47 protein-coding genes and 1 tRNA gene (2 of these 48 cut by a window edge) are annotated in these 57,671 nt (G+C 38.9%); 25 read left to right on the top strand and 23 right to left on the bottom strand.

Annotated elements, in window-relative coordinates; translation table 11 throughout:
* From ACESQI_RS07035 to ACESQI_RS07000, 8 genes are all read right to left on the bottom strand, one after another.
* Positions 1-12 carry the 5' portion of a hypothetical protein gene (locus ACESQI_RS07035; protein WP_172680747.1) on the bottom strand. Its footprint begins 141 nt before the window's first position, so 12 of the gene's 153 nt are visible here — the first part of the coding sequence; its start codon is at positions 10-12; its stop codon lies beyond the left edge, outside the window.
* A gap of 125 nt (positions 13-137) precedes the next feature.
* Positions 138-521 carry a hypothetical protein gene (locus ACESQI_RS07030; RefSeq protein WP_373125613.1) on the bottom strand — a complete coding sequence of 128 codons (384 nt, stop codon included), beginning with the start codon at positions 519-521 and terminating at the stop codon, positions 138-140.
* Positions 487-918: a hypothetical protein gene (locus ACESQI_RS07025; RefSeq protein WP_005678234.1), complete on the bottom strand. Its 432-nt coding sequence runs from the start codon at positions 916-918 to the stop codon at positions 487-489. The genes ACESQI_RS07030 and ACESQI_RS07025 overlap by 35 nt, the downstream gene beginning before the upstream one ends.
* A gap of 73 nt (positions 919-991) precedes the next feature.
* The gene (locus ACESQI_RS07020) at positions 992-1,396 is read right to left on the bottom strand and encodes a lipocalin family protein (RefSeq protein ID WP_195450179.1); all 405 of its coding nucleotides are present in this window, start codon (positions 1,394-1,396) and stop codon (positions 992-994) included.
* Between the two features lie 580 nt (positions 1,397-1,976).
* On the bottom strand, positions 1,977-2,612 hold the full coding sequence (locus ACESQI_RS07015) for a recombinase family protein (protein ID WP_373125612.1): 636 nt from the start codon (positions 2,610-2,612) through the stop codon (positions 1,977-1,979).
* Between the two features lie 283 nt (positions 2,613-2,895).
* Positions 2,896-3,918, bottom strand: coding sequence for a DUF3871 family protein (locus tag ACESQI_RS07010; protein WP_373125611.1), 1,023 nt, complete (start codon positions 3,916-3,918; stop codon positions 2,896-2,898).
* A 689-nt stretch (positions 3,919-4,607) separates the two neighbouring features.
* Positions 4,608-5,600 (bottom strand): hypothetical protein, encoded by a 993-nt coding sequence (locus tag ACESQI_RS07005; RefSeq protein ID WP_373125610.1) that lies wholly within the window; start codon positions 5,598-5,600, stop codon positions 4,608-4,610.
* A gap of 709 nt (positions 5,601-6,309) precedes the next feature.
* Positions 6,310-8,073, bottom strand: a complete 1,764-nt coding sequence (locus ACESQI_RS07000) for a recombinase family protein (RefSeq protein ID WP_234118848.1) — start codon at positions 8,071-8,073, stop codon at positions 6,310-6,312.
* Here ACESQI_RS07000 and ACESQI_RS06995 point away from each other — a divergent pair.
* Positions 8,065-8,358: a DMT family protein gene (locus tag ACESQI_RS06995; protein WP_373125609.1), complete on the top strand. Its 294-nt coding sequence runs from the start codon at positions 8,065-8,067 to the stop codon at positions 8,356-8,358. The genes ACESQI_RS07000 and ACESQI_RS06995 overlap by 9 nt on opposite strands.
* Before the next feature lie 246 nt (positions 8,359-8,604).
* On the opposite strand, the gene ACESQI_RS06990 is transcribed toward ACESQI_RS06995, so the two are convergent.
* From ACESQI_RS06990 to ACESQI_RS06965, 6 genes are read right to left on the bottom strand one after another with little or no spacing between them, the layout of a single operon-like run.
* Entirely contained in the window at positions 8,605-9,612 is a 1,008-nt protein-coding gene (locus tag ACESQI_RS06990; RefSeq protein WP_002562037.1) for an FAD:protein FMN transferase, read from the bottom strand.
* Between the two features lie 12 nt (positions 9,613-9,624).
* Positions 9,625-10,206 (bottom strand): manganese efflux pump MntP family protein, encoded by a 582-nt coding sequence (locus tag ACESQI_RS06985; RefSeq protein ID WP_002562036.1) that lies wholly within the window; start codon positions 10,204-10,206, stop codon positions 9,625-9,627.
* Between the two features lie 5 nt (positions 10,207-10,211).
* Positions 10,212-10,991 (bottom strand): DUF6048 family protein, encoded by a 780-nt coding sequence (locus tag ACESQI_RS06980; RefSeq protein WP_002562035.1) that lies wholly within the window; start codon positions 10,989-10,991, stop codon positions 10,212-10,214.
* Positions 10,948-11,454, bottom strand: a complete 507-nt coding sequence (locus ACESQI_RS06975; protein ID WP_002562034.1) for a DUF6452 family protein — start codon at positions 11,452-11,454, stop codon at positions 10,948-10,950. The genes ACESQI_RS06980 and ACESQI_RS06975 overlap by 44 nt, the downstream gene beginning before the upstream one ends.
* Positions 11,455-11,486: 32 nt before the next feature.
* Positions 11,487-12,440 carry a glycosyltransferase family 2 protein gene (locus ACESQI_RS06970; protein ID WP_002562033.1) on the bottom strand — a complete coding sequence of 318 codons (954 nt, stop codon included), beginning with the start codon at positions 12,438-12,440 and terminating at the stop codon, positions 11,487-11,489.
* A 28-nt stretch (positions 12,441-12,468) separates the two neighbouring features.
* Positions 12,469-13,029 (bottom strand): DUF4199 domain-containing protein, encoded by a 561-nt coding sequence (locus ACESQI_RS06965; RefSeq protein WP_002562032.1) that lies wholly within the window; start codon positions 13,027-13,029, stop codon positions 12,469-12,471.
* 316 nt (positions 13,030-13,345) lie between these two features.
* Here ACESQI_RS06965 and ACESQI_RS06960 point away from each other — a divergent pair.
* The 7 genes from ACESQI_RS06960 to bglX all read left to right on the top strand — a co-directional run bounded on the left by ACESQI_RS06960 (position 13,346) and on the right by bglX (position 25,948).
* Positions 13,346-13,419 (top strand) — tRNA-Thr (locus ACESQI_RS06960).
* A gap of 127 nt (positions 13,420-13,546) precedes the next feature.
* Complete coding sequence (locus ACESQI_RS06955) at positions 13,547-16,438, top strand: triple tyrosine motif-containing protein (protein WP_373125608.1); 2,892 nt, start codon at positions 13,547-13,549, stop codon at positions 16,436-16,438.
* Positions 16,439-16,655: 217 nt separating this feature from the next.
* Positions 16,656-19,787, top strand: coding sequence for a SusC/RagA family TonB-linked outer membrane protein (locus ACESQI_RS06950; RefSeq protein WP_373125607.1), 3,132 nt, complete (start codon positions 16,656-16,658; stop codon positions 19,785-19,787).
* A 20-nt stretch (positions 19,788-19,807) separates the two neighbouring features.
* Positions 19,808-21,484, top strand: a complete 1,677-nt coding sequence (locus ACESQI_RS06945) for a RagB/SusD family nutrient uptake outer membrane protein (protein WP_007484608.1) — start codon at positions 19,808-19,810, stop codon at positions 21,482-21,484.
* 3 nt (positions 21,485-21,487) lie between these two features.
* The gene (locus ACESQI_RS06940; protein ID WP_373125606.1) at positions 21,488-22,330 is read left to right on the top strand and encodes a family 16 glycosylhydrolase; all 843 of its coding nucleotides are present in this window, start codon (positions 21,488-21,490) and stop codon (positions 22,328-22,330) included.
* 79 nt (positions 22,331-22,409) lie between these two features.
* A complete protein-coding gene (locus tag ACESQI_RS06935) occupies positions 22,410-23,696 on the top strand; it encodes a hypothetical protein (protein WP_195660911.1) in 1,287 nt (428 codons plus the stop codon).
* Positions 23,697-23,698: 2 nt separating this feature from the next.
* The gene (gene bglX / locus ACESQI_RS06930; RefSeq protein WP_195660912.1) at positions 23,699-25,948 is read left to right on the top strand and encodes a beta-glucosidase BglX; all 2,250 of its coding nucleotides are present in this window, start codon (positions 23,699-23,701) and stop codon (positions 25,946-25,948) included.
* Positions 25,949-26,032: 84 nt separating this feature from the next.
* Here bglX and eno read toward each other — a convergent pair whose 3' ends face one another.
* The 3 genes from eno to crcB all read right to left on the bottom strand — a co-directional run bounded on the left by eno (position 26,033) and on the right by crcB (position 29,229).
* Positions 26,033-27,313 (bottom strand): phosphopyruvate hydratase, encoded by a 1,281-nt coding sequence (gene eno, locus ACESQI_RS06925; RefSeq protein WP_195571125.1) that lies wholly within the window; start codon positions 27,311-27,313, stop codon positions 26,033-26,035.
* An 812-nt stretch (positions 27,314-28,125) separates the two neighbouring features.
* The gene (locus ACESQI_RS06920; RefSeq protein WP_195661036.1) at positions 28,126-28,794 is read right to left on the bottom strand and encodes a pentapeptide repeat-containing protein; all 669 of its coding nucleotides are present in this window, start codon (positions 28,792-28,794) and stop codon (positions 28,126-28,128) included.
* 51 nt (positions 28,795-28,845) lie between these two features.
* Positions 28,846-29,229, bottom strand: a complete 384-nt coding sequence (gene crcB, locus ACESQI_RS06915; RefSeq protein ID WP_122201363.1) for a fluoride efflux transporter CrcB — start codon at positions 29,227-29,229, stop codon at positions 28,846-28,848.
* 159 nt (positions 29,230-29,388) lie between these two features.
* Here crcB and ACESQI_RS06910 point away from each other — a divergent pair, with 159 nt between their 5' ends.
* The 7 genes from ACESQI_RS06910 to ACESQI_RS06880 all read left to right on the top strand — a co-directional run bounded on the left by ACESQI_RS06910 (position 29,389) and on the right by ACESQI_RS06880 (position 40,337).
* Positions 29,389-30,954: a DUF6377 domain-containing protein gene (locus ACESQI_RS06910; protein ID WP_373125605.1), complete on the top strand. Its 1,566-nt coding sequence runs from the start codon at positions 29,389-29,391 to the stop codon at positions 30,952-30,954.
* A gap of 167 nt (positions 30,955-31,121) precedes the next feature.
* The gene (locus ACESQI_RS06905; protein ID WP_373125604.1) at positions 31,122-33,278 is read left to right on the top strand and encodes a glycoside hydrolase family 97 protein; all 2,157 of its coding nucleotides are present in this window, start codon (positions 31,122-31,124) and stop codon (positions 33,276-33,278) included.
* 185 nt (positions 33,279-33,463) lie between these two features.
* Positions 33,464-34,870 carry an amidophosphoribosyltransferase gene (locus ACESQI_RS06900; RefSeq protein ID WP_002562019.1) on the top strand — a complete coding sequence of 469 codons (1,407 nt, stop codon included), beginning with the start codon at positions 33,464-33,466 and terminating at the stop codon, positions 34,868-34,870.
* 136 nt (positions 34,871-35,006) lie between these two features.
* Positions 35,007-36,233, top strand: coding sequence for a peptidase T (gene pepT, locus ACESQI_RS06895; RefSeq protein WP_320935751.1), 1,227 nt, complete (start codon positions 35,007-35,009; stop codon positions 36,231-36,233).
* Between the two features lie 49 nt (positions 36,234-36,282).
* A complete protein-coding gene (gene gcvT / locus ACESQI_RS06890) occupies positions 36,283-37,368 on the top strand; it encodes a glycine cleavage system aminomethyltransferase GcvT (RefSeq protein ID WP_007484621.1) in 1,086 nt (361 codons plus the stop codon).
* Positions 37,369-37,506: 138 nt separating this feature from the next.
* Positions 37,507-39,759, top strand: a complete 2,253-nt coding sequence (locus ACESQI_RS06885; protein WP_373125603.1) for a cation:proton antiporter — start codon at positions 37,507-37,509, stop codon at positions 39,757-39,759.
* A gap of 152 nt (positions 39,760-39,911) precedes the next feature.
* Positions 39,912-40,337, top strand: coding sequence for an HIT family protein (locus ACESQI_RS06880; protein ID WP_002562015.1), 426 nt, complete (start codon positions 39,912-39,914; stop codon positions 40,335-40,337).
* Between the two features lie 82 nt (positions 40,338-40,419).
* Here the strand turns inward: ACESQI_RS06880 and ACESQI_RS06875 are convergent, their stop codons facing one another.
* The 4 genes from ACESQI_RS06875 to ACESQI_RS06860 all read right to left on the bottom strand — a co-directional run bounded on the left by ACESQI_RS06875 (position 40,420) and on the right by ACESQI_RS06860 (position 42,705).
* Positions 40,420-40,848: an RNA-binding S4 domain-containing protein gene (locus ACESQI_RS06875; RefSeq protein WP_002562014.1), complete on the bottom strand. Its 429-nt coding sequence runs from the start codon at positions 40,846-40,848 to the stop codon at positions 40,420-40,422.
* 102 nt (positions 40,849-40,950) lie between these two features.
* Entirely contained in the window at positions 40,951-41,514 is a 564-nt protein-coding gene (gene pth, locus ACESQI_RS06870; protein ID WP_002562013.1) for an aminoacyl-tRNA hydrolase, read from the bottom strand.
* Between the two features lie 101 nt (positions 41,515-41,615).
* The gene (locus tag ACESQI_RS06865; protein WP_002562012.1) at positions 41,616-42,206 is read right to left on the bottom strand and encodes a 50S ribosomal protein L25/general stress protein Ctc; all 591 of its coding nucleotides are present in this window, start codon (positions 42,204-42,206) and stop codon (positions 41,616-41,618) included.
* A gap of 136 nt (positions 42,207-42,342) precedes the next feature.
* Positions 42,343-42,705: a DUF3276 family protein gene (locus ACESQI_RS06860; RefSeq protein WP_002562011.1), complete on the bottom strand. Its 363-nt coding sequence runs from the start codon at positions 42,703-42,705 to the stop codon at positions 42,343-42,345.
* Positions 42,706-42,873: 168 nt separating this feature from the next.
* Between ACESQI_RS06860 and nusB the strand changes: the two genes are divergently transcribed.
* The 6 genes from nusB to ACESQI_RS06830 all read left to right on the top strand — a co-directional run bounded on the left by nusB (position 42,874) and on the right by ACESQI_RS06830 (position 47,075).
* Positions 42,874-43,800 carry a transcription antitermination factor NusB gene (gene nusB / locus ACESQI_RS06855; protein ID WP_044095482.1) on the top strand — a complete coding sequence of 309 codons (927 nt, stop codon included), beginning with the start codon at positions 42,874-42,876 and terminating at the stop codon, positions 43,798-43,800.
* A 43-nt stretch (positions 43,801-43,843) separates the two neighbouring features.
* On the top strand, positions 43,844-44,167 hold the full coding sequence (yajC, locus tag ACESQI_RS06850) for a preprotein translocase subunit YajC (protein ID WP_002562009.1): 324 nt from the start codon (positions 43,844-43,846) through the stop codon (positions 44,165-44,167).
* 22 nt (positions 44,168-44,189) lie between these two features.
* Entirely contained in the window at positions 44,190-45,203 is a 1,014-nt protein-coding gene (locus tag ACESQI_RS06845) for a CdaR family protein (protein ID WP_002562008.1), read from the top strand.
* Complete coding sequence (gene coaE, locus ACESQI_RS06840; RefSeq protein ID WP_373125602.1) at positions 45,193-45,801, top strand: dephospho-CoA kinase; 609 nt, start codon at positions 45,193-45,195, stop codon at positions 45,799-45,801. The genes ACESQI_RS06845 and coaE overlap by 11 nt, the downstream gene beginning before the upstream one ends.
* Positions 45,802-45,905: 104 nt before the next feature.
* Positions 45,906-46,340, top strand: coding sequence for a DUF5606 domain-containing protein (locus ACESQI_RS06835; RefSeq protein WP_002562006.1), 435 nt, complete (start codon positions 45,906-45,908; stop codon positions 46,338-46,340).
* 495 nt (positions 46,341-46,835) lie between these two features.
* On the top strand, positions 46,836-47,075 hold the full coding sequence (locus tag ACESQI_RS06830; RefSeq protein ID WP_002562005.1) for a hypothetical protein: 240 nt from the start codon (positions 46,836-46,838) through the stop codon (positions 47,073-47,075).
* A gap of 70 nt (positions 47,076-47,145) precedes the next feature.
* Here the strand turns inward: ACESQI_RS06830 and clpB are convergent, their stop codons facing one another.
* On the bottom strand, positions 47,146-49,734 hold the full coding sequence (gene clpB / locus ACESQI_RS06825; protein ID WP_373125601.1) for an ATP-dependent chaperone ClpB: 2,589 nt from the start codon (positions 49,732-49,734) through the stop codon (positions 47,146-47,148).
* A 372-nt stretch (positions 49,735-50,106) separates the two neighbouring features.
* Here clpB and ACESQI_RS06820 point away from each other — a divergent pair, with 372 nt between their 5' ends.
* Both ACESQI_RS06820 and ACESQI_RS06815 read left to right on the top strand, forming a co-directional pair.
* A complete protein-coding gene (locus ACESQI_RS06820; RefSeq protein ID WP_320935748.1) occupies positions 50,107-50,685 on the top strand; it encodes a DUF6621 family protein in 579 nt (192 codons plus the stop codon).
* Between the two features lie 45 nt (positions 50,686-50,730).
* Positions 50,731-51,627, top strand: coding sequence for a LysR family transcriptional regulator (locus ACESQI_RS06815; protein ID WP_195661030.1), 897 nt, complete (start codon positions 50,731-50,733; stop codon positions 51,625-51,627).
* On the opposite strand, the gene ACESQI_RS06810 is transcribed toward ACESQI_RS06815, so the two are convergent.
* Positions 51,628-52,263, bottom strand: coding sequence for an HU family DNA-binding protein (locus ACESQI_RS06810; RefSeq protein ID WP_007484630.1), 636 nt, complete (start codon positions 52,261-52,263; stop codon positions 51,628-51,630).
* Positions 52,264-53,110: 847 nt separating this feature from the next.
* On the opposite strand from ACESQI_RS06810, the gene ACESQI_RS06805 reads away from it, so the two are divergent.
* Entirely contained in the window at positions 53,111-55,531 is a 2,421-nt protein-coding gene (locus tag ACESQI_RS06805; RefSeq protein ID WP_234130340.1) for a hypothetical protein, read from the top strand.
* Positions 55,532-55,857: 326 nt separating this feature from the next.
* Positions 55,858-57,671, top strand: the 5' portion of a protein-coding gene (locus ACESQI_RS06800; protein WP_373125600.1) for a GH92 family glycosyl hydrolase. Its footprint extends 364 nt past the window's final position; the window shows 1,814 of its 2,178 coding nt (coding positions 1-1,814); it begins with the start codon at positions 55,858-55,860; its stop codon lies off the right edge, out of view.

Genomic DNA, 57,671 nt, shown 5'->3' with positions numbered 1-57,671 from the left:
TACTGCTCCCATAAATCTTTATTTTATCAGTTATGTTTTCTTTTGTTTTCAGATTTAACTATGAGTGAAAAGATAAAACCACCTACTGCTCCTGCTAATATTATCATTAAAAACTCTTCCATTAGACTTCTTCTTATTTAGTATTTTTTCAATTCACAAGCTTCCCAAATTATAGCCAAAATGTTTAATACACTGTACAATATAACGCTTCCCATTGAAAGAGGTAGAAACCTTGCTCCAAAATATGCAGCAATAACTAAAATAATAGGAAGTCCTGAGTCTCCATTTTCGTCTCCTTGCACAACATCCATTATAATAATGTAAATAGCCGTTAAAGCAGAGTAAACAATTTGCTCATACTTCAAAATATCTCCCATTGTAGTATCACTTTCGATTGTGATGATAGAAAAAACTATATCCTTTAAAATCCAACCCAACAGGAAATAAACAAGTATTCCTATAATAATCCAACCAATCCTTGTCATGTCAAATAATATTTTGAATATTTTTAAATCTATCATACACATTACCAAACTTACTATCAATGATAGATTTTATTTGTCCCATTGCATCTCTAACATAAGGCTCATTATCTTTCAGTATAGTAAATTTACGTTTCACAATAACATTAAAAGAAGAACTAAACAATATGCGTTCTTTCAGTTTCTTCATTATGTCATAAGTTCCATTGTACCCACTATTATAAGCCGTTGGAAAATAACTTTGTCTCTGCTGTTGATAACGAGCTATCTGTATATCTTCTGCTATTCTATAATAAATATGGTCGCTAATACTTATATCAACTTTATAAGTCCTTTCTCCACTCCAAAAGCTATCTTCAACACAATACATAAAAACTTCATATCCTTTATACTCAAACCTTTGAGCATTTGATAAATCTCTTACAGTATATGCCATAATCTATTCTATTTCTTATTAAACGGAAGCAAATGCTAGCCTAATAAGACTAGCACTATGCCGTTAATTCCTATTATTGTTTTGTGTATGTTATTACCTCTCCTTCACCTTCTTCATCCATATCATCAACTAAAACTAATTTAGAGCCTGTCAGTTCTCGAACATGCATTGAATAAACATCACTCTCTCCGTCGCTATCTTCTTCCCATATCCAAGTAAAGACCTTACTGTTTTCGTCATAAGTATATCTAAAATTTTCTACTCCGTCTTTGTCTAATTGACCATTAGTATAATTAGCACTTGAACCCGTACCGTTTTCATTAATAGTCATTACTTCTTTATATTCCATAGAGTTCCTATTCTCTATATTCACCCAAGTACCTACTAATGGATTTTCATCATCGTCATCGCTACAAGAAGTAAAACCTGCACATAAAGCAATAACCAATAAAGTCGCAAAAAATCTAAATGTTTTCATATTCTGTAAATAATCTTTTTGTTAATAATTTCATTTGTAGTATAAGCTGCTCAAAAATTGAGTTGGCTACTTAAAAGATAGTAGCTAAAGTTGTTTCTTAATGTCTGATTCGTAGTTATATATCGTTTTATCCACCCTGTTCCCTTTGGATAGTATTATACAATGAGAAAAGCGTGGGAACTATTGGATATTATCTAATCTGAGGCTCTCGACTGCCCATCTCCAAATAATAAACAATAGCCCACGCCAAACGATATATAGACTATCTTAACAAGATAGGTATATAACATTGACGTGAGCGTTCTTGCCTATTATTCTTGGAGATTGAAATTGTCGAGATTTCAGATTAAGAATAATATTTAAAACGCTCTTCGTTAACTAATATGTCCTTTCAGCCCCAACACATTAGGTATCTGAAATTGGTACAAAGTTACGAAAAGCGTTTGTAATAGCAAGAACTATTGTTTATTAAAAGTTGAGGGTTATTTCTGCTTTATAAATCTATGGTAGTGGAAAAATTCAAGACTACCCATATAAAAACTAAATCTCTGAATTTTTCCACCCTACCGATATTTTATGCTTATGGCTTTATAAACTGATTTTTTATCCGTTGAACGGTGGAAATACCAATACTTTGTAGCTTAGCTATATTTCTAATTGAATAGCCTTTCTTTAGTAAAGTAATGACTTCCTTATATTCTTCTTTTTTCTTATCATCCGTTTTAGTTGAACCTGTCTTTCTGCCAAGTTTACCACCTTTGGCAATATAATTTGCCCTACCACTATTCAAACGGTATTGGATATTGCTTCTTTCGATATTTGCCATTTCTGCAAGCACTGTCACCATGATAGACGCTATTGGATTAACATCTCCATTTGGTTGCAAAGTATATAAGCCCAAGTTCTGTATGTAAACTGATACTTTCGATTCATGCAATATATCTAAAGAGCGAAGAACCTGTAATGTGCTTCTTCCTAGTCTTGACAATTCAGATAAAAGTAGGATATTCACAGATTCACGTTTACAGTATTCCAAACATTCTCCTAAAATCTGTCTTTCCTCAATTCTCTTTGCACCTGAAATATGCTCCTGGAATATATTCACAATTTCTATATCCTGTGAGATAGCATATTTCTTTAAATCCTCTATTTGTCTGCTCGTGTCCTGTCTGTCATTACTTGATGAAACACGAGCGTATATTACGGCTGTTTTCATTTTATTCTTTGATTAAATTGATAACATGAAAGAATGTGTTCAAACCACCTTTGCAGATTTATTTGAACACATTCCTGTTTTGAACACTAACGAGGTTTATTCGCTTCCTCAATATCCCATAAGCCAACTAAAAGAATAAGCAAGATTAACGGAACACAACCTGTTATAAAAGACAATACCACCCAAAAGAGCCAAACGAGTATCTTATAATAGAACATGATTCTTTGTTTTATGTAGTTAATAAAATAGGAGAATACCCATTTCTGAATATTCCCCTGTTTAATCAATCAATAAACCACTTATATTTAGTGTCTCCATGCAAAGCGGCATTTATTCCCGTTGCTATTTCGGTTGCATTTACCGCTCTATCCAAGAATGAATCTATATAACTGCTCTTGTTTGCTCCTGTCAATAGATTGTACAATTTCCACATACTAATATCATTTCCCAAGCTCCCAAAGTTCTCATCATTGATATAAGCCCTAGCCACATTGTTAACCTGTGTATCAGTAAATAACATACGTGGAATATCTTTTTGATAGCCTTGTGGTAATGATTGATGAAGTCTCATCCTCCCAAGTAGTTGGCAAAATTGGTGCTCATTCAGGTAGGAATCGCCAAGCGTTTGCAACAAATGTATGTTTTTGGCTGCATTGAAATTATTAAGTAGTTCCAATGTAGCCCTAAACAGTTCTTTTGTGCTCATTACCTTTATATCGTCCTTATATCCGTCTGTGAACACGCACATATTACAGCATACGGTATTTTTGAATGAAACCGCCAGTCTGAATAATTCAGGACTTTTCTTAGTTGCCAGATTCTCTCTATTCAAGGCACGAACGCCAACTATAGAAAGATTAAGCCTGTTTCCAGATACATCTTCATAGATAGATGGAATATCTATGGCAAAAGCGCATCTTTCGTAATATTGGGTAGTGTCAGCTTCCGTTAACAGGTTCTTTGGCTTGTTAATGGACTCTGGACGTCTCCCTTTTACCACATGACTGCACCTTATATCTGGTTGCTCGATTTGTTCACCACTATAAAATGAATTAGCCGCTTCCCAAACCGTTTCAATGAATTGTGGATGCGAAATAGTCAGTTCATTATCCTTGCTGAAAACTGGTATCACATTATCATTCTTTAAATGGTCTAAAGTAACCTCCATAGAGTTTGCTTCTATAAAGTGATTTACCCTTTTGGGCTTTACTGGCTCTTCGATTATTACCACTTCTTCTGCATATTCACCAAAGTTGTTTTCCCTTCTTACTTGTGGCACATTGCCAATAATTTGTAGATTTCTCATAACGAATAAAATTTTAAATGATTTATAAATTGATTACGTGGATTGAAATATATTTCGTTTCTCTCCAACTACCCTAGGGGGACGTTAGAGCTACTCTACTCATTCGTACGTAACTTTCAATTCAGTAAATCATAGGAGAAGAAAGCTGATATATATTTAAGCTCTTATTTTTATAGGTAGGGGGTATTATATATAAGTACCTGTACTTTATTGCGTGCCTATGTATTACTATGCACTATAATAGAAAGGAGAGTATTATACTGCCATATAAAGATATGCTAAGTAGTAATATCAAAGAATGAGAATTATTTATTTTTTTACCTTGTTTATTATGAGTAACTTTGGGTATTCTTAAAAATCAAGAACTACCTGTTTGTCAATGGTTCAACTCCTTGAATTATATGTAAATCAAACAGGTCATATTTGCATTTTCCCACACTTCCATTGGGAAAATTAACTCCCATATTTAAAATTGCGAACTGCTATATCCCTTGTATTAGACAAGAATTTAGAAGTTCCACAAAAAAAGCCGCAGTTGAGCACATTTGTAAGTGTACTCGCTTGCGGCTATTTTTGTTTTTAGTTGGGTAGTACTACTTTATTCGTCAAAGTCTCTATAATGAGCTTATTTGACCTTAGTAAGCATTTTTTTCTATACTTCATTTATCGAGTTTTCTAATAAACTAGTTTCAATCGTCACAATCCCAAACAGCTGACTTTTGTAATTTTTCGGGATAAATACTTCTAGCTGCTATAAACGGATATTCACTTTCATTGTTTATACACATCTCTACTATTTGTGGCTTTCTTGTCTTTGTACTTATGTTTAAAAATGCTTTTTTAAAATACTCCCAATGTGGCTCTTCTGGAAGTGTTGGAAATCTCATGGGTAAAAGAATAGCGTTTATATAAGCTTCAAACATTAAAGGGGGATATTCTTTACATCCTACTGCTTTTACATTATATATATTCCACCAATCAAATATATAAGGAGCACACATTAGAAGCCCGTCACATTCCATTGGATTACCTTTGCTACTAAATTCATATCTATTCGGTGGTACTACTTCTTTTTCTAAACAATACTTATATATACTATTATATACCCTATCTTCTAATGTACCATTGAGATTAAGTAGAAAGGAATCTTCTAAAATGATATACCCACGTGGTATAGGCTTTATTAATTTTAGTTCTTCACATTCATTTAGTTGTCGCTTAACTTTATCCCTGCTCATCTTTAAATTATCTGCTATGAACTTTATATTTGCTTTTTCCTTTCTACAATTGGGAGTATAAATCTTAGTAGTACCTATGTCACATAAACAAGCAAGACGGATTAAAAAGCCTTTTATTTCGTTCTCAATATCCGTCCTGTATATAAACTGTGGATTTAAAAAGTAGAATCTTTCGGGTTCATGGAAATAGTATAAATTCTTCTTCCTTTTATCTCCCTCATAAGGTACACCAAGAGCTTTATCAATTTCTTTTTTATCCTCTTCATTATTGGGATTCAAAGTTTTTATGGATAATATTGATTTATATTCTTTCAATTTGCCAATATAGCCCTCAACTGTACTTTCTGATAAATTTAGTTCTTCTTGCATCTTTTTCTCTCCAATAGCGGAAGCACATTCTTTATTGCATTTAGTCCGTATATAATAAAGTAGTACCGCTTCCATATTGGCACTTTTACTTTGAGGAATACGTATCAGGTCTTTGTTTACCGTTATATATTTCATCAGTAGCTATGAAGTCGTGGTTATCAATCAAAACAATCTCCTGTTTTTCTTTTTCTATCTTCCTGTATCGTGAAGTACCAAAAAATATCTTGGCTTCTTTTCTATTCTTAAAAATTATTCCTGTTGGTTTGTGTAGTATCATATATAAAATACGAAAAATGGGGTGTACCCCTATGGATATTAGTATATTTTGTATTAGTATATTATCCTTGAGTATCTGACACTTTGAAAAACGAGAATCTGACACTTCATATAAATCTTAGTTAAATTGCATTTGGGGTATCGAATAGACTGTGATAACTTTTCCCTGTATCTTCCTTTTGCTTTTAATATAGCCATTTGAGCTAGCCCATAAACCAACTCTAAGCCTGTTATTTGTTACTCCTTGCTTTAGTGCTTTTTCTCTGATTTCTTCATAGGTGAATGTTTGCATGGTACTGTTTTATAATAAAAATGGTGATAAAATAGTGTATCTTTTGTGTCTGTGCTATCTTATATACTATTTGTAATATATTAATACAAAGGTACTAAGTTTTTAGGGAGTGACCTAATACTAGTACCACAAACTGAAAAAATCGACTAGAAGTATTGATAATGATTATTCGTGAAGAATATGTTTTATTGGCAATCGTTAATAATTGTTTATTTTTCATTTACCCTTTCTGTAAGAATAATCAATTTTTAATATTCCCAAATTACCAATTTGTGGTAATTTTTTAAAATATTCTTGGATTGTTAATTGCTTAAAACTTGAAGAAATAGGATAATAGCAACCACCAGTTTGTATACCTTGGTAATATTCTGTTATTAATTTAGTATTCATATCTACTGTATAGCCATCTGGAAGAATAGCCGCTATTGGGCTCTTCGCTGTTTTTCTTATAGCCACAATTCTTTGCATTTTGCTTTTGAAAGTAATGATATAGAATCCTTGCATCAAAGTAACTGGTAAATAAATAACTTTCTCTAAATGCTTTTTGAATAATTCAGCTCTTTCTTCATTACCTAAACTAGACAGTTCTTCTGTATCTATATAATTAATAAGACTTTCTTTGTTTGTTATAAGTTTTACTTTCTCTTTATTGCAATGGGATATTTCATCTTCTAATTTGTGAATTTTATTTTCTATAGTCAATTGTTCATCTTGTATAGCATTAGCTATGGATTGACTTTTGGCATGAATATACCTTTCTATTAATCTTTTATTGTCTTTATTTAGACTTTCTATTTCAATGTTTTTATTTTCTATTTTTCGTTCAATACCTTTTATTTCTTCATTTATTTCGTATATTTTTTGTTCAGTTTTAGCCATGAAAATGAATATTTCATCTGTATTATGGATGTACTTAAAAACATTGAATATGACTTCATTGGTAAATTGATATGATATTTCATCTTTGTATTGACAATGTATTGGATTGTCTTTAGCACTCACATCATTACATCTATAGACCATTTTCTTTATACCAGATGTATAACCTTTGTCTTTTACCATCATTCCTCTTCCGCATCTACATTTTATAATACCTCTAAGTGTATTGAAGTAATTATTACCAGTTGAGCAAAATTTATGATTATCTTTGAGCATTTGGTTTACTCGCTCAAAATCACTTTCAGAAATAATAGGAGTGATTTTATTTTCAATAATATTGGGATTGTCTTTTCTGTCGAAGCTGTGAATTCTTCTTCTAATTCCTTTATATAAAATATTGCGAACTAATACGCTTAATAATTGCCTTGTAACAAAATTTCCTCTAAATAATATATTTCTATTATTGAAGTATTTGGCTATTTTTCCTAAAGAATAACCCTCAAGAGCTAATTGGAATATCTTCTTAACATTGGCTACTTCTTCTTCGTTTTCGATAAGTATTTTCTTTGGTCTATTTCCATTAGGATTGTAAATAGCATTGTACCCATAAGGAATTTTAGCATCAACAACAGCATAAGGATTTTGACTTAATAACGCTTGTTTCCCTTCTTGATTTTTACGTTTTATTTCCTTACGGTCTTGTGCAGCCCTAAAAGCTCCAACAAGTAATATAATTAATTCTGTAATATCTAGTGTTGAATGAGCTTCATATACTTTACTTGGAGCATCTAGGAAAATTAGTGATAATCCATTGTATACAATATTTTGGATTATGTTTATAGTTTCTAATATTTCTTCTTGTCTACTAAGACGAGATAGTTCTGAAACTACTAGTATATCTGCATCTTTACCTGTAAGTGCTTGTAGTCTTAAATAGCCAGGTCTATCAGATTTTGCACCAGATATGCCAAAGTCAATAATCTCTTCATTAGCTTGTAAATTATTGTTTTTACAATATTCCTTAAACTTTATTCTTTGTCTTTCAACATCTTGGTGTGTTGTGGAAACTCTAATATAGGCTATTGCTTTTTTATGGTTCATGGTAATTGCATTATATTTGGTGCAAATATAATATGTTTTCTTGTCATGGGCAAGTTCGTTATGTTAAACGAGTATACTTTTCAAATTCCGGCCAATCGTTTGGGATTCAGTGGAAACGGAGGGCCTTTTAGTTTGATGCAATTGAAAATTATACAGGAAGTGATAACTTTGGTTATTTTTACCGTTTTTACTACAGTCTTGTTTAAAGGTGAGTCATTGCATTGGAATCATTTGGCAGCTTTTGTTTGTCTGATATTAGCAGTGTATTTTGTTTTTATGAAATAACTCAGTTTTAACATGTGGTTTTAACATTTTAAGCCATTGTTACAGAGTGTACATATTTGTAGTATAAGATTGTACACATTAGTATAACAAGAGTGTACAACTTTGCATAACAAGAATGTACACTCTTTTATGTCTTAAGGTAAGGCTCTTTTATTCGCTTAAAATCAGTGCGTTATATGCTGTTGAATAACACTGTTTTATTCCGTAACCTATTTCCTGAAGTATCTGTAATTGCTTTTTTAATAACTATCTGCTTATATACTTCTTCATCCCTTCTGTGAAGAATGTTTTGAACTCTCCGTTCTCACCGCTGTATATAAAACAAGCATCAATCGCCGGATTTGCATTGGCAAAAGCTTCTGCTTCTTTTAATCCCATAACCATAAAAGCAGTGGCAAGGGCATCGGCTGTCATACAATCTTTGGCAATGACGGTAGCAGATAAAATGTTATGCTGTACCGGATATCCTGTTCTCGGATCAATGGTGTGTGCATATTTCTTTCCATCTTTATAGTAGAAGTTGCGATAATTGCCCGATGTAGCAAGACCTACGTCTGTCAGTTCGAGAATCGTCTGTATTTCCTGATTGACGGACAGTGAATCATCTATGGGCTTATTAATGCCGATACGCCACAGGCCATTGCGTGAGTTTTTTCCTTTGGCAACTATTTCGCCACCTATATCTATCATATAGTTTTGAATGCCTTTGCTATCGAGCAAATGTGCCACCACGTCTACGGAGTATCCCTTGGCTACTGCACTGCAACTGAGCATAATGCGAGGGTCTTCTTTTACTACCTTGCCATCAACCAGTTTTACTCTTCTGTAGTCAGTGATTTGCAGCAAGCTGTCTACCATCATGGAATCGGGAAATGCTCCTTGTTTGAAACCAAATCCCCAGGCATTTGCCAGTGGGGCTATGGTGATGTCGAAAGCACCATCGGTCTCTTTGGAAATTTCCATGGAACGGTTGAAGCAGGTTTGGAAAAAGCTATCCGTTATAATGTCTTCGTTTCGGTTCACGCGGGAAATCACTGATGTGTCATTGAATGGAGACAACGAAGCATCAAAACGCTTTAACTCAGCTTCTATTTCTGGTTTTAGATCACCATCATATTGATAGGTAATATTATAAATTGTACCGAAGACCAAACCATTAATACTGTTGTAAGGTATGTTGTTTTTACGTACCAGTATCCAGATGGTAGCCAATAGGAGAATTCCTAACCAGATAAAACTTTTCTTCGCTTTCATATCTGTTTTTATTTAGCTGAAAAATAAATGTTCAATTAATATTTTGATTCCGATAATTATCAGTATTATACCTCCCCATAACTCGGCACGTAGCTTTCGTGCAATGCCGCAACCACATTTAATGCCGAATAACAATCCTATTAATGACACTGCGAATGAGACGAATCCGATGATACCGGTAGGGGGGAGGATCTCAGAGAAATCCCGGATACCTAAAAAGGCAAAAGAGACGCCTATGGCTAAAGCATCGATGCTTGTGGCTATTGCCATGGTTAACACTACTTTCAGACTGGCAGGATTAAATTCTTTGCGGCATTCTTCATCTTTGAATGATTCCAGAATCATGCGTCCACCTAAAAATGAAAGGATTGCAAAAGCAATCCAATGGTCTACACTCTCAATGAGGTGGCTGAATGCACTGGCACCTATCCAGCCCAGAAATGGCATTAATGCTTGGAAGAATCCGAAGAAAAAAGCCATGACCAGCATGGGACGCCACCGAATCCGTTTTAAAATAATACCGCTTGCAATAGAAACAGCGAAACAGTCCATCGCCAAACCAATTGCAAGCAGCCAAATCTCTAATCCTGTCATTGTGTTTAATAAGGTAGTTTATATATCAGAGTGTATGTCACTCCCATGTTGTTGGAACCATATTTCCCGAATCCGGGCACCATCCACGGGTTACCATATTCGCTAACCGAGGCGGAGAGCTTATACTTCATTCGTAACGCCCAGCCCATATAGAAATTCTTGTATATCTGTACTTTTACGCCTGCCACAAATTCCATCCACTGCATGGTCGCTTTTTGTCCGGGGTGATCATAGGGAACACTGCCTCCCCAAATGATATCTCCGAGACTTGGGTTCTCATATTCACCTCCAAATGCCGGATCTTTCATCGGCATGCTGTTGATATCATATTTCATATGACTGAAACCGTAGCGAAGACCTACATACAAAAAACTATTCTTCTCCTTTTTCTTGGACATCGTGTTATAATCTACTCCGATGCGGAAGAAAGGGGCTGAACTTTTATAATGAATACCGGTATCGTTCCATGAATCTGTAGTACTGAAACCAATTTCAGCAGTAGGGAGAAACATATTTTTCAGATTCACAACTATATCCACTTCGGAACTCAGAAAATCACTTCCGAAAAGTTTGCTACCCAGACCGTATAGGTCTACGCCAATATACGTGCCGTTATAAAGGGGAACTTCTTCTTTGGGTTCCTCTTTTACGTTCTTTTTCTGATCTCTTTTGGGAGTGGGATTGACGTAGGGCCGTTGCTGGTTCTGCGCCGAAATCTCCAATGAAAAGAGTAGAAACAGACTAATCGCGATTGCGGTAGAGTAACTTAAGATTTTCTGTCCCATCAGTATTGGCTTGTTTATTAGGTATTTGGATAGTATCTAATTCTAAACGGCTGTATTTTAATCCGACGATACTTTGTTTCATGCTATATCCACACTCCATTGACTCAAAGTAGGGCACATTGTGTTGTTTGATATAGATGGTATCACACAGTGTCCGATCTTCTTTATATGCATAGTAGAAAATGAATATGGTGGAATCTGAGGTGTATCGCAGCGGTAGCGTTAGAGTATGTACCTTTTTTTGATTGTTGATAATGATAGAATCTGTTCCGAGTGCGGTTACCGTCAGAGAGTCGAGTGTATCGTTTACGATTTCATCTTTAACATCTTTAGTATAGAGCGTACAATTGATCATAGCGCGTCCGGCAATAGAGCAATCACTGTCTTCAGAACATGAGGTGTGTAGTCCGATACCAACACTTGCAATGAGGAGAACCAGGAAAAGTCGGATTAAATTCTTCATATATATACTCTTTTATATGGTTTGGGTCATTCTCAAATCATTTTTTCTACCTGATAGTTATTACGTTCCGGAGCATTGCGGGAGATCAGCTCGCCCAAAAATCCTGCCAGGAATAACTGTGTACCTATAATCATAGCCGTAAGGGATAGATAGAAATACGGAGAGTCCGTTACTAATCTATAGGCCATTCCGTTATGCATGTGATACAGTTTGGTAGCTCCTACTATTACAACGGATATAAATCCGAAGATAAACATTAACGAGCCTAACAATCCGAAGAAATGCATTGGTTTTACTCCGAAAGTAGAAAGAAACCAAAGAGAAATCAAATCCAGGTATCCGTTAAAGAAACGATTCAGACCACCAAACTTCGTTTTACCGAATTTACGTGCCTGATGTTGTACCACCTTCTCGCCGATTTTCTTAAATCCGGCATTTTTAGCCAGATAAGGGATGTAACGGTGCATTTCGCCGTATACTTCGATATTCTTCACTACGGCCTGGCGATAGGCTTTCAAGCCACAATTGAAGTCGTGTAGATTTTTAATACCCGATACTTTACGTGCTGTAGCATTGAATAATTTAGTAGGGAGTGTTTTGGAAAGCGGATCATATCTCTTTTGTTTCCATCCCGAAACAAGATCATAACCCTCTTCCGTGATCATACGGTAGAGTTCCGGTATTTCGTCCGGACTGTCTTGCAAATCTGCATCCATAGTAATGACCACATCGCCTTCTGCCTGCTTGAATCCACAGTATAAAGCCGGTGATTTACCGTAATTGCGACGGAATTTAATTCCTTTTACAATCGGTGACTGAGCTTTGAGTTGCTCTATAATTTCCCATGAACGATCTGTACTGCCATCATTGACAAAAATAACTTCGTATGAGAAACCATTGGCTTTCATTACCCGTTCAATCCAGGCAAACAGTTCGGGAAGTGATTCTTCTTCGTTGAACAAGGGGATTACTACAGATATATCCATTCTTAATTTATGAATTATGATTTATGAATTATTCCTGTGGGGCTTCTGAGGTTCCTGCAGGAGTATTTCTGTTTCGCTTCATTACAAACAATGCCGTAGGAATAGCAAGTAAACTACCGGCAAAGACATTCCATGATAAAAGTTGCATCGTGATATCAATGGATGATAAAGACTGAGCATTGGCCATTGCGGTTTTGAATACTTCTTTCTCTGTCTCCATTCCGGGAAGGGTAACTAACATCTGTTCCATATCATTCATGCATTGTGTGATAATAAATCCATGATCGATAAACTGGAAATAAATATAATGTGCTACTGCAACCAGTAGTGAAGCAAACATGTACATAAACAAAGTAAAAAGACAGGCATGAGCAAAGCTGATTGCACCGCCGCATATTTTGTTCCGATACATCTTAACATAGTGGTATCCTATGAAGGGAACACCGATAGTAAGGCCCATGAACAGGAGTGAAAGAAACGGAATAGTAAACCCCAATGGGAATAAAATGAATTTCAATATCCAATATGCTCCCATGTATGTGCCAAAATGCATGGCATATTTCTGCAAGTAATTTCTGTTTTCTGTCATTTTTAAATTTAAAATAGCGCACAAAGGTACAAATAATATTGGTTGATAGGGGAGATCAGGCTGTTAAAGTTAATAAAGCCTTGAAAGTTGGGAGTGATAAACTTTTTTTTGCTTGATAACTATCTGAAAAGTAGTTGTTTGTTTCTTTTTGATAGAAAAAATACACGTTAGCTATTGCAAGTTAAAGAAAAAGATGTACCTTTGCAACCGCAAAACGGGTAAGTCCTATACGGCCAGCTCCCTTCGAATCCTCCAGGGCTTGATCGCAGCAAAGGTAGTTGGTTGTAGCGGCGCGATATAGTAAGCTTACCCACCCGCCTCTTTAGCTCAGTTGGCCAGAGCACGTGATTTGTAATCTCGGGGTCGTTGGTTCGAATCCGACAAGAGGCTCAAAATTGATGAAAGCATCTCGGTATCTGCCGGGGTGCTTTTCTTTTTTTAACTTTTCTCTTTCTTTTCTTGGGAACTTCACTGGAATATAGTAAGTTTGTACTACTAATAGCAAAGAGATCATACTATGACGCATATGAAAAAACGATTATTACCTCTGATTGTTTCGTTTCTCCTGGTATCAGTATGTGCTTCGGCCTCCGATTGGAATAATTTCATTATCAACTACAATAAAACTCTTTATGGTAAAGGTTCTCAGACCTGGCAGATAGGTTCTTACAGCAGTAATTGGAGCTATTTTGCCAATAAAAACGGTATGCTGCAATTTGATGGTAACTCCTGGAATATCTTTCCTTTGAAAAATGGTTCGGATGTTCGTTCCGTTCTGCCTTCCGTATCACAGAAAAGGATTTATGCAGGTGGAATTAATGAATTCGGTTATTTTGAACCGGGAGATGATGGCAGGTTGATTTATACTTGTATGTCTGATTCATTGGATGCGACTTCACGGGCTATCGGCAATGTCTGGGGAATACATGAAAATGATAACATCCTTTACTTACAGGGAGACGGAAGGGTATTGAAATTCCTCAATGGAAAGTATACTACCATTGAAATGAATTGTAAGATAGACTGCTCCGATATGGTGAACGGAGTTTTATATATAGGTACTGATCATGGGGTGTGGGTACTGGTAGGGAATACTTTCTTTCCATTGCAGGGAGCGGAGGTATTGAAGTCAAAAAGAATTCGGAGCATTATTCCTTATAAAGACGGGGTGCTTGTTGTGACGGCTTATGATGGTTTGTTTTACTGTGACGGGCGTACTACGGTTCCGTTCCTGACGGGTGTAGAGAGTTTTATGCGGCAGAATGAAGTGTTTTGTGCTGCTGCTTCGGGTGGTAAGATTGCATTGGGAACTATACACAAAGGGATTTTGTTGATAGATACTCAAACAAAACGGATAAAGTTTTTTAATGAATACAATAGCTTACAAAATAATACGGTACTTTCTGTTGCTTTTGACCATTGGGGAAATCTGTGGGCGGGGTTGGATAGTGGTATTGATTATGTTTGTTTGAATTCATCGCTGACCAATCTTTATTCTTATCCCTACTCTTACGGAACCGGTTATGCGGCTTTATTGTCGGAAGATCGTCTCTATTTGGGGACAAACCGTGGATTGTACTATACTCATTATCCGGTACAGTTAACTGATAATCTGCCTGATATACATCCTGTGGCTCAATCCAGCGGACAGGTTTGGAACTTATGCCGTATAGATGATGATATTTTTTGTTTGCACGACCGGGGTGTCTTTCTGGTGGAAGGAAACAGCATGAAAAAAATAGCAGATGTGGCTGGGGCCTGGGGATGTCAACCGGTGGTGGGAAAAAAGCGCCTGATATATGTTGGCGTTTATGACGGACTTTATCTGATGGAAAAGAAAGATGCCGTATGGAAGGTTGTTTGTAAAGTAGAAGGGTTGTTCGACTCTTGCCGTTTTCTTGAACAGCAGTCTGCTTCTGTGTTGTGGATATGTCTTTCCGGCGAGGTTAAACGGGTAAAACTCAGTGATGATCTGTCTCGTGTGGTAGAAATTAAATCGTATAATACGAATAACGGGTTTCCTTCTGACAAAGATATATTTGTAAGTAAGGTGGATGGCCGGATTTGTTTTGCTACTCCAAAGGGAGTATACCGGTATAATGAATCGGCCGATTGTATGGAACCTTTTCAGGAAATGAACCTGCTTCTTAATGGGGTGAATCAATATTCGCGTCTGGTGCAGTACAATAATCATCTGATCAGCCTTAGTCAGCAGGAAATTTGTATTGCCAGTCTGAGAAACTATAAGAAAGGGGCTGAAACCTGTATTGTCCCTATTGAGCTCCCTTCAGTTGAATTGGTACAAGGTGCCGAAGTAATCGTCCCTGTTTCTGATTCGTTAATGATTATTCCGGATTATGATGGTTTTGCTCTGTTTAAGATCCCTTCTCATAACCAGCAAAAAGACCATAGTGACTTGATACATATTCGCAATGTGTACCTCTCTTATCCTAAGGATTCTTTGATTTATACCGATAATTTCCTGTCGGTGAAAAGTACGCCGGAAATTGCTTATAATCAGAATGCCATCCGGTTTGAATATGGAATATCTTCATTGACACGCGGAGAGGAGCTTAGCTATCAATATAGGTTGAATGACCGCAAGTGGTCTGAATATACTAATGTACAGACTAAGGAGTATAGCAATCTTCCGGAAGGAGATTATACCTTTGAAGTAAAGGCGGTGTTCCGAAATGGTACTACGGCTACTGATTCTTTCTCTTTTCGAATTCTTCCTCCCTGGTATCGTACGGGAATAGCCTACTTATGTTATTTTATGCTCTTTTTGTTGCTGATGTGGTATGTATATAAGTGGGATGATCTCCGCGTGAAACGTAAAAAGCAACAGGCTGTGGTAGAAAAAGATAAAGAACTACAGGAACTGGAAAAAGAATACGAAGAGGAAAGTGCGCGCAAGGAGCGTCAGATAGTGGAACTCGAAAAGGAGAAACTGGAGTATGAGCTAAAACATAAAAGTCAGGAAATGGCCAATCTGATGATCAATTTTGTACGTAAGAATGAGATGCTGACCGAGATAAAGTCGGACTTGTTTAAAGTTGTTACAGCTTTGAAGGGTGAGGGATCAAAAGAATACAAAAAAATGCTGCTTTTAGTAAGTAATAAGATCGATTCGAATATTCAGAGCGATGAAGTATTAAAGAGGATCGAGGAACAGTTTGACCTGGTGCATAATAATTTTATGAAAAGGTTGGGTGAAAAACATCCCGATTTATCATTCAATGAACGTATGATGTGTGCCTATCTTAAGATGAACCTCTCTTCAAAAGAAATAGCCCCTTTGCTGGGTATTTCTGTCCGGGGAGTAGAAACGATACGTTATCGTCTTCGAAAGAAATTTGAGCTGGATAGAGAAGATAGTTTGATTGATTATCTGAGCCAGAAGATTTAACTCTTGTTTGGCTAAGAGTGATGACCCGAATGGAAGAAAGTGGGGTTATCACTCTTTTTATGTTCTGTAACATACTTGACGAAATGTAGGCGCGTATTACTATTTTGTTGAAAATTAATATATTACAAATTGTTGACGTATTCGTAACGTATTCTATTTTTCTTATTGACGTATTTTAGACGTCTGCCTTTTTAACTTCTTAATCTGTTTATTCTCTATGTTTGCATTGTCCAAAACGGACAACGAGTTAATCTTAATTATACAAAGACTTATGAAAAAGTTATTATCAGTTTTAATTCTGTTAGGAGCTTACCTTACTGTATTTTCTCAGAACATACAGGTCACAGGTACAGTTATAGGCGGGTCGGATAGAGAGCCTTTGCCTGGAGTGAATGTAGTGGTGAAAGATGCTACTGCCAATGGTACAATAACCGATTTAGACGGTAAATTTATTCTCACTGTACCTTCTAATTCAATTCTTTCTGTTTCTTATATCGGCTATAAATCACAGGATATTCCGGTGAAAGGGAATAAGATACTTCACGTGGTGCTGGAAGAGGATGCAGCAGCATTGGAGGAAGTAGTGGTTGTGGGATATGGGGTTCAAAAGAAAGCCAATCTGACGGGTGCCGTTACTTCTATAAAGAGCGATGAACTATTGAAGGCAAAGTCTGCCAACTCTACCAATGCTCTGGTGGGACAGATGCCGGGACTTATATCCAAGCAGGCTACCGGTGAACCGGGAGCAGATGATGCCTCATTGTATGTACGTGGTATTGCTACTTTTCAGGGAGAGACTTCTCCTGCTTTTATTATCGATGGTATGGAACGTTCTTCTGCCGACTTTGCACGTATGGATCCCAATGATATTGAATCTATCAATGTGTTGAAGGATGCTGCTTCTGCTGCCATCTTCGGTATGCGCGGTGCCAATGGTGTAGTGGTAATCACTACTAAACGCGGAACACAGGATAAGACAACTATTAAATATTCCGGAAATGTATCTATACAGTCGCCAACCAAACTGCCGGAGTTTGCCAACTCTTATGACTATGCCCGTTTATACAATACCTATACGGGAAAAGAGATCTATAATGGTGACGAACTGGCGAAGTTCAGAGATGGTACCGACCCGGAAAAGTATCCGAATACAGACTGGTATAAAGAGATGTTGTCTCAACGAGCCATTCAGCACCAGCACAATTTGTCCGTATCTGGAGGTACGGAGAAAGTACGCTATTATGTAAGTGCCGGTTTCCTTAGCCAGGGCGGACTTTGGGAAGATCTGGATTATAAACGTTACAATTTGCGTAGTAATATTGATGCTACTATTACAAATACGACTCGTTTGGGAGTTGATATTTCCGGTCGTGTAGAGAATACCTTGAATGTAGGTGCAAGCCAGGGCATTTTCCAGCAATTGGTGCGTAATACTCCTGTGCTGTTGTGCCGCTATCCTGATGGTACATTTGCTGTGCCCGATGCAACTCACCCCAATATTGTGGCTTCCAATCAGCCGGGTGGAAGTTATAGCAAAGGAAATACATTTGTAGTGGATGCACGTGTAGAACTGGACCAGAAACTTGATTTCATAACTTCCGGTCTGTCTGTAAAAGGAACTGCTTCTTTCAGCAAGAATGTATATAAAAACAAATCATGGAATGTATCTCCTTATGTTTACTCTAAGGATGCAGATGGAGCCTATGTTTTGAAACCACGTTCAAGTGCCAGCTTGGGATTGACACAGAACGGTGATGAATACCAGGAATATCAATTGCAGTTGAACTACAACCGTTCTTTCGGCAATCACAATATCACTGCAATGGCTATGGCTTTGGCAAGAAAGGGGTTCATTGAAAGATCGGGAATGAATCGTATTTCTTTTGATTCGGAAATTCTGGATCAGATGAATGCCGGAAATACAGCCAATCAGTCATTGAATGCTTATGACAGTAAAACAGCCCGTGCCAGCTATATGGGGCGTATCAACTACAATTATGCCCAGAAGTATTTGGTAGAGTTTAACCTGCGTCGTGACGCGTCCGAAAACTTTGCTCCCAACAAGAGATGGGGGACGTTTGCTTCTGCCTCTTTGGGATGGGTGCTTTCGGAAGAGAAATTCTTTCAGAATCTGAAGAATACGGTTAATTTCCTGAAAGTAAGAGCTTCTTACGGTACGCTGGGGAATGATAATACAGGAGGTGTAACTTTCCCGTTTTACAGCCGTTTTGATCTGTATTCCGGTAACAATGCAAGCAATGGGTTTACCAATAATTTGGGAGACTATATTTTCGGAACATTGCTTACCAAAGGAATGCTGCCCGGCCCTATTGCCAACGCACTGGCTACCTGGGAAAAGTCGACCAAGACGAATGTGGCTGTAGATGCTACTTTGTTTAACCGTCTTAACCTGACAGTAGATTTCTTTATGGAAAAACGAACAGATATTCTTGCCCAGCGTGGTGCCGAAGTTCCTTCTTCATTCGGTGGAATATTACCGCTTGAGAATTTAGGAGAGGTGAAAAACAAAGGAGTCGATTTATCACTTAATTATCATCAGAGAATACAGCAGGTCGATTTCTCATTGGGAGGTAACTTTACCTTTGCCCGGAATGAAATTGTAGAGATGGCAGAAGCGGCCGGAACATCCAAGTATATGCGTAAAACCGGTAGACCCATCAATGGTTACTATGGGTATAAAACAGATGGTATCTTTAAGTCTCAGGAAGAAATAGATGCCTATCCTAAGCAGGAAGTGGCAGGTACAGGGTATGTGACTAAGCCGGGAGATATTAAATATGTGGATGTTGACGGCAATGGCGTGGTAGATTCTAACGATATGACTTATCTGGGAAATGGGAATATTCCTGAGATAATCTATGGTATAAATGGTTCGTTGAACTGGAAGAATCTTGATTTCAGTTTCTTATTCCAGGGAGCTGCCCGTACACAGGTTTATCTGAAGGGTGGTGTGATACAACCTTATTTCAATCAGGGTAATCTTCCGCAGCTTTGGGTAAATGAGAGTTGGACCGAACAGAATGTAAATGCGAAATATCCTCGTTTGGCAGAATCTACTCATAACTTCCCGACTACGGATATCAGCGCTGTTCAGACCTACCTCTATGATGCTTCTTATCTTCGTTTGAAGAATATTGAAATAGGATATACGCTTCCTTCCAGATGGTTGCGGTCTGCGGCAATAACCGGATTGCGTGTCTATGTGAATGCGCAGAACCTGTTTACCATTTCCGATGTTCCGCAAATTGACCCGGAAAACACTCAACAGGAAGGATGGACATATCCGCAAATGAAGGCGTTTAACGTAGGACTTACTCTTCAGTTTTAACTTTAAAGAATGATACGATTATGAAAAAGAATAGAAATTTATTAATAACGATATTGGTGGTTCTTGCGTCCGGATGTTCGGATATGCTGGATATAAAACCTACTACTTTTATCTCTGATGAAGCTATCTGGGAAGACAAGAATCTGATTAATCAGTTTGTTGCAAATACATACGGTTCTATGTTGTGCGGGTTCAACAGGTGTACGGCTGGTTACGAACAGGACTGGTCCATGTCGTGGGCTGGGAATCTGGATGCTGCTACTGACGACTTTGCCAGTGTTAGCGATGGTCCTATCTATACGCAGCTTAATAAAGATGCAATCACTGCCCAGAGTTGTCCTTTTGTAGAGGAGATCTGGAATCAGGAGTATAAGGTGATACGCAAGTGTAATATCATCATCGAGCGTGCTCCCGGTGTTGAAGAACGAATCTTATCGGCTACCGAGAAAAAGAGAGTAGAAGCAGAAGCTCGTTTTCTGAGAGCTTTCTGTCACTTTGAATTGGCACGTACTTTTGGTAAAGCACCTTTGATTGTGAAAGCACAAAGCCTTACGGATGAGTTGCAAGTGGCTCCCTCTTCGTTTGCCGATATTGTGAAGTTTGTGAAAGAGGAGTGTGATTTGTATGCTGATAATTTACCTCTCAGCTATTCGGATGATGAGGCCGGACATGCAACAAAAGGTGCTTTTCTGGCACTTAAATCGCGTGCTTTGTTGTATCTGGCAAGCCCTCTGAATAGTTCCGATGACTCCCGGAAGTGGGCCGATGCAGCTCAGGCAGCTCAGGATGTGATGGACCTGGATATATACAAGCTGTATAAGCTGACGGATACCCCTTATCGTTCTATGGCATTTGATAAAACTGCTGCCAATAAGGAGGTCATTTTTGAACGTCGTTTCACTTTCCCCGAAGCTCCTCACAATATTCATATGATGTGGAGTCTGGACGCTGTGGATGCCGGCTCATGGAATGGATTGTATCCTACACAAAATTTGGTAGATGCTTATGAAACAGTGAATGGAAAGTTAACAACAGACCCAACCAATACAATGTATAATAAGCAGGATCCGTATACAAAGCGGGATGCACGTTTCTATCAGAGCATTATCTATAATGGTTCCACCTGGGAAACTCACAGGATGTCTATGGTGACCAATACGGTTGATCCTTCCAAGAATGGTTCATGCAAGCCTCAGTTGGGTAAGGCGCGTTGCGGCTATGGTCCTAAGAAGTTTATAGAGGAGCTCGATCCTTCTACCAACCTGTACGGAGGATATGCTCAAAGTAATAATTGGCCATATATACGCTATGCAGAGGTTTTGCTGAATTATGCCGAAGCAAAGAATGAAGAGTTGGCTGCCCCCGATCCAAGTGTCTATCTGGCAATCAATGAAGTTCGTTCCCGTTCCGGACAACCGGATCTGCCTTCGGGATTGTCGAAAATAGAGATGCGTGAAAGAATTAAGAATGAGCGCAGAATTGAACTTCTTCTGGAGGAGCACCGCTTCTATGATCTGCGTCGTTGGAAAGATGGCGACGTACTGGCCGAACCGATTATGGGTATGAATATATATGATGACAATGTCACATTGCGATATGAAGTGTCTAAGGTGGAAGACCGCATTTTCAATGGTACACACTATTACTTGCCCATTCCGCTTAAAGAACAGGAGAAGAACCCGCTATTGAAAGATTAATCTATGAATGTGAAATTATTGGTATTGCTGGCTATAGTAGTGGCTGCCGGTGCAGCTTGTACCGAACGTTCGGTAACGAAGCCTGTTGTGAATAGTGCATTTGTACCCCAAGAGTATAAATTGATTTGGAATGACGAGTTTGAATCTGTAGATCGCTCCTTGCCGGATACTTCAAAGTGGAAATATGAAGTTGGAGGTGGAGGTTGGGGGAATGCCGAACTGCAATATTACGTTCCTGCCGTTTATGAAACGGATACGGTGGCTTATCTGGATGGAGGGATATTACATATTAAAACATTAATACCTGATAAACCGGTTGAGGGATACAATTATTTATCTGCACGGATGAATACGACTCAAAGCTGGAAGTATGGTTATTTTGAAGCCCGGATGAAGTTGCCGGAAGGAGTTGGCACCTGGCCTGCTTTCTGGATGTTGCCCGAAGATTTTAAGAATTGGCCGCTGGATGGTGAAATAGATATAATGGAACATGTAGGGAGTCATCCCGATTCTATTCATATATCTGCTCATACAGAGCGATACAATCACAGTATCGGTACGCAGCAAACTTCCATTACGGTTATTGACAGGGCACAAGATGATTTTCACGTATATGGATTGGAGTGGACACCACAGGAGATCAAAGGTTATATTGACGGTGTGCTTTGTTTCCGGTTTCAGAATGACGGAACCGGTAATAAAGAGACCTGGCCATTTGATGTTCCGTTCTACGTGAAACTGAACCAGGCTGTCGGTGGAGGAATGGGAGGAACAAAAGGAGTAGATAATACTTGCTATCCGGCAATATTCCAGATTGATTACGTTCGTGTTTATCAAAAGAATTAATATATTTAGGGGCATTTGAAGGCTTACACTGGTAAAGCCGAAAGATGTCCCTAATTCTCAATGTAATAGGTAGATGACAATGAAAAAACTTTTAATTTGTAGTTGGGTTTTAGGGAGCTTTCTGCTGGGTGCTTGTTCCGCTCCGTCCGGAATTGAGATAAAGAAATCCGGAGAAGGGTTTAAACTCTATATTAACGGAGTGGATACATCTATTAAAGGTGTAGGTGGAACCTACCGGCTGGACGTTGCCAGCCAGAATGGAGCCAATGCTTTCAGAACCTGGGGCGGAGATGTAGAGTCAGTTAGGAAAGACCTGGCTTTAGCTGCGGAAAATAAGATGTACGTAATGCAGGGGATAGCAATGACTAAAGATTCGGCACTTTATTATGACGATGCGTACAAAGACAAACTGCGTAAGGAAGTACGCCTCCTGGCAGAGACTTTCAAAAATGATACTTGCCTGTTGGCATGGGGAATTGGAAATGAGATCGATCTGGGTAATGCCAATATAGGTGCTGCGTGGAGTTTTGTGGAAGAGTTGGCACAGATCATTAAATCAATAGATACGCGCCATTTGGTATCTACGGTTATTGCACACAATCCGGCAGCTCTTGACTCTATTGCTAAATTTGCCCCTACGCTTGATTATGTAGGTATCAATACGTATGGTCCGATTGGTGAAATAAAGGAGATGGTAGACCAATCTGCTTATAAAGGTCCTTTTATGGTGACGGAATGGGGACCAACCGGATGGTGGGAAACTGCTTCTACGGACTGGAAGGCACCTATCGAGCAAACGAGCGAAGAAAAAAGACAGGTGTACGAAGAACGTTATACCCGTTATATCCTTGCAAATGAGCGTTGTCTGGGTTCTTTTGTGTTTCTGTGGGGACAGAAGGAAGAACGTACTCCCACCTGGTTCAGTATGTTTGTAGAAGACAATGTAGAGGGATTGCCGCTGCGTGGCGAAAAGACTCCTATGGTAGAGGCTATGCAGAGAGTCTGGACCGGAAAAGAACTGACGGAAACGGCTCCTGTGGTTGAGGCTATGACTATAAACGGAATGCATGCCATCAACAGTGTTCGCGTCAAAGCCGGAACTGCGTTCAAAGCTCATGTAGCCGTTGCCGATAAAGAAAACGATCAGTTGACTTATGTATGGGAAATATTGAAAGAAGCCACTGAACTTGGTTTCGGTGGTTCTTTTGAACCGCGTCCGGAAAGAGTGGGAGAGGTGAATACTTCGGATACCGCAACTTATGAAACGATTGTTGAAACTCCTGGTGAATATAGATTGTATGTATATGTGCTGGATAATACGGGATTCGTATCTACAGTGAATGTTCCATTTCAAGTATATAAATAAGTATGAAAACAACTAAATTTCTCTCTGCCTGTCTCTTATTACTTCCTTTTATGTCGTGTACACAGGTATCCGACACCAAAGACAAAGCGGTTGAGAACAAGGTAGACAAACTGCTTTCTAAGATGACGTTGGAGGAGAAGATCGGTCAGATGAACCAGATCAGCTCTTTTGGCAACATTGAAGAAATGAGTGTGTTGATTAAAAAAGGTGAGATAGGCTCTATTTTGAATGAGATAGATCCGGTCCGTGTCAATGCTTTGCAGCGCGTGGCGGTGGAAGAATCCCGCCTGGGAATTCCGCTGTTGATAGCCCGTGATGTTATTCATGGGTTTAAGACTATTTTTCCTATCCCTTTGGGGCAGGCTGCCACTTTTGATCCTTCTGTGGCAGAAGAAGGTGCGCGTGTGGCAGCTGTTGAGGCATCCTCTGTGGGAATTCGCTGGACGTTTGCCCCGATGATTGACATTGCCCGTGATCCGCGCTGGGGACGCATTGCCGAGGGTTGTGGAGAAGATACCTATCTGACTTCTGTTATGGGGGCTGCTATGGTTAAGGGATTTCAGGGTGATTCATTAAGCAGTCCTTCTTCCATTGCTGCTTGTCCGAAACATTTTGTGGGATACGGTGCTGCCGAAGGCGGGCTTGATTATAACTCTACGTTTATTCCCGAACGTCGTTTACGTAATGTATATCTGCCTCCGTTTGAAGCTGCTGCCAATGCCGGTGCTGCCACTTTCATGACTTCGTTCAATGATAATGACGGGATTCCGGCTACCGGGAATGGCTTTATTCTGAAAGATGTACTTCGTAAAGAATGGGGATTTGAGGGTATTGTAGTGACGGACTGGGCTTCTGCTAAGGAGATGATCCCTCACGGTTTTGCTGCCGATGACAAAGAAGCTGCCCTGAAAGCGGTGAATGCAGGTGTGGATATGGAAATGGTCAGTTACACATTTGTTAATAAATTGCCCGAACTGGTCAAAGAAGGTAAGGTGAAAGAAGAAACCATAAACGAAGCCGTCCGTAATATTTTGCGTATCAAGTATCGTCTTGGATTATTTGACCACCCGTATGTAGACGAAAAAAAGCCTTCTGTGATGTATGCCGATGCTCATTTGGCGGCTGCCAAACGTGCTGCTGTGGAGTCGGCCATTCTGTTGAAGAATGACAAGCGGGTACTTCCTTTGAAAGAAACAGTACGTACCGTGGCTGTTGTGGGACCTTTGGCAGATGCTCCTTACGAGCAGATGGGAACCTGGGTTTTTGACGGAGATAAGACACATACGAAAACACCGTTGGCTGCTATCAAAGAGATGTATGGCGATAAAGTACAGGTGATTTTTGAACCGGGACTGGCTTACAGCCGGGATCATACTACATCCGGCATCAGTAAGGCTGTTGCAGCGGCTGCCCGTGCCGATGTAATTTTAGCGTTTGTAGGCGAGGAGTCTATCCTGTCCGGTGAAGCGCACTGCCTGGCCGATTTGAATCTGCAAGGTGCTCAGTCCGAATTGATTGCTGCTTTAGCTAAAACCGGGAAACCGGTAGTGACGGTAGTAATGGCAGGCCGTCCGTTGACGATTGGCAAAGAGGCGGATCTCTCTGCAGCAGTACTTTATTCGTTTCATCCGGGTACAATGGGAGGCCCTGCAATTGCTGATCTTTTGTTCGGCAAAGAAGTGCCGAGTGGCAAAACTCCGGTTACTTTCCCAAAGATGGTGGGACAGATTCCGGCCTATTATTCACATAACAATTCCGGCCGTCCGGCTACACGTAACGAAACCCTGTTGAAAGATATTCCGGTAGAAGCCGGACAGACTTCATTAGGGTGTACCTCTTTCTATATGGATGCCGGTTTTGATCCGCTCTATCCGTTTGGATATGGACTATCTTATACTACATTTAAGTATGGTGATGTGAAACTTTCTGCTGATGAACTGAAAAAGGATGATGTACTGACTGTTACCTTCGATCTGGAAAATACGGGTGATTACGAAGGTACGGAGGTAGCTCAGCTATATGTACGGGATAAGGTGGGTTCTGTTACCCGTCCGGTGAAGGAGTTGAAGCGTTTTACCCGTGTCACTTTAAAGCCGGGTGAAAAGAAGACGGTGACATTTGAACTGCCGGTGAGCGAGTTGGCTTTCTATAATATAAATATGGAAAAGGTGGTTGAACCCGGAGACTTCGGACTTTGGGTAGCAACGGATAGCCAGAGTGGAAATGAAGTTTCATTTAAGGTAGTGGACTGATTATTCAATCAGAGGGCTAAAAATGGGAGAGGGGGACAGGCCATCACGGCTTATCCCCCTCTTAACTATTATAAACAGCTTTAATTATTTCAATAGTTTATATCCATATACGGCACGATCGCCAAGTTCTTCTTCAATGCGAAGAAGCTGGTTGTATTTTGCCATACGGTCTGAACGGCTCAGTGAACCGGTTTTGATTTGTCCGCTGTTGGTAGCTACGGCAATATCAGCGATGGTAGCATCTTCTGTTTCACCGGAACGGTGAGAAGTTACTGTAGTATAACCATGACGATGTGCCATTTCGATAGCATTCAGCGTTTCTGTCAACGAGCCAATCTGGTTTACTTTAATCAGGATAGAGTTGGCACACCCCTTCTCAATACCCATGGCAAGGAAGTCAACGTTGGTCACAAACAAGTCGTCACCTACCAACTGACAACGGTCGCCGATACGTTCGGTCAGCTTCTTCCACCCTTCCCAGTCGTTTTCACTCATACCGTCTTCGATAGAGTCAATCGGATATTCGTTGATTAGTTTTTCCAGATAGTCTATCTGTTCGTCAGCGGTACGTTTCTTGCCTTTGGCACCTTCAAACTTGGTATAGTCGTAAATGCCGTCACGATAGAATTCGGAAGAAGCGCAGTCCATGCCGATCATTACATCTTTACCCGGTTCGTATCCGGCAGCTTTGATAGCCTCAAGGATGGAGTTCAGAGCATCTTCAGTGCCTTCAAGGTTAGGAGCAAAACCACCTTCATCACCGACTGCTGTGCTAAGACCACGATCTTTCAATACTTTTTTCAGGGCATGGAATACTTCGGCACCCATACGCAAACCTTCTTTGAAAGATTTGGCACCTACCGGACGAATCATAAATTCCTGGAAAGCAATCGGGGCATCGCTATGAGAACCACCGTTGATGATGTTCATCATCGGGACAGGCAGTACATAAGTGTTAGTTCCGCCGATATATCTGTAAAGAGGAATGTCGAGATATGCAGCTGCTGCTTTGGCTACGGCAAGTGATACACCCAAAATAGCGTTAGCACCCAGGTTTGCTTTGGTTTTCGTACCGTCAAGAGCCAGCATTGCGTGGTCAATACCCATTTGGTCGAGAGCTGACATGCCAATAAGATGCGGAGCAATAATATTGTTCACGTTTTCTACAGCTTTCAGTACACCTTTTCCTCCGTAGCGTTTTTTGTCACCGTCACGCAGTTCCAATGCTTCGTGTTCACCGGTTGATGCACCCGATGGAACGGATGCACGTCCCATGATACCTGATTCTAATACTACGTCTACTTCTACTGTGGGATTGCCTCTGGAATCGAGGATTTCGCGTCCTGTAATTTTTTCTATTTTCATTGTTTCTCTATATTTTTTAGATACTTGCAAATATACTCACTTCACGGAGAACAGAGAATCCCTATAAATAGGTATTCTTATGTAAAGCTGCTCCCCATAATTAGCCAGTAACTTTACTTTTATTAATTAACAAAGAAGCAATTGGTTTTGTTTCATCCGGATAGGTGAATAAAAGTTTAATTTTATGCAGATCAATACTGATCGAAAGGACCTTGTATCATAAAAGCATGGCGCAAGTTCATTTAAGGCTGTGTTCATCTGTATTTCCATTCATCTACCATCGCCTGATGCGTCTCCTTGTGCGGGAAGCATGCTGTTGTCCGGTGTTGTATTTTGCTTTTCTTAGAAAGGAACGTTTCTTTTCCCGGTGTATAGTCTTGTTTTACATGTACATCTAAAACGGTACGAGATGCACATGTCGTACTGCTCCACATGCACATGTCGTACTGCTTTACATGTACATCTAAAACAACGTTGCATACTGAGGCTTCTTACGTTCCTCTATAAGATAGAACTTTATCAATACCGGAGAAGGAGATAGAGAGCAACGGCAGAGGCTATTAAGCTCAAAGCCATACAGTATTTCACCACAGAGGTAGCAGAGGACACGGAGTTTAAATCTTTATTGAAACGCAGATGATCGCAGATTTTCGCAAAGAGAAACAAATGTATGATAAAGAGCTATAGTCTTTTAATCTGCGTTTGTCTGCGATCATCCGCGTTTCATCAGAGAAAATAATATCTCTGTGCTCTCTGTGTCCTCCGTGGTGAACTGCTTCTTTTCCATACGATGTAGGATAAATCTCTTACGCCTAATCTTCAATAACAACTCCTAACATGGGAAGCAAATCCATCGCTTGCAATGAATTAACGATAACACCCCGCAGATCGCTGATGTTGAGTACGATTCCACTGATACGTGAAGTCCGGAGATCAATACCGCGTAAAGAGGTATGGGAGAAATCTGCCTCTACCAAGTCGCAATGATCAAAAGCAACAGATGATAACCGGCAATCGTTGAGGCTTCCGTTTCTAAAATGACAACCGGAAAAGCGAACCTGGTTCATTTTGCTCATGGCAACATTGATATAAGCTGCGTTACATTCGCGGAATGAGACATGATTGAGGGTGGTTTCAGAGAGATTGGTCCCTACCAGTTTACAAGAAATAAATTCTACCCGGTAAAGAGAACTTTCGGCAAAAGAGATATTGGATAAGTCGCAATTCTCAAAACGAACATCGGTGAATTGCGCTGCTTTTAGTTGACAATCTCTGAACGTGAGACCACTGAATGTGCACTCTTTAATAGTCCGGTAAGGAGTATGAATGAGTTCTTCGTTATTTTTATTAAACGAGAGGCTGGATACCGTCTCTTCCTGCTCTAATAAGTCTTTTAAAGTTTTCAGGCTCTCTTCCTGCTCTTCAATCATGGGAGCTGCAATACGGACTATCTGGAGTTTATTATTCCGGGGTTGTTTCATGGTATATTATGGTATTTGCAATCGTTTTACTTGTAATGTGTTTTGCCGGTTCTATCCCAATAGCTTTCCTATTGCTCCTCCGGCCAATACCGCTACTAATCCCAGTCCGATGCTCAATAAGGCATAAAGCAGGAATGTACCGTAAAATTCTCCTCTCAACAGGCTTAATCCGTCGTTGGAAAAGGTAGAAAAAGTGGTAAATCCTCCACACAGTCCTGTTGTAAGGAGCAGTCTCATTTCCATAGACAGATTCCAGCGTTCGGATATTGAGTAGAATAAACCAATCAGTAAACTACCTGCAATATTTACGATAAAAGTTCCCCATGAGAAAGGAAAACCTATACCCGACATCCGTTCGTTAATGCTGATTTGCGCCAGATAGCGAAGCACACTTCCTACGCCGCCTCCAATAAATATATAAGCGATCTCTTTCATTCTTTATTCGTGATAGTCGGGGCAAAAATAGTATTAATCAGAAGCAGAAACAAATTTATTGGTGTAATGTTGGGTGATGGCTTGTTTTAACGAAGTGAAGGTAGTGGATTTTAGTGTATTTTATGTACTTTTGAACACTAAAGTAAAAACGTCGGATCAATGAAGAGATTCTTTTTAGTAATGATATTGTTCTTCTCCTGTATGCTTGTTGCACTGGCTCGTGGGGGAGTAGACTCCGTTCTTGTCCGGTTGGATCGGGTAATGGGACAGCAGGAGATATATATGGAACAGAAAGAAGAACGCATCGATAGTTTGAAACAGCTTTTGCATCATTCGTCACTTACGCTGCGGCAACAATTTATCCTCAATAAGGCATTAGGGGCTGAATACGAACTTTTTGTGTCAGACTCTGCCATGAAATACTTTGATAATAGTTTGTTGATAGCCGATTCTTTACGTAGTGTCCCATTGGTTGATGAAGTTCGCCTTTGCCAGACGTCTGTGTTGTCTATCTCCGGGATGTATAAGGAGGCTTGGGAAATGTTGCATGGCATTGATCGTGCTACGTTGCCGGATAGTTTGCTGCCTGCTTTTTATGATTGTGGGCGTCAGTTGTATTCTTTTCTTGCTAATTATTCTCATAACAGCTCTTATGCAGCCAACTATATCAGGCTACAAAATGCATACCGTGATTCATTGTTGACCGTCCTTTCACCGGCCTTACCGGAATATCGTCTCTACGAAGCCGAGCGTTTTATTGCTAACCAACAGTTTACTCATGCCAAAAACGTGTTAGTGGGATTGCTGCATGATCAGCCCGAAACATCTAATATCTATGCCCGGGCTGCTTTTTCACTGGCTCATTTATATAAAGATGAAAAACAGACGGATGCCTATGAGAAATATCTGGCATTATCTGCTATTTCGGATATAAAAGCATCGGTAAAAGAGAATGCTGCTTTATCCAATCTGGCTTTTGTCCTGTATGAACGGGGAGATGTATCCCGTGCGTACCGTTATATAAAGCGTTCGCTTGAAGATGCCATTTTCTGTAATGCCCGTTTGCGTACGGTTGAGATCTCGCGCGTTCTTCCTGTGATTGAGGCAGCTTATAAACAACAGATAGAACGCCAGCGCCATCAGTTGGTCTTTTTTCTGATAGTGGTCAGTATACTTTCTGCCTTCCTGATTGTTTCTGTAATCTTAATATATAAACAAATGAAGAAACTATCTGCCACTCAACGAAACCTGAAGCAGGCAAACCACATCAAAGAGGAATATATCGGTCATTTTCTTAACCTTTGCTCTATTTATATCGAAAAGTTGGATCGTTTTCGGAGCACTGTAAACCGGAAAATCACAGCAGGGCAAGCAGAGGAATTACTGAAACTGACCAAGTCTTCACAGTTTGCAGGAGTAGAGCAGAAAGAGTTTTATGCCAATTTTGACAATGCTTTTCTGCATCTGTATCCCAACTTTGTGGCAGAGTTCAATGAACTGTTACAGCCCGAAGAGCGTTTCGTTCTTAAAACCGGCGAATTGCTGAATACCGAGTTACGTATTTTTGCCATTATTCGTTTGGGAATTGATGACAGTTCCAAGATTGCGAATTTTCTGCACTATTCAATCAATACCATCTATACCTATCGGAACAAAGTCAAGAATAAAGCCATTAACCGGGATAAATTTGAAGAAGAAATCCTCAAAATAGGAGCGGTAGAGTGAATGCTCATTTATATTTTTTGTTTTTAATCTTCTGATTATCTCATTAATAATAAGAAACTTATGCAAACGTTTTCAGATATTTCTTTTATATTCCATTTATATGGGGAGTGTATCTGAATATTTCCTGTTTATCTTTGCCATACGATTTTTATTTATTAATTCATATCATGAATCACATGAAAACACTAACCATCAAGATGGCTTTTTTCTTGCTCGCTTTATTAATAAGTACAGCAGCTATGGCCGAAAGTATTACTTCTCCTAACGGACTTTTGAAACTCAATTTTTCGGTGAACGCCCAAGGCGAACCGGTGTATGAACTTTCTTATAAAGATAAGGAAGTAATCAAACCTTCGAAGTTGGGGTTGGAACTTAAAAACGACCCGGGACTAATGAAAGGGTTTACATTGACTGATGCCAAGACAAGTACTTTTGACGAAACCTGGGAACCGGTTTGGGGTGAAGTAAAGTCTATTCGCAATCATTACAATGAATTGGCAGTAACACTGGATCAGAAAGCGCAGGATCGTAACATCGTTATCCGCTTTCGCCTGTACGACGATGGATTGGGCTTTCGCTATGAATTCCCGTTGCAAAAGAATCTGAATTACTTTGTTATTAAGGAAGAACATTCACAGTTTGCCATGACTGGTGATCATACTGCTTTCTGGATTCCGGGTGATTATGACACACAGGAATATGATTATACGGAGTCTAAACTTTCTAAAATCCGTGGCTTAATGAATGGAGCTATTACGGGCAATGCTTCACAGACCTCTTTTTCACCAACCGGAGTACAAACTTCTTTGCAGATGAAAACAGCTGACGGACTATACATCAACCTGCATGAAGCTGCTTTGGTGGATTACTCTTGTATGAATCTGAATCTAGATGACAAAAATCTTGTTTTTGAATCATGGCTTACTCCGGACGCAGTGGGAGATAAGGGATATATGCAAACTCCTTGTAAGTCTCCGTGGCGTACAGTGATAGTAAGTGATGATGCCCGCGATATCCTTGCTTCTAAATTGACGCTAAATCTGAATGATCCTTGTGCTTATGAAGATGTTTCCTGGATTAAACCAGTGAAATATGTAGGTGTATGGTGGGAAATGATTACCGGAAAGAGTAGCTGGGCTTATACGGATGATGTTTTGTCTGTGAAACTTGGTGAAACCGATTATTCAAAAACGAAGCCAAACGGCAAGCATGGTGCTAACAATGAGAATGTAAAACGTTACATTGATTTTGCTGCCGAACATGGATTTGACCAAGTATTGGTTGAAGGATGGAATGAAGGATGGGAAGACTGGTTCGGTCACTCCAAAGATTATGTATTCGACTTTGTTACTGCATATCCTGACTTTGACGTGAAAATGCTGAATGAGTATGCTAAGAGTAAAGGTGTGAAACTGATGATGCATCATGAAACATCTGCTTCTGTACGCAACTACGAACGTCATATGGATAAAGCTTATCAATTCATGGTTGATAACGGATATAATGCGGTGAAGAGTGGTTATGTAGGTAATATCATTCCTCGGGGAGAACATCATTATGGTCAGTGGATGAATAATCACTATCTCTATGCCGTGAAGAAAGCCGCCGACTATAAGATTTGTGTAAATGCCCATGAAGCTGTTCGTCCTACCGGGCTATGTCGTACTTATCCCAACCTTATCGGCAACGAGTCTGCCCGTGGTACTGAATACGAAGCTTTTGGCGGTAGCAAACCGTTCCATACTACATTGCTTCCTTTCACTCGTCAGATTGGTGGTCCGATGGATTACACACCGGGTATCTTTGATACTCAATTGTCTTTCCTGACAGGAGAACATAGCTTTGTACATACTACTCTGGCAAAACAGTTGGCTCTTTACTTAACGATGTACAGTCCGCTTCAGATGGCAGCTGATCTTCCCGAAAGTTATGAGCGCTATATGGATGCTTTCCAGTTTATTAAAGATGTGGCTGTAGATTGGGACGACAGCAAATATCTGGAAGCTGAACCGGGAGATTATATTACCGTAGCCCGTAAGGCAAAAGGTACTAACAACTGGTTTGTAGGTGGTATTACTGATGAAAATGCCCGTACCTCTACTTTCACTCTTGATTTTCTGGAACCGGGAAAACAATATGTAGCTACTCTTTATGCAGACGGCAAGGATGCAGATTACGAATCAAATCCGACATCTTATCAGATTAAAAAAGGTTTGGTAACCAACAAAACAAAGATTTCTACCAAATTGGCTCGTAGTGGTGGTTTTGCAATGAGTATCATTGAGGCTACTCCAGCAGATAAAAAGATGAAGAAGTTTAAATAATTAGCCAATCTGCTAATATGCCAATGTGCCAATTGCCATACGGCGTGTCAGCGTGTCAACGTTGCGCAGCCAATTGGCATATTGGCACATTGTTTAATTGGCACATTATTTCTTTTCCGGTCAGATTCTTTTTTGTACTTTTGCACTGTCTTTTTTTAAACTAACACTAATTAAAAGAATCTTATATGGGAGGTTTTTTCGGAACAGTCTCACGAGTGGGCTGTGTGACCGATTTATTCTACGGCACAGATTATAATTCACATTTGGGGACAAAACGGGGCGGTCTTGCGACCTATAGTGAAGAGCAAGGTTTTATCCGTTCCATTCATAACCTGGAAAGTTCATATTTCCGTACCAAGTTTGAATCCGATCTGGATAAATTTAAAGGAAATGCCGGAATAGGCATTATCAGCGACACAGACGCACAACCTATCGTTATTAATTCTCATCTCGGACGCTTCGCCATTGTCACTGTCGCAAAAATCGTAAACCTTAAAGAACTCGAGGAAGAACTACTCTCCCAACACATGCACTTCGCGGAACTTAGTTCCAGCAATACCAATCAAACTGAACTTATCGCACTACTCATCATCCAGGGAAAAACTTTTGTTGAAGGTATCGAGAATGTATACAAACACATCAAAGGGTCCTGCTCTATGCTTTTACTGACAGAAGATGGCATTATTGCCGCCCGTGACCGATGGGGGCGTACACCGATTGTGATTGGTAAGAAAGAGGGGGCATATGCTGCCACGAGTGAGTCGAGTAGTTTTCCTAATCTTGATTACGAAATAGAAAAATATCTTGGTCCTGGTGAGATTGTACACTTGCGTGCTGATAGCATGACACAGTTGCGCAAACCCGATGAAGGTATGCAGATTTGTTCGTTTCTGTGGGTGTACTATGGTTTCCCTACATCTTGTTATGAAGGGCGTAATGTAGAGGAAGTACGTTTCACCAGTGGGATGAAGATGGGACAGAAGGATACTTCGGAAGTCGATTGTGCGTGTGGTATTCCGGATTCGGGAGTAGGTATGGCTTTGGGTTACGCTGAAGGAAAAGGAGTTCCCTATCATCGTGCCATTTCAAAATATACTCCGACATGGCCGCGTAGCTTTACTCCGAGCAACCAGGAGATGCGATCGCTGGTAGCGAAAATGAAATTGATTCCCAACCGTGCTATGCTTGATGGTAAACGTTTGCTATTTTGCGATGATTCTATTGTGCGTGGAACGCAGTTGCGTGACAATGTAAAAGTGCTTTATGAATGTGGTGCAAAAGAGGTTCACATGCGCATTGCCTGTCCGCCACTGATTTATGCCTGTCCGTTTGTGGGTTTCACCGCTTCAAAGAATGCGTTGGAACTGATAACCCGCCGCATCATTAAGGAACTGGAAGGAGACGAGAATAAGAATCTGGAGAAATATGCTACAACCGGTTCTCCGGAATATGAAAAGATGGTAGATATTATAGCTAAGCGTTTCGGCCTTTCTTCGTTGAAGTTTAATACGTTGGAAACTTTAATAGAGGCTATTGGTCTACCAAAATGTCAGGTGTGTACCCATTGTTTTGATGGTAGTAGCCATTTTTAATAACTATTAGTAACTGATAATAAGTATATTCAAAAAAAAAGAGCCGTGATTTGCTTGGCAATTCACGGCTCTTTTTTTACCTTTACGGCAAATGTATTATCAATCGTAAATTGTAAATCATAAAATCGTAAATATCATGACTTTAGTAGAACGTTTTTTGAAGTATGTAAGCTTTGATACTCAATCAAGTGAAGAGACACGGCTTACTCCCAGTACTCCGGGACAGATGGTTTTTGCCAAATATCTGAAATCAGAACTGGAGTCTTTAGGCTTGGAAGAGATTACACTGGATGAATATGGTTATCTTTTCGCCACTCTTCCGGCAAATACGGAAAAGGAAGTACCCACTATTGGGTTTATAGCCCATATGGATACAAGTCCCGATATGAGTGGAAAGGATGTAACACCTCGTATTGTAGAAAATTATAACGGCTCAGATATTGTACTCAATGCAGAAGACAGAGTAATACTTAGTCCTGCACAATTTCCGGAGTTGCTTACTCATAAAGGCGAAGACTTAATTGTAACCAATGGAAAAACCTTGTTGGGAGCTGATGATAAAGCAGGTATTGCCGAGATTGTTTCTGCAGTGGCTTATCTTAAAGAACATCCTGAAATTAAACATGGAAAAATCCGTATTGGTTTTAATCCCGATGAAGAGATAGGTGAAGGTGCACACAAGTTTGATGTAGAGAAATTTGGTTGTGAGTGGGCTTACACGATGGATGGTGGTGAAGTAGGAGAGTTGGAATATGAGAATTTCAATGCCGCCGCCGCCAAGATTGTGTTTAAAGGACGTAATGTGCATCCTGGCTATGCTAAACATAAAATGATCAATTCGATTCGTATAGCCAATCAGTTTATAAGTATGTTGCCACGTCATGAAACACCGGAACATACAGAAGGATATGAAGGCTTTTATCATCTTGTCGGTATTCAGGGAGATGTGGAACAGACTACGCTTTCTTACATTATCCGTGACCACGATCGTTCAAGGTTTGAAAGTCGTAAACGTGAAATGGCTCATCTGGTGAGAAAAATAAATGCTGAATTCGGTGAAGATACTGCTGTACTTGAACTCCGCGATCAGTATTATAACATGCGCGAAAAGATAGAACCTGTGATGCATATCATTGATACTGCTTTTGCGGCTATGGAAGCTGTGGGTGTAAAACCGAACGTGAAGCCTATTCGTGGAGGTACGGATGGTGCACAGCTCTCGTTCAAAGGATTGCCTTGTCCTAATATCTTTGCAGGTGGACTGAATTTCCACGGACGTTTTGAGTTTGTGCCTATCCAGAATATGGAAAAGGCCATGAAAGTTATTATAAAGATAGCAGAACTTGTAGCCAAAGAAGCCTGATTCTGTCAGGAAGTAAACCGCATAAATCATAATTCATAAATCGTAAATCATGAAAACCACTCCATTTACCGACAAGCATATTGCACTGGGTGCTAAGATGCATGAGTTTGCTGGATATAATATGCCTATTGAGTATACAGGTATCATCGACGAACACCTTACGGTGTGCAATGCTGTTGGTGTATTTGATGTATCTCATATGGGTGAATTCTGGGTGAAAGGTCCTAATGCATTGGCTTTTCTTCAGAAAGTGACTTCTAATAATGTAGCTGCACTTGCTCCCGGTAAAGTGCAATATACTTGCTTCCCTAATGAAGAAGGGGGTATCGTAGACGATTTGTTGGTGTATCAATATGATCCTCAGAAGTATCTCTTGGTAGTTAATGCCTCTAATATTGAGAAAGACTGGAATTGGTGTGTGTTGCATAATACCGAAGGGGCGGAACTTGAAAATTCTTCCGACCGTACAGCGCAGCTTGCCATACAAGGGCCGAAGGCTATTCTTGCTTTGCAGAAACTGACGGATATTAATCTTTCTGAGATACCTTATTACACATTTAAGGAAGGAGAATTTGCTGGTGAAAAGAATGTGATAATTTCCAATACCGGCTATACCGGTGCGGGAGGTTTTGAACTTTACTTTTATCCGGATGCTGCCGACAAGATATGGAATGCTGTTTTTGAAGCCGGGGCAGAATTTGGTATCAAACCAATTGGATTGGGAGCACGTGATACGCTTCGTCTTGAAATGGGTTTTTGTCTTTATGGTAATGATCTGGATGATACCACTTCGCCCATTGAGGCAGGATTAGGTTGGATTACTAAGTTTATAGACGGAAAAGATTTTATCAATCGTTTCATGCTTGAAAAACAGAAAGCAGAAGGTACAGTACGTAAGCTGGTAGGATTCGAGATGATAGATCGTGGCATCCCCCGTCATGGTTATGAGTTAGTGAATGCGGAAGGTGAAAAGATAGGAGTAGTTACTTCGGGGACGATGTCACCTGTTCGTAAAATAGGAATTGGTATGGGATATGTTAAACCGGAATATAGTAAATTGGGAACAGAAATTTACATTGATATGCGTGGACGTAAATTGAAAGCCTCGGTTGTAAGACCACCATTCCGGAAATAAATAAGAGCTTTTCTTCTTGATTTATGCCTTAACTTAATAAATTTTAGGTTAAGGCATAATTTTTTTTGTCTTAGGCGGAATTTGAGTTTGATTTTCCTTTACTTTTGTATGCAATAAAAGTAAATGAAGTAAACGAAAATGTCAAACTTACCCACATTAATAGCCGATCTGGCACTGATACTGCTTTGTGCAGGTATTATGACCCTGTTGTTTAAAAAACTAAAACAGCCATTGGTGTTGGGGTATGTTGTCGCCGGTTTTCTTGCCAGTCCTCACATGCCTTATACTCCTTCGGTGATGGATACCGCTAATATTAAGACATGGGCCGATATAGGTGTAATATTTCTTCTGTTCGCATTGGGACTCGAATTCAGTTTTAAGAAGATAGTGAAAGTAGGAGGGACTGCCGTTATTGCGGCTTGTACCATTATATTTTGTATGATTTTGCTGGGAGCCGGTGTCGGGATGAGCTTTGGGTGGCAACGGATGGATTGTATTTTTTTTGGCGGTATGATTGCAATGTCTTCAACGACTATTATCTATAAGGCGTTTGATGATCTTGGGTTACGCAAGAAGCAATTCACCGGATTAGTACTGAGTATTCTGATATTGGAAGATATTCTTGCTATTGTTCTTATGGTGATGCTTTCTACAATGGCTGTGAGTAATAATTTTGAGGGTACCGAAATGCTTGAAAGTATCGGTAAACTTCTTTTCTTCCTGATTCTTTGGTTCGTTGTCGGTATTTACCTTATTCCTGAATTTCTAAAGCGTTGCCGTAAGCTGATGAGTGAAGAAACTTTGCTGATTGTTTCTTTGGCTCTTTGTTTTGGTATGGTGGTGATTGCTGCTAATACCGGATTCTCTGCTGCTTTTGGTGCTTTTATTATGGGGTCTATTCTTGCTGAAACGATTGAAGCGGAATCCATTGATCGGTTAGTGAAACCCGTTAAAGACCTTTTTGGTGCAATCTTTTTTGTTTCTGTCGGTATGATGGTAGATCCTGCCATGATTGGAGAATATGCGTTGCCTATTCTGGTGATAACTATTGCTGTCATAGTAGGACAAGCACTCTTTGGTACATTTGGAGTTGTTTTGGCAGGCCAGCCTTTGAAGACGGCCATGCAATGTGGGTTCAGTCTGACACAGATTGGGGAGTTTGCCTTTATCATTGCCTCATTGGGAGTGGCACTCCATGTGACGAGTGATTTTCTTTATCCGATTGTGGTTGCAGTTTCGGTGATTACTACTTTTCTTACTCCTTATATGATTCGTTTGGCAGAACCGGCATCCAGTTTTGTTGATAGGCATTTGCCCGAATCCTGGAGAAATTTTCTGACTCGTTATTCCTCTGGTTCACAAACGTTGAATCATGAAAACCTATGGCGTAAACTTCTTTTTGCGATGGCTCGAATCGTAGTGGTATACTCTATTGTTAGTATTTCCGTGATAGCTCTGTCGTTTCGTTTTGTTGTTCCGTTCTTCCGTGAAAATCTGCCTGGTTTTTGGGGTTCATTACTGGGAGCTGCTTTTACTATTTTATGTATATCACCCTTCCTGCGTGCTATAATGGTGAAGAAGAATCATTCGACTGAGTTTACTACTCTTTGGGAGGCGCATCGGGCCAATCGTGCTCCGTTGGTTTCAACGATTGTACTTCGTATGGTGATTGCAGTATTATTCGTTATGTTTATCATTGCCCAGCTCTTTAAATCGTCAATAGGACTGATAATCGGTGTAGCAATATTGCTTGTTGTATTGATGGTACTTTCACGGCAACTAAAGAAAAGGTCTATATTGATTGAACGGAAGTTTTTTCAAAATCTTCGTTCCCGGGATGTACGGGCCGAATATATGGGAGAGAAAAAGCCAGAGTATGCAGGACGATTACTTTCCCGTGACTTGCATCTGGCTGATTTTGAAATTCCGGGCGAGTCTCTTTGGGCGGGAAAAACATTGCTTGAACTAAATTTGGGGAAGAAATACGGAGTTCATGTTGTTTCTATTCTTCGAGGGAAACGGCGTATCAATATTCCGGGAGGAAGTGTACGTTTGTTTCCAATGGATAAGATTCAGGTGATTGGTACGGATGAACAGTTGAATGTATTTGGAGAAGATATGTCGCGTGGCTCTTATGTAGACAGTGATGTATTTGAAAAGAGCGAGATGACTTTAAAACAGTTTATGATTGATTCTGATTGTGCTTTTTTAGGTAAGACTTTGCGTGAATCGGGTATTCGTGATAAGTATCATTGTCTGATAGCCGGAGTGGAACGTGGTGAAGAGATGCTGATGACTCCGGATGTCAATGCTCCATTTGAGGAGGGGGATGTGTTGTGGGTAGTTGGCGAAAAAGAGGATGTTTACCAATTAGTCGGGCAAAAGAATTAAAAAATCGACATTAGATAAATATCATATGTTTATCTTTGCCAAAAAGCGAGATAAGTTACGCCTTGGCATAAGAAATGAACAAGCTCATTTTATTCTGTTCTCGGTTTATGTTATCTTTGTCTTCGTATAAATTAAAAACAGAATTTTATATCATGAAAAGCGATCCTAAAGAATGTCTGTACTGTCAGAACAATGAAACGCTGCACAATCTGATGATTGAGATTGCACAGCTAAGTGTATCACGCGTGTTTCTTTTTAAAGAGCAAACCTATCGTGGACGTTGCCTTGTGGCATACAAAGATCATGTGAATGATTTGAATGAATTGAGTGATGAAGACCGTAATGCATTTATGGCAGATGTGGTTCGTGTGACCCGTGCGATGGATAAAGCTTTCCATCCGGAAAAAATAAATTATGGTGCTTATTCTGATAAACTCTCTCATCTGCACTTTCATTTAGCCCCTAAATATGTAGGCGGACCGGATTATGGTGCTACATTTCAGATGAATCCGGGGAAAGTCTATCTGACGGATGCCGAATATCAGGAACTGATAGATGCGGTAAAAGAAAACTTATAATAGTGGTGAGTGAGTAGTGATAAGTGATTAGTTGCTGCGCCATATTCCGCATGGTACTAATCACTAATCACTAATCCGCTTATCACTCAACTCCCTCTTCTTCAAAATCGAAATCAAAGTCAAAGTCATCCATAAACTCCGGAGTGGTAAACTCTTCTATGCTTCTTCGGTCTTTCTTTGTCGGACGACCTGTACCACGGGCACGATCTATGAACCCACTGATTTTGCTCATTTCTAATAATTCGTATTGATCGGGCGTTGTTACATTTTCCATCACTTCGGGAACCAATTTGGCGCCGACACGTTTTTCGATGGCTTGCAATACTTTGAATGAATATGTGATAGGAGGTTTCTTCACCTGAATAACATCTCCCGGCTTAATCATTCGGGCTGCTTTTACAAATGAGCCATTCATACTGATTCGTCCCTTTTTACAGGCTTCTGCGGCAATTGTACGTGTTTTGAAAATACGTACAGCCCACATCCATTTATCTATTCTTGCTTCAGGCATAGAGATATTTACAATTTTACGATTTGCAATTTACAATTTTTAGATTTGTCATTTTACCATACTACAAATTTGTACATTGTACATGGTAAATTATACTTGTTCTTATTTTTTATTGAACTGATTCATTGTTATATTGATTCCTGCTAAACAAAAGCTTTTAATAATCTCTCCGGCGGTTTCCAAACGCTCATCCATTGTCTTCCAATCTTCATTTGTGAAATGTCCGAGTACAAAATCAACTTGCCCCCCACGTGGGAATTCGTTTCCTATTCCAAAGCGTAGACGTGCATAGTCTTGTGTTCCCAGTGTAGCCGCGATATGTTTCAGACCATTGTGGCCGGCGTCACTTCCCTTTCCTTTTAGGCGAAGGGTACCGAAGGGCAATGCCAGGTCATCTACCACGATCAGTACATTTTCCAGTGGAATTTTCTCTTCCTGCATCCAGTAACGAACAGCTAATCCACTTAAATTCATAAATGTAGAAGGTTTAAGCAACAGTAATTGTTGTCCTTTTATCGAAAAAGAAGCAGTAGAACCATAACGTCCACTGACGAATGGAGTATTATTTAATTTTGCCAGAGCATCTACTACCATAAAACCTATATTATGGCGTGTTTCATGATATTCGGGGCCAATATTACCCAATCCTACAATGAGATATTTCATAAATAAAGATGTATTGAAATGAAAAAGAAACGCAGACTAACACAGACCAAAATCTGTGATAATCTGCGTTCCGAAATATTCTGATAGAAGTATTTCTGTGATTATTTTCCTGCAGTAGCAGCTGCACCTCTTGCTGCACGAGTCAGTTTAACTGCGCATACAACAGCTTCTTTGGCATTCAATAATTCAAGACCTTCATAGCTCAGTTCACCCACTTTAACAGTCTTACCAAGACCTAAGTGAGAAACATTTACTATCAATTTCTCCGGAATGATGTTATAAAGAGCTTTTACTTTCAGTTTACGCATCTGCAAAACCAACTTACCACCGGCTTTAACACCTTCTGCAAGACCTTCCAACTGTACAGGCACTTCCATTACGATAGGTTTGGCTTCATCAATCTGATAGAAGTCAACATGCAGAATGTTGTCTTTTACCGGGTGAAACTGAATATCTTTAAGGATAGCATTTACTTTTTTGCCATCGATAATCAGATCTACTACATAGATGTGCGGAGTATAAACCAAATTACGCAGACCTTCTGCAGGTACAGTAAAGTGGATGTTTTCACCACCTCCGTAAAGTACACAAGGTACACCGTTGTCTTTACGAATAGCTTTCAATGCTCTGGCTTGATCAGAAGAGCGTTCTGCAATTGTTCTTGCAGTTCCTTTTACTTCAATTGATTTCATTTTTTTAATTTTTTTGTGTTACTCTAAATTAAGTGATTTGAGTGCTTAATTCACCATCACACGGTGTGATATCCACACAATGTTGCAAAAAAGCGGTGCAAAAGTACGCTTTCTTTCTGAAATATCAAAGAAATTGTTATTCAAAATCAATATCTATTTTAATTTCATCGGTTGGTTGTACCTCTTCTGTTAGTTCTTCTTCTTTCACAATGTGTCCCTGTTGGTCGTTGATGTACTCTATAGCTTGAGTCAGTCCGGTCATGAATTTATCAAAATCTTCTTTATACAAGAAAATCTTATGTTTTTCAAAACTTACCTGCGAGTCGTCACCTTCGCCCATGATCACTTTTTTACTTTCAGTGATGGCGAGGAACATTTCGTCTTTACGGTTTTTCTTTACGTCAAGATAATAAATACGCTTACCAGCCTTAATGGACTTTGAGAATACAATCTCTTTATCATTCATATCTATGCTCATTTTCTTTTTTAAATCTTCCATATCATTAGGTCTGTTTATAATCGGCTTCAAAATTGGAACTTTTTTTTCAACTGTCAAAAGAAAAAGGGCAGAGAATGAAATACAACATTAAAAAATGTGATTTATTTGTGGAAACTCATTAAAAATATCTACTTTTGCAATTCGTTAATAACAGTATTATTAAAGATTATGATTAACAGAGTTCTTATTCGTCTAAAAATCATACAGATAGTGTATGCTTACTATCAGAACGGCAGCAAAAATTTAGACTCAGCGGAGAAAGAGTTGTTTTTTAGCCTCTCAAAGGCTTATGACCTCTACAACTATTTGTTGATGCTTATGATTGCATTGACGGACTACGCACAAAAACGTATTGACACAGCAAAAGCCAAACTGAAACCTACTAAAGAAGAGTTGTATCCTAACATGAAATTTGTTGAAAACAAATTCGTATCGCAACTTGAAGTAAATAAACAATTGACAGAGTTTATAGCCAATCAAAAAAGAACATGGGCTAACGACCAGGATTTTATCAAAGAACTTTATGATAAAATAGTGGAGTCAGATATATATAAAGAATATATGGCTTCTGCTGATAATTCTTATGAAGCAGACCGTGAACTATGGAGAAAGCTCTATAAAGCATTTGTTTTTAATAATGATTCTTTGGATCAGGTATTGGAAGATCAGAGTTTGTATTGGAATGATGACAAAGAGATTGTAGATACATTTGTTTTGAAAACCATTAAACGTTTTGAAGAAAAGAACGGTGCTAATCAGGCTTTGCTTCCGGAATTTAAGGATGATGAAGATCAGGAGTTCGCACGTCGTCTTTTCCGTCGTACCATTTTGAATGCAGATTACTATCGCCATCTCATTAGTGAAAACACCAAGAACTGGGATTTGGATCGTGTTGCCTTTATGGATGTAATTGTAATGCAGACTGCTTTAGCAGAAATTCTAAGTTTTCCGAACATTCCGGTTAGTGTTTCGTTAAATGAATATGTAGAGATTGCCAAACTTTATAGTACAGCTAAGAGTGGTAGCTTTATCAATGGAACTTTGGATGGAATTGTTAATCAATTAAAAAAAGAAGGTAAGTTGGCGAAAAACTGATACCTTTGCTATTATAGATTAAAAAAACTAAAACAGATTATTTATGAATTTATTGACTGTATTACTGCAAGCTCCTGCTGCTGGTCCCGACGGAAGTCTGATGTGGATTATGCTGATAGCAATGTTTGTTATCATGTATTTCTTTATGATTCGTCCTCAGAACAAAAAACAAAAAGAGATTGCCAATTTCCGTAAATCTCTTCAGGTGAATCAAAAGGTTATTACTGCCGGAGGTATACATGGCATTATTAAAGAGATTAATGATGACCACATTGTACTTGAAATTGCAACTAATGTAAAAATTAAGATAGATAAGAATTCTATTTTTGCTGACGCTTCTGCTGCTAATCAGCAGCCAGCTAAATAAGCTATAAACATAAATAAAGCCTATGTTCGAACGTAGGGACATAAAGTATATTTATTTGAAATTTTCTAAAAAGATTAGGAACTTTTTACTCAGTGAAAAAAGTAGGGAATTCCTGATCTTTTTATTTTTCTTTCTTATAGCCAGTGGTTTTTGGCTTCTCCAAACTTTAAACAATGATTATGAAGCGGAATTTTCTATTCCTGTTCGTTTGAAAGAAGTTCCCAATGATGTAGTAATCACCTCGGAACCTTCTTCTGAACTTCGTATTAAGGTAAAAGACAGGGGAACTGTTTTGTTAAACTATATGTTAGGAAAAAGCTTTTTTCCGGTGAATCTTAATTTCAATGACTATAGTGCCCGTAATAATCATGTGCGGATTTATTCGTCAGAGTTTGAGAAAAAAATCATGAGCCAACTGAATGTATCTACCCGGTTGATTTCTGTAAAACCCGATACATTGGAATACATATACTCTACCGGTAAATCAAAACGTGTTCCGGTGAAAATGCAGGGTAAAGTGACTGCTGCCCGGCAATACTATCTCTCTGATACAATCTATTCGCCGGATTCTGTTTTAGTTTATGCTCCTGTTGCTATTTTGGATACAATAACTACTGCCTACACGCGTAAGGTTGACTTGAGCAATATTGCAGATACATTGACACATCATGTTGCTCTGGCAGAGGTAAAGGGAGCCAAGTTCATTCCTAATGCTGTAGATTTAACTTTTCCGGTAGATATGTATACGGAAAAAACGGTTGAAGTGCCTTTGCATGGAGTTAATTTTCCGGCAGATAAGGTTTTGCGTACTTTTCCTTCAAAGGTACAGATTACTTTTCAGGTTGGGTATCATAACTTTTATAAAATTGAAGCAAATTCCTTTATTATAAATATATCTTATGAGGAGTTACTGAAGTTAGGTTCAGATAAGTATACGGTAAAACTCAAATCTATTCCTGATGGGGTGAGTCATATTCGTATAGCACCTAAAAAGGTTGATTTTCTTATAGAACAAGTATCTTCTAATGGCGATTAAAATAGGCATAACCGGAGGTATAGGTAGTGGCAAGAGCGTTGTTTCGCGATTGTTGGAGGTGATGGGCATTCCTGTGTATATAGCCGATATTGAATCTAAAAGATTGACAAATACAGATCCCTTCATTCGGCAGGAACTTTGTGCTTTGCTTGGTGAAAAAGTTTTTGAAGGAGGTGAGCTGAATAAAGCATTTCTGGCTTCTTATCTTTTTGGACATCCGGATCATGCAAGGCGAATCAATGAAATTATTCATCCGCAGGTGAAGGATGATTTTCGACGCTGGGTAGAGGGGCAATCGTTTTCTTCTATAGTAGGTATGGAATCTGCTATATTAATAGAATCGGGTTTTGCTGCTGAAGTAGATGTCGTGGTGATGGTGTATGCCCCATTGGAATTACGTGTACAGCGTGCCATTAAACGTGATTGTTCCTCGCGTGAACTTATAATGAAGCGTATACGAAGTCAGATGAGTGATGAGGAAAAGCGTAAACAGGCTGAATTTGTAATCGTTAATGACGGTAAAGTGCCATTAATTCCACAGGTTCTGGAGTTAATTTCTTTGCTATCTGGAAAGATTGCTTCTCTTTCGGGAAAATAGGTCTCGTCTTAACAATAAAAATAGGCTTGCTTATTTTGTATTGTCTTTGGCTTACACTATCTTTGCCCACCGAAAAAATAACTAATAAATAAAAAGAATATACTATGTTGAAGACTATTTTGTCTATCTCCGGAAAACCGGGATTGTATAAACTTATTTCGCAGGGAAAGAATATGCTGATTGTTGAATCTGTTAGCGCAGAAAAAAAGCGTTTCCCGGCTTACGGAAATGAAAAAATTATTTCTCTGGCAGATATAGCAATGTATACAAATGATGCTGAAGTTCCTTTGCGTGACGTTCTTGAATCGATCAAGGAAAAAGAGAATGCGGGAACTGCTTCTATTGACCCAAAGAAGGCTACTGCGGAGGAATTGCGTGCTTATTTGACAGAAGTACTTCCTGATTTTGATCGTGAGAGGGTATATATGACTGATATTAAAAAATTAATTTCATGGTATAATATTCTTGTTACAAATGGAATTACTGAGTTTAAAGATGACGCAGAACAACAAGAGGAGGCTGTAGAAACAGCGGAATAAGATGTAATCTGATATCTTTTTCAGTTATAAAAGAAGTGTGATAAATATCTTTTGAGGATGTTTATCACGCTTTTTCTTTTTTTATTGGAATGCTTTAAACAAAAAGGAACTCGTTCTGTTCTGCTTATACTATATATTTGCAGGAATATTTTTGAGCTTTCCTTTATAAGATTCAGAGCTTTTTACTTATCTTTGTTGCAATCCACCGATTTCTGAAAAGTCAGGAGGGAGGATTGCTTGGTAATTACTTAGAACAAAGGCGTTTATTATATTATTCTGTACTTGAAATCTGGACAATTTCACTATTCAGGAATAATGGAAACAAGCGCTCATGCTCCGCTGTATATGCAAATATATGGTATTGGGCGTGGGGTGTTGTTGTACATTATTTGAATAGTGGCAGTCCAGAGCCTCAAGTGCGATAATGGCAACAGTTCCCACGCTTTTATATATAAATATCTTCTTGGGGGACTGGAAGATGGATGTAAATGGGGTATGGATAAAAGGTCAAACAAAACATTCGAGTTTCAGCTAGACACAGAAAAGGGAGTATTGTGTCTGAGTGATCTGCTTATAAATACAATGGTTTATTTGTATAATGATAACGGATATTTGCAGGTAAAAGAATTATGTATTTCCTCCTCATTGACATTAGAACTTCCGAAGCGTGGAACTTACGTACTTGTTATACTGCATCCTGCCAGCGAGGTGGTAGTACGTAGAATTATTTATTAAGTTTTTCGATATAAAAAATGCCAGTATATTTTGTAACATACTGGCATTGTATATAAGGATCTGTTTTATTTTAGTTACGGAATGATAATCCATCCCCCGCAACATCAACAATGATTGCTTTACTGCGATCTACTTCTTGTGCGAGTAACTTTTTCGACAGGTCATTGAGCAAATAACGCTGGATAGCTCTTTTTACGGGGCGTGCACCAAACTCCGGATCATAACCGGCTTGCGCTATAAAGTTTATGGCAGCATCTGTCAATTTCAATTCTACACCATTTCCCGCAAGCATCTTTTGAACGCCTTTAATCTGTAATAAAACAATTTCCCTGATCTCTTTCTCCGTTAGCGGTAAGAACATGATTGTTTCATCAATACGGTTCAGGAATTCCGGACGAATTGTTTTCTTCAACATGTTCATCACTTCTTTTTTGGTCTCTTCAACTACTTCTTCTTTGTTGGAGCTGTTGAGTTTTTCCATTTGACTCTGTATATAGGAGCTTCCCATGTTTGAAGTCATGATGATGATTGTGTTTTTGAAATTGACCACACGTCCTTTGTTGTCTGTCAATCGCCCATCATCCAATACCTGCAACAGGATATTGAATACATCCGGATGCGCCTTTTCTATTTCATCAAACAATACTACTGAATATGGTTTACGCCGGATGGCTTCTGTCAATTGTCCGCCTTCATCATATCCTACGTATCCCGGAGGAGCTCCGACCAAACGGGAAACACTGTGTTTCTCTTGGTATTCACTCATGTCAATACGTGTCATCATTGTTTCGTCATCGAACAGAAAATCAGCAAGTGCTTTTGCCAATTCTGTTTTACCTACACCAGTAGTTCCCAGGAAGATAAATGATCCAATCGGACGTTTCGGGTCTTGCAGTCCGGCACGACTACGGCGTACTGCATCGGCTACGGCAGCAATTGCTTCGTCCTGGCCGATAACCCGCTCATGAAGTTCTTCCTCAAGATGGAGCAGTTTGTCTTTCTCACTTTGTAACATTTTGCTGACGGGGATTCCTGTCCAGCGGGATACTACATCAGCAATGTCCTCAGCGTCTACCTCCTCTTTAATCATTGCAGAACCTCCCTGCATTTGTTTCAGTTCTTCTTGTGTATCTTTTATCTCCTGATCTAAAGCTTGTAACTTGCCATAACGTATTTCGGCTACTTTTCCGTAATCACCCTCACGTTCAGCTTTTTCAGCTTCAAATTTCAGATTTTCAATTTCCACTTTGTTTTGCTGAATCTTATCCATCAGTGATTTCTCACTTTGCCATTTCGCTTTGAATGATTTCTCCTGTTCCTTCAATTCGGCTATCTCTTTGCCTATTGTATCCAATTTAGGTTGATCCTTTTCACGCTTGATGGCTTCACGTTCAATCTCCAATTGTTTGATTTTACGTGAAATCTCATCCAGGTCTTCCGGAACAGAGTCTACTTCCATGCGTAGTTTGGCTGCTGCTTCATCCATCAGGTCGATAGCCTTATCCGGTAAAAAACGATCGGTGATATAGCGGCTACTCAATTCTACTGCAGCGATGATAGCATCATCTTTAATACGTACGTGATGGTGATTTTCGTAACGCTCTTTCAATCCACGGAGGATAGAAATAGTACTTAGGGTATCCGGTTCGTCCACTTGTACAATCTGGAAACGACGTTCTAATGCCTTATCCTTTTCAAAATATTTTTGATATTCATCAAGGGTGGTAGCACCGATAGCGCGCAGTTCTCCACGAGCCAATGCCGGTTTTAGAATATTGGCAGCGTCCATGGCACCTTCACCTTTTCCGGCACCCACCAGTGTATGTATTTCGTCAATGAACAGAATAATGTTCCCTTCGGATTTCATTACTTCATTGACCACCGATTTCAATCGTTCTTCAAATTCGCCTTTATATTTGGCGCCTGCTACCAATGCACCCATATCCAGAGAATATACTTGTTTGTCTCTCAGGTTTTCGGGTACGTCACCTCTCAATATACGATGTGCCAAACCTTCCACAATAGCTGTTTTACCGGTACCTGGTTCACCGATCAGGATAGGATTGTTTTTTGTACGGCGACTCAATATCTGTAGTACACGCCGTATCTCTTCATCCCGTCCGATTACCGGATCGAGTTTACCGCTACGTGCTGCTTCGTTTAAGTTAATAGCATATTTCTCGAGTGACTGATAAGTATCTTCGCTTGATTGTGAAGTTACTTTCTCTCCTTTGCGCAGTTCGCTGATAGCGCTGCGTAATTCTTTTTCCGCCATACCTGCGTCCTTGAGAATGGTAGAGGCAGTACTTTTTACAGTCAATAAAGCCAATAACAGATGTTCCAGTGAAACAAACTCGTCACCCATTTCTTTGGAATACTGGGTTGCTTTCTGAAGTACTTCATTTGACTCTCTGCTCAGATAGGGTTCTCCACCGGAAACCTTAGGTAATGAGTCAATTTGTTTATCAACAACCAGTGCAATCTGTTGTCCGTTTACTCCTAACTTCTGAAAAATGAAGTTGGTAACGTTCTCGCCTACCTTCATTACTCCCGTAAGTATATGGACTGGTTCGATGGCCTGTTGCCCTCGGGCTTTGACCAGATTGACGGCCTCCTGCACCGCTTCTTGTGACTTAATGGTAAAGTTGTTAAAGTTCATATCTTATGTCTCCTTTCTTATTTTCACGTTTCTAATAACACTGAAAGGGCGCAAAAGATTTGCCAATGCACATATTATGCCATTTTTTCAGTAATTTTAGATAATAGATTGACAAAATGTCCTGCCTTTATATCTATGTACAACGTTGTTTGCGAGGAAGTTTTCATCCTTTTTAATGTTTCATTTTGTTTCAACGTATTGAGAAAAGTGTTTCAACCTGTTGAGAGTCTTTTCTCAATACATTGAGAGTGTTGTTTCAATGTTTTCCCTAGTCCATTCCTGTTTGTGGTAAAATTTTAGAAGATTAATGCCGTCTGTATAAAAGCTTTATTGTATCTTTATCCGCTAATAAATAGACAAGAATAGATTTTTATGGATGAAAAGATAAAACTTCCTGAGATAGTGATGCTCGTTGATGCCGCATTTCTGAATTTTATAGTGTCAGATTTGAAGAGATATTTCGAGAATGTGTTAAATCGTCCGTTACAGGAAATTGATTTATCGTTGTTGACTACTTATTTGGCATTGGATGCCGGTATTGAAGAGGGAGATAATAAAGTGCAACTGTTATTTGTGTATGATCAGGACTCTTCTAATCTGGTTTTCTGTAATCCGTCAGATTTGAAAAAAGAGCTTGATGGGGTTGCCTTTTCAGATCAGTTTGGAGAGTTCTCTTTCGCAGGAGTACCCTGCGAAGGGATGGTGACTCGTGAAGAGCTGTTTCTTGATTTATTGCAGATAGTCCTTGACTCGGCAGATGTGAAAAAGCTGATTGTACTTTCTTTCAATGAAGAGTATGGTAATAAAGTGACTGCTGTTTTGAATAAAGTAAAAGAAAAAGAGATTATTCAGTTCCGGGTGGATGAATCGGAAGAGACTATAGAGTATCAGTGGGAGATGCTGGCATATCCACTGATGCAAGCATTGGGAATAAAAGGAGACGAATTATAGAAGTCTCTTTTTTCACCTGTCACTAATCGTTAATCACTACTTAATATGTCCGATTTTCGTTTGAAAGTATTTCAGAGTGTAGCGAAGAATCTCAGTTTCACTAAAGCCTCTCAGGAGCTTTTTGTAAGTCAACCTGCCATAACAAAACATATCCAGGAATTGGAAACTTGTTATCAGACGCGGCTTTTCGATCGGCAGGGGAATAAAATTTCTCTCACAGAAGCCGGGAAATTGCTTCTGGAACATAGCGAACGCATCCTTGATGCCTATAAGCGGTTGGAATATGAAATGCATCTTCTGCATGGTGATTATATAGGTGAATTAAAACTTGGAGCCAGTACTACCATTGCCCAATATGTACTTCCACCTTTACTTGGAAATTTTATTCGTAAATTTCCACAGGTAAATCTGTCTTTGCTGAATGGAAACTCTCGTGGAATAGAAGCTGCGTTGCAAGAACATCGGATTGACTTAGGTCTGGTTGAGGGCATCTTTCGTTTACCTAATCTGAAATATACGACTTTTTTAGAAGATGAATTGGTGGCTGTGGTGCATAACCAAAGTAAACTTTCGCTACCGGATGAAATAACTCCAGAAGATTTACCAGGTATTCCTCTTGTACTTCGCGAACGTGGTTCGGGTACGCTTGATGTCTTTGAACGTACTTTGTTACAGCATAATATCAAGCTGTCTTCTCTTAATGTCTTGATGTATTTAGGCAGTACCGAGAGCATTAAGTTATTTCTGGAGAATACGGATTGCATGGGTATTGTGTCTGTTCGCTCAATTTATAAGGAACTGGCTACCGGTACCTTCCGTGTCATAGAGATAAGAGGAATGCAGATGTTGCGTGAGTTTTGTTTCGTACATCAGCAAGGGCAGGAGGGAGGCTTATCGCAAGTATTTATGCAGTTTGCGATGCATCACAGCAAGAATTTGTAATCACTCCTTTGTACTTTGTTTTATATACACCCGGTGTGCTCCCCGGCCGGAAGTATCTATACCTGAATCTGGTAGTTTGGCCCATTGTTTCAGTTCATTGGTTGCCGTTGTGCGGAGCAGTCCCGTTAGTTTTTGGTACTCACGGACTGTTAAATACGGATGTTCGTCGAGGTATTTTATAGCCCGTTCCAGCCGTTGCTCCGGTGTATACTTTTCAGAAGAACGCCTGGACTTCCAGTTTGCCCTTTCCAAGTAACATCTTTCGTTGATATTCCTTATCATACTCCTGTCTACCCGGAAGTTTACCCCTCCCACAATGATACTTTGTGCATTGCGGTGCTTGCCCGTCTCACCGATTTCTTCCCTTTCTTTCCCTTCGCGTAAAGTCAGTGCCGGGGTGAATGTTCCTATTCCATCCAGTTTCACCGAGCATCCGTTCGCCATCAGTTTGGCCATTTCCAAGGCTGCCTGCTTCAGTATTCCTTCGATTTCTCCCGGTTTGAATCCACTGGTATCCGTTATTCTGCGTACCAGACCGTTGAAGTCTATTTGATCTATCATTGCAAACCGGGGGTAGAGTACCCGTTCGCCCGTCTTGTGTATATCGGGCATTTCTTCCATTATATACTGTGCCATATCTCTTTCCTTATATAATATCTTTTTAATACTTGTAGAACACAGGATAAAAACTTGCTTTCCTTCCTGAAAAAAGTTCTCTTTCTCTTTGAGGAAAAGAAGTTATTTAGGGAAGAAAAGAGAATTATTGTTTCATGTTTGTGAGGGAAGAGTTTATAGGTACTTATGGTGAACTTTTTCCATCAAAGAATAAAGCTTGAATGTATACTTCTTCTGGTATTTGAGATAAATCCCGGATGAATATTGAATTTACAAGAAAAGTGGTATATGTAATTTTTTTATTTAATAAGTTTTTATATTTTTGCAATGAGATTATAGCGATAGACTCAAAAATATTTATTAGGAAAAAAATTGTAAGAAGCGTCATGCTTCATTCTTGTTTCTGAAAACCTGAGAAATTTTAAGAGACTACAAGAATGACATAGTCGGTTCTCGCGCTGTATCAGCGTGGGTCTGCTGTCTATTCATTTGTAGTTTCGGGTTTTCTCAGGACTTTCAGAAACAAATGATAGCACGCAGTTCCACGCTTTTGGTACTATAAAAATTTGAAAAGATTGTTAGTCCCTCTTTTATATATAAGATTTATGGCTATTTGTTTGCTTATTCTTGGAATTTTAGTGAATATTTGCAGAGGATATTGCTATATGAGTAATTTACCTTTTTATGATAAAATTAATAATTAAACCTTTTGTAAAATACTATTTTAACATTTTTATTCCGTTGATGAGGGCTTGTTGTTATGCGAAGAATATATCTATTATTGTTTTTTTGTTTCTCGTTTTTTAAAGTGAATGGAAGTAACATTCATTATGGCTTGACCTTTTATTCTCATACTGTAAATCAAGATGTGAGAACGTCTTTGAATCTAACTCCGGATGATCCTTTTTCGTTTCAGGATGGTTTTTCATTAGAGCTTGATATTAAATTTAATCCAGGAGTACAGACTTATGGTTATATATGTAGGGTTACCTCTGGTACTAATAGTTTTGATATAATATCGAATATAAATGCTTCTAAGCTTAATTTTGTATTGATTGATGATGATAAAGCTTTAGCTAATGTTGATTTTAAAATATCGTTACCCAAGAGTCGGGAGGACTGGAGTAAGATGAAGATTAATTTCAAGCAAGGCAAAATTATTTGTTCTATTAATGATAATATCCAGACGATACCTTATTCTTTTAATAAATTAGACGATATCAGAATTAATTTTGGTAGAAATTGGACTAAAGTGTTTTACAGCTCAGATGTACCTCCTATTTCAATAAAAGATGTTGCTGTTCGGAATGATAAAGGGGATTTACTCTATTTCTGGAAATTAGATAAATATGCAGGTACAAAGGTGTATGATGATATCTGTAGTAAAGAAGCGATAGTAGAGAATGGAAGTTGGGATATTGATAAATATATAAAATGGCAAAAAGAAACATCTATTCCAGTGTCGGAGAGATATGCTCAGATAGCTTTTGATTCTATTCAGAATCGACTTTTTATTGCTACTTCTGATTCTATGGTTTTCTTTAATATGGATGATTTTCGTATTAAAAGAATTAAAACTCAAAAAGGTTCTCCTTTTGGAGCAGGGGGGAGTAGCCAGATGATATATGATTGTATAAACGATCGGTTGGTTTCTTACAGTTTGCTATATCCTGACTTTATTTTTTATGATTTTGCAAAGAATGAGTGGTCAGGAGATAAGTTAGATCAGAGGTTTGCACCGGCACACCACCATAATCGTTTTATTGATATGGAAAAAAGGCAGTTGGTTACGTTTGGAGGATATGGCTATCAGTCTTATAAAGCGTGGTTGTCTACACATCCGTTAGACAGTGGTGTTTGGGATATAAAGAATATGTCAAAGGATATCTCTCCGCGTTATTTGAGTGCTTTAGGTTATTTGGGTAAGGGGAAATTTTTACTTCTGGGAGGATATGGTAGTATATCCGGAAAACAGGAAGAATCTCCCAAGAACTTTTATGATCTGTATGAAATGGATTCCCGAAATCAAACTTGCAAAAAGTTGTTTGATTTGACTGTTCCGAGAGTACCGGTAACTTTTTCAAACTCAATGATAATTGATAAAGATAAAGCATATGCACTGGCTTATGATAATAATCGTTTTCATACTTTATTAAGCCTATGTGAAGTGAGTCTTACAGATGGTTCTGTTTCTATTATAGCCGATTCTATTCCATATAATTTTTTAGATATGGAATCGTTCTGTGATCTTATATTGGACAAGGAAAAATCTGTCTTATATGCAGTCTTAATGCAGAAAAATCAATCGGATAATTTTAATGTGGATATTTATTCTTTGTCATATCCTCCATTAAAGGTATCGGATGTTATTCAGAAGAGTGGATTGACAGAGAAAAAAAGTAATCAATTGATTTTTGTAATATGCCTTTTATTACTTATTGGTTTATTTTTTGTTGTTTTCTTTTGCGTAAGAAGAAAACGGCGGGAAACTCCTCCTGCAAAAAGTATCTCTTCCTTTTCCGGGAGTGCAGCAAAGACGCCTGTTGTTGAATTAAAAACTCCGGTTTCTACTGTAAAGCTTTTGGGAGGATTTCAGGTCTTTGATAAAGAAGGAGTAGATATTACTGATAATTTCACTCCTATCGTTAAACAGATTCTCTTATATCTTTTATTAAATACTGTAAAAGACGGAAAGAAGGTTACTTCGGAGAAATTGGATGAAACATTCTGGTTTGAAATGGATAAAGCCAGTGCATCGAATAACAGAAGTGTCAATGTGCGAAAGCTTAGATTATTGTTAGAGAAAGTTGGTGATATTAGTATTGTCAATAAGACATCTTATTGGTTTGTAGAGATGGGGGATAAAGTTGTCTGTGATTATAAAAACATCATGCTCTTACTGAAAAAGACTAAGGAAGAAAAGAGAGTTAGTGCGAATATATTGACTGCCATTTTAGATATTGCTCAGAATGGAACTCTTCTTCCTAATTTGAATGCGGAATGGGCAGATGGATACAAATCTGAGTATTCGACCCTTTTGATAGAAGTTCTTTTGAAATCTGTATTGCTGCCGGAGGTAGAATCAGATTTGAATTTGCAGGTGAAAATTGCTAATGTGATATTGCTTCATGATAATATAGATGAGGAAGCTGTGAGAATAAAATGTCGTGCATTGTTTTTGCTCGGACAGAAAGGTGCTTCTAAACAATGTTTTGATAAATTTGCGCAAGAACATTTACGTTTGCTTAATGCTTATCCTGAAATTAGTTACGACGAAGTTGTATCATAGTAGATAGTTACATTATCATTCTATTTTTAAGACTATATTTTAAAGTGTTTTAGTTCATTAATGATAAATTAAGATTCAATTAAGGTGTGTAAACTTGATTGAATCTTAATTTTTTTTTGGTCTTAATACTCATGTTATCAGTGGGTTATATTTTTATTTTTAATAAATTACTTCAGTTAAGGTCTGATTAATCTTTTATTAGGTTCATACACATACATTTGCTTAAGTTTTTAGTACTTGATCTGTGTTCTATAGATTTTGGTACTCTGTTGAAGACAAAGGAAAGCAAATTATTAATTAAAGAATTATCTTAAATCATTGAACCCATGAAAAGCCGTATTCCTTTTCTATATGTTACATTATTATTTGTTTCATGTTCTGGTAACAAACAAATATCTTCTGAGTTTAATCGATATGTAGACCCTTTTATAGGTACTACTTATACAGGGCATACCTTTCCGGGGGCGACTTATCCTTTGGGGATGGTACAACCTGGTCCTCAGACCGGGTGTATTGGTTGGGATTATTGTGCCGGATATCGTTATGAGGATACCATAATATCAGGATTCTCTCAAAATCGGTTGAATGGTACAGGAGTACCGGATATGGGTGATATACTGATTATGCCATTTTCAGGGAAGGATACAAAGAATTTTCAAAGTACGTATCGGAAGGATTCAGAAGTGGCTAATCCTGGTTACTATTCTGTGGAGCTAGTTGATAATTCGGTGAAAGTAGAGTTAACGGCTACTTCGCATGTTGCTATGCATCGGTATCAGTTTGAAAAAGAGAATCCTGCAATATACATTAACTTTCAGAATGGAATGGTTGGGAGTGAAAATAGTTATGATAACAGAGTACTTGATGCCGACATACAAAAAGAGGATATGTATACTATAACTGGTTATCAGCGAGTGAAGGCCTGGGTTGAACGTGATCTCTTTTATGTAATAAAGTTAGATAAACCAATTGTAGCATTTGAAGATGCTGAGGATGGACGTGAAGATAAGGCTCCTCGTAAGATAATTCGTTTAGCTGATGAAAGAGAGGTACAGATAAAAGTTGCTTTTTCAATGGTTAGCATTGAGGGAGCTAAAAAGAATCTGAATTTGGAATTGGAACATTGGGATTTTGATACAGTTCGAAAAGAGGCTGAAAATAAATGGGAGAATTATTTGTCACGGATTGAAATTGAAGGTACTGATGAACAGAAAATAAATTTTTATACGGCTTTGTATCATTTACTGATACAACCTAATAACGTAGCCGATGTAAACGGACAATATAAAAATGCGAAAGATTCGGTTTCGCTTTCTCCTTTTGGAATATATTATTCTACTTTTTCCTTGTGGGATACTTATCGGGCGGCTCATCCTCTATATACCATTCTTACTCCGGAGTTACTTCCCGATATGGTAAATTCTATGTTACTGCACGCCGAATGCCAAGGGTATTTACCGATTTGGACGTTATGGGGAAAAGAGACGCATTGTATGATTGGTAATCATGCAGTTCCGGTTATTGTAGAAGCCTGTTTGAAAAACTTTCCAGGAATTGATGTGGAACAGGCTTATCATTTGATCAAGAAATCTTTGACAGTTTCTCATTTTAAATATGATGTAGAGGCCTATGACCGATATGGATATTTTCCTTTTGACATTGTAGAAGAAGAATCTGTCTCTCGTACGTTGGAGGGGGCTTATGATGATTATTGTGCAGCACAGTTGGCCAAGAAATTGGGTAAAGGTGATGATTATGATTTTTTCATGAAACGTTCGGCGAGTTATAAAAAGCTATTTGATAATGAAACGGGACTGATGCGTGGAAAAGATTCCAACGGCAAATGGCGTACACCATTCAGTGCTTTTCATTTATCTCATGCCGGGACTGCCGGTGGTGATTATACTGAAGGGAATGCTTGGCAATATACATGGCATGTACAACAAGACATAGCAGGGTTGACAGAGTTAATGGGGGGCACAGATAAGATGATAATGAAGCTGGATTCACTTTTTGTTATTGAACAATCTACTGATCAGACTGGATTTGTTGGAGATGTAACAGGCCTGATAGGTCAATATGCTCATGGAAACGAACCGAGTCATCATGTAATATATATGTATACTTTACTTGGGAAAAA

Source organism: Bacteroides sp. HPS0048, assembly GCF_964240755.1.
GTDB classification, from domain to species: Bacteria; Bacteroidota; Bacteroidia; order Bacteroidales; family Bacteroidaceae; genus Bacteroides; species Bacteroides nordii.
Note: the sequence above shows the minus strand (reverse complement) of the source record. Positions and strands in the feature narration are given on the sequence as shown.

What these genes read in the sequence shown, in the direction of transcription:
- ACESQI_RS07000 (WP_234118848.1), bottom strand. Translation starts at nt 8,073, where the DNA reads ATGAACCATAAAAAAGCAATAGCCTATATTAGAGTTTCCACAACACAC.
- ACESQI_RS06975 (WP_002562034.1), bottom strand. Translation starts at nt 11,454, where the DNA reads ATGAAGAATTTAATCCGACTTTTCCTGGTTCTCCTCATTGCAAGTGTT.
- yajC (WP_002562009.1), top strand. Translation starts at nt 43,844, where the DNA reads ATGAATTTATTGACTGTATTACTGCAAGCTCCTGCTGCTGGTCCCGAC.
- ACESQI_RS06860 (WP_002562011.1), bottom strand. Translation starts at nt 42,705, where the DNA reads ATGGAAGATTTAAAAAAGAAAATGAGCATAGATATGAATGATAAAGAG.
- pth (WP_002562013.1), bottom strand. Translation starts at nt 41,514, where the DNA reads ATGAAATATCTCATTGTAGGATTGGGTAATATTGGCCCCGAATATCAT.
- ACESQI_RS07020 (WP_195450179.1), bottom strand. Translation starts at nt 1,396, where the DNA reads ATGAAAACATTTAGATTTTTTGCGACTTTATTGGTTATTGCTTTATGT.
- ACESQI_RS06905 (WP_373125604.1), top strand. Translation starts at nt 31,122, where the DNA reads ATGAATCACATGAAAACACTAACCATCAAGATGGCTTTTTTCTTGCTC.
- ACESQI_RS06910 (WP_373125605.1), top strand. Translation starts at nt 29,389, where the DNA reads ATGAAGAGATTCTTTTTAGTAATGATATTGTTCTTCTCCTGTATGCTT.
- ACESQI_RS06990 (WP_002562037.1), bottom strand. Translation starts at nt 9,612, where the DNA reads ATGAAAGCGAAGAAAAGTTTTATCTGGTTAGGAATTCTCCTATTGGCT.
- ACESQI_RS06955 (WP_373125608.1), top strand. Translation starts at nt 13,547, where the DNA reads ATGACGCATATGAAAAAACGATTATTACCTCTGATTGTTTCGTTTCTC.
- crcB (WP_122201363.1), bottom strand. Translation starts at nt 29,229, where the DNA reads ATGAAAGAGATCGCTTATATATTTATTGGAGGCGGCGTAGGAAGTGTG.
- ACESQI_RS06880 (WP_002562015.1), top strand. Translation starts at nt 39,912, where the DNA reads ATGAAAAGCGATCCTAAAGAATGTCTGTACTGTCAGAACAATGAAACG.
- ACESQI_RS06885 (WP_373125603.1), top strand. Translation starts at nt 37,507, where the DNA reads ATGTCAAACTTACCCACATTAATAGCCGATCTGGCACTGATACTGCTT.
- ACESQI_RS07010 (WP_373125611.1), bottom strand. Translation starts at nt 3,918, where the DNA reads ATGAGAAATCTACAAATTATTGGCAATGTGCCACAAGTAAGAAGGGAA.
- ACESQI_RS06900 (WP_002562019.1), top strand. Translation starts at nt 33,464, where the DNA reads ATGGGAGGTTTTTTCGGAACAGTCTCACGAGTGGGCTGTGTGACCGAT.
- ACESQI_RS06935 (WP_195660911.1), top strand. Translation starts at nt 22,410, where the DNA reads ATGAAAAAACTTTTAATTTGTAGTTGGGTTTTAGGGAGCTTTCTGCTG.
- ACESQI_RS06835 (WP_002562006.1), top strand. Translation starts at nt 45,906, where the DNA reads ATGTTGAAGACTATTTTGTCTATCTCCGGAAAACCGGGATTGTATAAA.
- bglX (WP_195660912.1), top strand. Translation starts at nt 23,699, where the DNA reads ATGAAAACAACTAAATTTCTCTCTGCCTGTCTCTTATTACTTCCTTTT.
- nusB (WP_044095482.1), top strand. Translation starts at nt 42,874, where the DNA reads ATGATTAACAGAGTTCTTATTCGTCTAAAAATCATACAGATAGTGTAT.
- ACESQI_RS06845 (WP_002562008.1), top strand. Translation starts at nt 44,190, where the DNA reads ATGTTCGAACGTAGGGACATAAAGTATATTTATTTGAAATTTTCTAAA.
- ACESQI_RS07030 (WP_373125613.1), bottom strand. Translation starts at nt 521, where the DNA reads ATGATAGATTTAAAAATATTCAAAATATTATTTGACATGACAAGGATT.
- ACESQI_RS06920 (WP_195661036.1), bottom strand. Translation starts at nt 28,794, where the DNA reads ATGAAACAACCCCGGAATAATAAACTCCAGATAGTCCGTATTGCAGCT.
- ACESQI_RS06945 (WP_007484608.1), top strand. Translation starts at nt 19,808, where the DNA reads ATGAAAAAGAATAGAAATTTATTAATAACGATATTGGTGGTTCTTGCG.
- ACESQI_RS06815 (WP_195661030.1), top strand. Translation starts at nt 50,731, where the DNA reads ATGTCCGATTTTCGTTTGAAAGTATTTCAGAGTGTAGCGAAGAATCTC.
- ACESQI_RS06810 (WP_007484630.1), bottom strand. Translation starts at nt 52,263, where the DNA reads ATGGCACAGTATATAATGGAAGAAATGCCCGATATACACAAGACGGGC.
- coaE (WP_373125602.1), top strand. Translation starts at nt 45,193, where the DNA reads ATGGCGATTAAAATAGGCATAACCGGAGGTATAGGTAGTGGCAAGAGC.
- ACESQI_RS07005 (WP_373125610.1), bottom strand. Translation starts at nt 5,600, where the DNA reads ATGGAAGCGGTACTACTTTATTATATACGGACTAAATGCAATAAAGAA.
- ACESQI_RS06875 (WP_002562014.1), bottom strand. Translation starts at nt 40,848, where the DNA reads ATGCCTGAAGCAAGAATAGATAAATGGATGTGGGCTGTACGTATTTTC.
- ACESQI_RS06820 (WP_320935748.1), top strand. Translation starts at nt 50,107, where the DNA reads ATGGATGAAAAGATAAAACTTCCTGAGATAGTGATGCTCGTTGATGCC.
- ACESQI_RS06965 (WP_002562032.1), bottom strand. Translation starts at nt 13,029, where the DNA reads ATGACAGAAAACAGAAATTACTTGCAGAAATATGCCATGCATTTTGGC.
- ACESQI_RS06980 (WP_002562035.1), bottom strand. Translation starts at nt 10,991, where the DNA reads ATGGGACAGAAAATCTTAAGTTACTCTACCGCAATCGCGATTAGTCTG.
- clpB (WP_373125601.1), bottom strand. Translation starts at nt 49,734, where the DNA reads ATGAACTTTAACAACTTTACCATTAAGTCACAAGAAGCGGTGCAGGAG.
- ACESQI_RS06995 (WP_373125609.1), top strand. Translation starts at nt 8,065, where the DNA reads ATGGTTCATGGTAATTGCATTATATTTGGTGCAAATATAATATGTTTT.
- ACESQI_RS06830 (WP_002562005.1), top strand. Translation starts at nt 46,836, where the DNA reads ATGGATAAAAGGTCAAACAAAACATTCGAGTTTCAGCTAGACACAGAA.
- ACESQI_RS07015 (WP_373125612.1), bottom strand. Translation starts at nt 2,612, where the DNA reads ATGAAAACAGCCGTAATATACGCTCGTGTTTCATCAAGTAATGACAGA.
- ACESQI_RS06985 (WP_002562036.1), bottom strand. Translation starts at nt 10,206, where the DNA reads ATGACAGGATTAGAGATTTGGCTGCTTGCAATTGGTTTGGCGATGGAC.
- ACESQI_RS07025 (WP_005678234.1), bottom strand. Translation starts at nt 918, where the DNA reads ATGGCATATACTGTAAGAGATTTATCAAATGCTCAAAGGTTTGAGTAT.
- ACESQI_RS06940 (WP_373125606.1), top strand. Translation starts at nt 21,488, where the DNA reads ATGAATGTGAAATTATTGGTATTGCTGGCTATAGTAGTGGCTGCCGGT.
- ACESQI_RS06970 (WP_002562033.1), bottom strand. Translation starts at nt 12,440, where the DNA reads ATGGATATATCTGTAGTAATCCCCTTGTTCAACGAAGAAGAATCACTT.
- ACESQI_RS06865 (WP_002562012.1), bottom strand. Translation starts at nt 42,206, where the DNA reads ATGAAATCAATTGAAGTAAAAGGAACTGCAAGAACAATTGCAGAACGC.
- ACESQI_RS06950 (WP_373125607.1), top strand. Translation starts at nt 16,656, where the DNA reads ATGTTTGCATTGTCCAAAACGGACAACGAGTTAATCTTAATTATACAA.
- gcvT (WP_007484621.1), top strand. Translation starts at nt 36,283, where the DNA reads ATGAAAACCACTCCATTTACCGACAAGCATATTGCACTGGGTGCTAAG.
- pepT (WP_320935751.1), top strand. Translation starts at nt 35,007, where the DNA reads ATGACTTTAGTAGAACGTTTTTTGAAGTATGTAAGCTTTGATACTCAA.
- eno (WP_195571125.1), bottom strand. Translation starts at nt 27,313, where the DNA reads ATGAAAATAGAAAAAATTACAGGACGCGAAATCCTCGATTCCAGAGGC.